Origin of the sequence: Streptomyces sp. NPDC086077, assembly GCF_040686175.1 — a bacterium.
In the GTDB taxonomy this organism is placed as follows: domain Bacteria; phylum Actinomycetota; class Actinomycetes; order Streptomycetales; family Streptomycetaceae; genus Streptomyces.
Genome location: NZ_JBFBJT010000016.1, coordinates 1 through 57,109 on the forward strand (window position 1 = coordinate 1; position 57,109 = coordinate 57,109).

Here is a 57,109-nt window from a genome sequence, read left to right on the forward strand (position 1 = left end):
GCCCCGCCCGGACTGCACCGGACGATCGCGCTGGCGCACCGCAGCGATGTGGCTCCGCCCCGGGCCGCCCGGGAGTTGCAGCGGATGCTGCTGGAGCGGTGAGGGGTTCGGTCCGGTGGCGCCGCCCTGCCGCGGCGCCGGGGCGGGGTGCGGGTTGTGGGGGCTGGTCGCGCAGTTCCCCGCCCCCCTGAGGGCGTCGGGGCACAGGGCGGTGTGGAGGTGCTCCTGAGGATCTGATGGCTCAGGTTGTCGCGTCCGCCATCGCCAGTTCGTGGAGGCGTTCCGGGGGCCCCGGGCGGGCGTAGTACCAGCCCTGGGCCGTGTCGCAGCCGAGTATGCGGAGCTGTTCGGCCTGGGCGCCGGTTTCCACGCCCTCGACCGTGACCGCGAGGTCGAGGCTGTGGGCGAGGGAGACGATGCCTTCGACGATCTTGAGGTCGACGGGGTCGGCGGGGAACTGCTGCATGCTCTGGGTGAAGGAGCGGTCCAGCTTGAGGATGCTCACCGGGAGACGGCGGAGGTTGGCGAGGTTGGAGTAGCCCGTGCCGAAGTCGTCCAGGGCGATGTCGACGCCCATCTCGGCCAGCCGGCGCAGCGGCTTGAGCAGGTCGTCGTCGGCGCCGATCAGGGCGGACTCGGTGACCTCAAGGCACAGGGCGTCGGGCGAGACGCCCGCCGCCTCCAGGATCTCGACGGTGTCCTGGACGAGGCCGGGGTGGGTGAGCTGGCACGGCGAGAGGTTGACGTTGATGCGCAGCGGCGCGGACGGCGTGCCGGCGTGGCGCTCCCGCCAGTCGCGGGCCTGGCGCACCGACTGCTCCAGGACCCAGCGGCCGAGGGGGACGATCAGCCCGGTGTGCTCGGCGAGCGGGATGAACCGGTCGGGGCCGAGCACACCGTGCTGCGGGTGCAGCCAGCGGACCAGGGCCTCGGCGCCGCGCACACTGCCGTCGCCCAGGTGGACCAAGGGCTGGTACTCGATGAAGAACTCGCCGCGTTCCAGTGCCGTCGGCAGCGCCGTGGTCAGGCCGTTGCGGGTGATCGCGCGGGCGTCGGCCTCGGCGTCGGCCACCTCGAAGCGGTTGCCGCCGGCCGACTTGGCCCGGTACATGGTGATGTCGGCGCTGCGCAGCACCTCGGCCGCGCTGCGCTCCCCCGCCGCGCCCTCGACGACGCCGATGCTGCCGCGCACGGTCAGTTCACGGCCGTCCACGGTGATCGGGGCGACCAGCGCGTTCATGATCCGAACGGCCAGTTCGTCGACCTCGCGCTGGGTGTCGGGCCCGGTGGTGAGCGCCACGAACTCGTCGCCGCCGAGCCGCGCGACCATCTCGCCGGGCGCGGTGGCGCAGGCCTGGAGCCGGTCTGCCACCTCCACGAGCAGCCGGTCGCCGGCCGCGTGGCCGAGGCTGTCGTTGATGGTCTTGAAGCCGTCGAGGTCGAGGTAGCACAGGCCGAAGCGCTGCCCCTCGCCCGCGCCGAGGACCTTCTCCAGGCGTTCGAAGAACAGGGTGCGGTTGGGCAGTCCGGTGAGGGCGTCGTGGGTGGCCTCGTAGCGCAGCCGGAGGTTCAGCAGCCGCCGCTCGGTGGTGTCCTCCATCAGCGCGAGCTGGTACTGCGGGTTGCCGTCGGGGTCGCGCAGCAGGGAGACGGTGAGGTTGGTCCACAGGACCGTGCCGTCGGGCCGGTAGAAGGCCTTCTCCACGTGGTAGTGCTCGCGTTCGCCGCGCACCAGCTCCTCGTAGAGCCGCCAGACCTGGGGGGCGTCGTCGGCGTGGGTCCACTCCTGGACGTTGCGGCCGCGCACGTTCTGTTCGGAGCCGCCGAACATGCGCATCAGCGCGCCGTTGACCTCCAGGACGTTGCCGTCGAGGTCGGCGATGCCGATACCTATGGCCGCGCCCTCGAAGACCGCGCGGAACCGGGCCTCGCTGGCGTGCAGCGCCTGCGCCACGACACCCTGGGCGCGCAGCGCGGCCTGCGCGATGGTCTCCTGCTCGGCGAGGGTGCGTTCACGCAGCGCCTGGGCGAATCCGGCGGCCATGGCGTGCTGCAGGCGGGCCGAGCGGGCCCGCAGGTCCTCCTGGGGACCGTCGTCGCCGCAGTAGAGCACCAGATAGGCGTCGACGCAGTCCAGGGCGTGGCTGAGCGCCTCCGGGTCCGTGCAGTGCGCGCCGACCAGGGCGGCACCGACCGCTCGGCCCTCGGCGGCGTCGAAGGCCCGGGCGCGTAGTGCCGCGCTCAATCTCCGGGCCAACGGCAGCAGTTGCTCCTCGAACTCGGGTCTGGTCAGGGACGTCGAGGTGGCCGGGTAGACCGCCCGGCTCCAGATCGTCGCGAACCGCCGCACTCTGTCTTCCGGCCCGTCCGGCTCCGCGCTCACGCCGTACGCCCCACGCCCGCGAAACCGGAGAAGGCATACGGATCCTCGTCCTCCGGCGCGGTCTCGGGCCGCCAGACGGGCATCGGCACCAGTCCCGGTTCCACCATGTCGTACCCTTCGAAGAACCGCGCGATCTCCTCGCGCGAGCGCATGAGCAGCGGGTTGCGAAGGTCCCTGTATACGTCGACCGCGCCACCCGCCCGCTCGGGTGACAGCGGGATTCCCTCGTACGAGGCATGCGTGAGAATCAGCATGCTGCCGGGCGCGAGCGCCTCGCTCAGTTGAGCCACCACCCCGTACGGGTCGTCCGCGTCCTCCACGAAGTGCAGTATGGCAACGAGCAGCAGCGCCACGGGCCGCTTCAGGTCGAGCAGTTGCTCCACCTGCGGGCTGGACAGGATGTCCTGGGGCTTGCGCAGATCGGCCGCGACCACGGCCGCGTCGTCGTTGCCTTCGAGAACGGCCTCGCTGTGCGCGACGGCTACCGGGTCGTGGTCGACGTAGACCACGCGCGCGCCGGGGCTGGCCTCCTGGGCCACCTCGTGGACGTTGCCGTACGTGGGGATGCCCGAGCCGATGTCCAGGAACTGGGTGATGCCCTCGACGGCCGCGTGGCGCACCGCGCGGCGCATGAAGGCCCGGTTCGCCTGCATGATCTTGGGCAGTCCCGGCAGGAACTCCATGGCCCGGCGGGCCGCTTCCCGGTCGACCTCGAAGTTGTGCGAACCGCCCAGGTAGTAGTCGTAGATCCGCGCGACACTCGGCACCGAGATGTCGATGCTTCGTGGGGCCCAGGCGGGACGCTCCATCTATCTCTCCAAGGCGTAGGCGATCCGGTGTTCGAGCAGAGGCTACTGATCGCCTGCCAAAGGAGCGACCCGAAACGGAAATTGACCGTCCGTTCCCGGTCACTGCCTGCGGCACGTGCCGAATCGGCCCACCGGCGAACGCCTACGAAACAACGGCAGAACGGTCCGCATCCCGCGTGGTGTGCGGGGTGCGGACCGCTCGGTCGTGCGCCGGGCCGAACCGGGGGAGGTCCTCTGCTACTGGGCGGGCGCGCCGACGGGCTTGCCGTCGGGCTTCACGGCGAACCAAGTGCCGCCCACGCCCTGGCCATTGGTGTCACCGGGCTTCTTGTCACCGGTGAAGGTGTAGATCGGTACGCAGTCGATGGTCTGCTGCTTGATGCCGTCGGGCCGGTCGAAGACGACGTAGCCCCGGTTGGCGGTGGAGCCCTGGAGGTCGATGCCCTTGGTGTCCTTCGCGTCGACCGGCGCGACGACCGGCCACTTCTCCAGGCACTCGCCGGTGCACGCGGTCTTCATCGGCCACTGGGAGTCCTTCATGAAGCGGTAGACCGTGTGGCCGTTCTTGTCGACGACGATCTCACCGAGCTTCGCGTCCTTGCGGGTGGACAGTCCGGGCAGGTCGGCCGACGTGGCCTTCTTGCCGTCGGGGGCCAGCGCGTACCAGGTACCGCCCACGCCCTGGCCCTTGGTGTCGCCCGGGTTGACGTCCTTCGCATAGCGGTACGCCGGCCAGCCGCCGACGGTCAGCTGCCTGGTGCCGTCGGGACGGGTGACCTCGCCGAGCAGCGCCTCGTCGACGCCCTCGCCCGCGGTGGCGTCACCGGCGGGGACGGGCGGCCATGCGGTCGCGCAGTCGCCCTCGCAGTTGGTCTTCGGCGGTTCCGCCGTGTCCTGGTCGAAGCGGTAGAGGGTACGTCCGGCACTGTCGGACAGCACCTGACCGAGCTCCGCGTTGGCCGCGACCGACAGCTTGCCCGCGGGCGCCGCCTGGGCACCCGCGTTCTGCTCGCCCGCCGCGGCACCGGCGCCGGTGCCGGCACCGGCACTGGTGTCGAGCCCCGTGCCTCCGTATCCGCCGGCCGCGGCCGTGGCGCCCACGTTCTGGCTGGCCGACTGTGGTCCGCTTTCCTGACCGCACGCCGTCGTCAACGCCAGTACGGCCGCGGCACTCACCACGAGCGAGGCGCTCCGCCAGGAGGTCTTCATCGTCAACTCCCCATAGTCACCTGGATATTGCAGCGCCCTGCTGTGCCGCCGCACGACAATGGGTACGAACGGGGACGCCGGTTGTGTTCAACCGGATCGCAGATTTCTTTTTCGGAGCCGGCCACCGCTCGTATGTGCGTCCGGGTGTCCGGACACCCGGACACCCGCCGATCAAACCCGAAGTCACCCACTTCCCCCGTTCGGGGCAATCCCCCGGCCGCCCGGCGTGTGGCGGCACGAGAAGCCTCATGATCTCGGTCGTGCATGGTTCCGAATCGACCCAATCGCCCGTCCGGGCACGGATGTTGGTCCTGGTCACCCTGACCGTGGCGCTCGTCGGCGCCCCCGTCGGCGTGACCGTGGCCGACTCCTGTGCGTACGCGTCGACCGGACCGGGCGGCACGGAGGCGGTGGCGGTCGCGGGGAGCCGGACATGGCCCGTTCCCCCGACCTGCCCCAGCCCCACGCCCACCCCGAGTCCGCCGCCGACACCGAAGCCGCCACCCGAACCGACCCCGCCACCACCACCGCCGCCGCCACCACCACCGCCGGAACCCACCCCGCCACCGAAACCCAGCCCACCACCGAAGCCGACGCCCACACCGCGGCCCGAGCCACCTCGGCCCGCACCGCCGCCCCCGCCGGCTCCCGCACCCCCGCCGGCTCCGGCACCCAGGCCGACGCCGCCACCACCGCCCGCCCCGAAGCCGTCACCGACCCCGTCGGCCAAGCCCACCCCGCGTCCGACCGTGACGCCGGTGAGCTACCCGCGCTATCGCACCCCGCCGCGCAACCGGCAGACCCGGGACGGCCAGTCCCCGGTCACGTACGTCCTGCTCATCACCGTGCCGGCGCTGCTCGCCGTCGCCGCCCTGCGTCCGCGCTGATCCCTGGAGGCTTCCGTTGCCGGAATGGCTTGTTCTCACCCTCGCGATGCTGGCCGCCTGTGCCCTGGTGGTCTTCATCACCCTGCTTCGCAACCGTGCGGCGTCCGAGGACGAGGATCCCTCCGAGACCCCGGACGTCATCGAGTACATGACGATGTGGATCGGCGTGGTGTACGCCATCGTGCTCGGCCTGGCCATCGCCGGCGTGTGGGAGGCACGCAGCGTCGCCCAGGACCATGTGCGGGCGGAGGCGCAGGCGCTGCACGAGATCACGGAACGGGTCCGGGTGTACCCGTCCGACGCCCGTGACCGGATTCGGGAGGATGTCAACACCTATGTCGGACACGTCGTCACCACCGAGTGGAAGGCGATGACCGAGGAGGGCAAGGTCACCGAGCGCGGCACCGAACTGCTCGACCAGGTGCGCGCGACCGTCACGGACTACGAGCCGAGGAGCGACTTCGAGGCGCAGGCCTACCAGCCGCTGGTCGACCAGGTGGCCGAGGCGGACCGGGCACGCCACGCACGGGCGGACTCGACCGAGCCGACCATGCCGGGCGTGGTGTGGTTCGGGCTCATCGCGGGGGCCGTGATCACCGTCGGCATGATCCTCGCCCTGCAGATCCGGCGCACTCCGCGCGAGTTGGTCCTCGCCGTGCTGTTCTCGGCGCTGATCGCCTTCCTGCTCTTCCTGATCTGGGACTTCGACTCGCCCTACAGCCGGGGCGTCGCGGCCTCGTACCAGCCCTTCCTGGACCTCTTCCCGGACGTCAAGGACTGACGGGGAGCCGACGGGGTCCCAGGCCGCCCCGCACCGGCTGACGCCCGCGCACCCCGGGGCTGCCGGGGCCTCCGGGGGACGTCCGGCACGCCGCCGCCGTCCCCCGGCCGCAGCATCCCCGTCCCCCGGCCGGCCCACATCCCTGCCCCGTTCGCACCACTGCGATCGCGGACACGCCCGCCTGTTCCTAGCGTTTCAGTCATCGAGGAGCATTTCCGGTGTGAGCGGACAGATCCGCAGCTGCTTCTCGGGAACCGGAGGATCCACATGGTCGCGATACGCGGGGCAGCGCGCGTTGTCGGCCGCGAGCGGGCACTCCGGCCGCCGACGACCACGGCACCCCGTACGGACATGACGTCGGCCCCGGGACCGACCGGGGTCCGGGGCCGACGTCGTACGTGCGATCAGGTCTCCCGACGCGGGGCGGCGCGTGGGACGTGGTTCCCGGAGCGTCAGAGGTGGTTCTCGGAGCGGCGGCGCATCCAGAACACGCCGCCGCCGATGACGGCCGACGCGACCAGCCCGCCGCCGATGGCCACGTCGGTCGGCGTCGCCCCGGTGGAGATGCTGCCGCCGAGACCGCCGCGGACACCGCCGATGACGGTGAAGGCGTTCGCACGGGTCAGCCGTCGGCCCGAGCAGTGGACGGTGATGTCGTAGGTTCCGGGCCGGGCGTCGCTGTAGATCGTCGCGAAGCCCCTCGACGTCCGGTTGGAGCCGTTGACCGGTGAAAGGGTGGTCGTGCTGAAGGCATCGGAGTACATGGCGCCGCCCCGCGGGCAGGCGTCCACGGTGACCGTCATCTGGCCCCCGCGGGCGATGACGCTGGGCAGGGCGACGATGTTGGCCGGGGAGTCCCCCGCGACGGCCGCCGGGGCCGGGACCCCGAGTAGCGCGGCGGCCGCGGCGGAGACCGCCAGGGCACGAGAGTTACGCATGTCATCCTCCGCGGAAGACGCCCCGGGACCCGTTCCCGGTAAATCGGCGAGACAGCGTCTCCCAGCAAAACCCTCAGTTGCCTTGCGCAGATTCGCATTTCGGGGTTGGGCCGTCCTGGTGAAACAACACGCCGCGAGATAAGCGCACAATCAGATATCGCCGCAGGTCACGGACCATTGGAAAAATCCTGCGTGCGGCAACTCGGATGGCGCACCGGGCATGACCGGTACACCCATTCGTCTCTCTCCCGTCGCCGGTTTCCCGTCGAGGTCTTAGCGTGCTCGCAGGCGCTGAATTGACGTGGCGACGGCCACGTCGAGAGGGGATGACACCATGTTCCTTTCCGAGCTGGCGGAAGAGGAGGAGCGGCAGAGGAAGCGTGCGCCGTGGGGCGTGATAGCTCTTGTTCTGCTGACCGGCCTCGCGCTCATCCGGAACGGCTCGGGCGAGTTCGACGTGGGTCCGCCACAGCCCGCGTCGGCGGCGGCCGCGGACAGCCGCTCCACCCCGGCCGCCTTGGGGAACTCCCCGCAGGCGCTGCAGTACTCCCTGCCCGACTGGATCCGCATTCCCGCGATCCAGGTCGACGCGCCCGTGATGCCGGTGGGCCTGGACGCACAGGGCTGGGTGGACGCGCCGCCTCCCGAGGACCCCAATCTGGCGGGCTGGTTCACCGGCGCCGTCTCGCCCGGCGAGAAGGGCACCGCGGTGGTGGTCGGCCATGTCGACAACCAGGCAGGTCCCGCCGTGTTCTACGGCCTCGGCGCGCTGAAGCGCGGAAACCGGGTCGAGGTGGTCCGGCAGGACAAGAAGAGGGCCGTGTTCGAGGTCTACGGCGTCGAGGTGTTCGCGAAGAACAACTTCCCCGGCGACCGCGTCTACGGCTCCAAGGGCGTCCCGGAACTGCGGGTCATCACCTGCGGTGGCGGTTTCTCCAAGCAGAACGGCTACGACGGGAACGTCGTCGCCTTCGCCCGCCTGGTCGAGGTGCGCTGAGCGTGCCGCGACCGGGCGGGCGACCGCCGGTCACACCTGGTACCGGCGTGGCACGGTGAGGTGGTACCCGGCGTCCAACAGGTGCGGCAGATAGTCGCGCAGCGCCCGCACGCTCTGCGAGCGGTCGCCCCCGGCGTCGTGCGCGAGGACCACGACGCCGGGGCCGGCGCCGCCCTCCACCCGGTCGACGATGGTGCGGGTGCCGGGCTCGGTCCAGTCGAGGGTGTCGACGGTCCAGGCGAGGGGTTCCATTCCGAGTTCGGCGCCGAGCTGGAAGGCGGCGCGGTTCCAGGCGCCGTAGGGGGCGCGGAACCACCGGGGCTGCTCGCCGTACGCCTTCTCGATGATCTCGCTGGTGCGCTCCATCTCGGAGCGGATGCGGGCGCGGCTGAGCGTGGTGAGCAGCGGGTGGGACCAGGTGTGGTTGCCGACGACATGGCCGTCGTCCGCCATCTCGGCGAGCAGGTCCCGGTGCTCGGCCGCCATCTCGCCGCACACGAAGAACGTCGCGCGCACGTCGTACTCACGCAGGGTGCGCAGGATGTCGGGGGTGTAGCGCGGGTCGGGGCCGTCGTCGAAGGTCAGCACCATGGTGCGGCCGATTCCGCTCATGCGCAGCAACGGTTCGCGGCGGACCCGGGTCCGGCCGGAAGCGGCCGGCGGGCCCTGGCCGGCCAGGGGCTGGAGACGGTAGGCGGACGGCTTGAGCGGGCGTCGTGCCGGGGGTCCCGGGGCGGGGGCTGCGGACTGGCCGGCCTCGCCGCCCGAACCCGCCTGCAGCAGACCGGCGGCACCGGCGGCGCCCAGGGCCCCGAGACCGGCGAGCAACGCCCGTCGACGGGTGAGCAACTGATCCTTCTTCATGACTCATCAGTCGCCCCGCGCACCCCGGCCCCACCTCAGCGACACCGGCGCGGCGGCAGGAAAGCACCCGGGCGGCCGAGTCGGGGCGATGTCGCGTCCGGTCCGTCAACGGCGGCGCACCACCGGGAACGGCGGCGTCTTAGGGAGGGTCAGGCCGGTGAGGAACATGACCACGCGGTCGACGCCGATCCAGAGGCCGCCGGTGAGGGCATGGCGTGTTCGTGGTCGCCGATGTCGGCGCCGGTCCTGAAGCGCTCCGGCGCGGGGGCGAGGTCCTCGCCGGTGAGGGCGGGCCCTGCGTGGGGACGGGCCGGAGCCGGGCGTTCGGGTGCCCCCTTCTCCCGGAGCGTGCGCGGCGACGGTACGGAGACGAAGGGCCTCGACGACGGCTGAGGCGAGGCCGAGCCGGTCGAGGGCGGCGGCGTCGCGGTAGTGCCCGCCGCCGCCCGTCGAGCGTGGCCTCCCGGCGGGCGGAGGCACCGCTTCCGATAGCCTCGGGCCGTGACGGAACAGCATGCGCACCAGTTCGAGCGCGGCACGGACGGACCGAAGGTCATCGTGGTCGGAGTGGACGGCTCCGACTCCTCGCTGCGGGCCGCGGCGTACGCCGTCGGACTGGCCAGGCGGCAGAGGGCGCTGCTGGCGCTCGTGTACGTGCAGCCCGTGCTGGCCGCGGGCGCGGCGCTCGGGGCGCCCGTCGCGGTGACCACCGACGAGATCGCCGAGGACCTGGTGGCGCAGATCCGGGACGCCACCGACCGGGTCAAGGGGATATTCGACCTCCGCTGGGAGTTCCACACCTTCCGCGGCGACGCCTACAACGGATTGGTGAAGGCGGCGGACGAGCTGAAGGCGGACGCCGTGGTGGTGGGCGCCTCCGAGCAGGCGGGGCACCGGATCATCGGCTCGGTGGCGATCCGGCTGGTCAAGGCTGGACGCTGGCCGGTGACAGTCGTGCCGTAGGGGTGCGTGGCGTCTTCCCTCGGGTGCGCTGCTGAGCCATCATGATCCGCCGTCAGCCGTTTGGCGATCGCGAAGAGGTGAGGCGTATGGCCCGGCTCCGAATGGGCGAGGGGATTCTCCGTCGCAAACCCATCGAGCACATCGAAGACACGGAAGTCACCGAAGGCACCAAGCTCGAACGGTCGCTCGGACTGGGGCAGCTGACCGCGATCGGCGTCGGCGGCATCATCGGCGCGGGAATCTTCACGCTCGCCGGCGCCGTGGCCAACGGCACGGCCGGGCCCGCGGTGCTGGTGTCCTTCCTCATCGCGGGTGTGGCGAGCGCGGCTGCCGCGTTGTCCTACGCCGAGTTCGCGGGCCTCATCCCGAAGGCCGGCTCCGCCTACACGTACGGCTACGCGGTGCTCGGTGAGCTGGTGGGCTGGTTCATCGGCTGGGACCTGCTGCTGGAGTACACGGCGATCGTGGCGGTGGTCGCGATCGGCATCTCGGGCTACTTCAACTTCCTGGTCAACCAGTTGGGCGCCGACCTGCCGAGCTGGATGCTGGGGGCGCCCGGCACCGGTGAGGGCCACCGGGTCGACCTCTTCGCGGCGGTGCTCTGCCTGTTCATCGCCTATCTGCTGACCCTCGGCATCCGCAACGCGGCCCGTTTCGAGATGATCGTCGTGGTGCTGAAGGTGCTGGTGGTGCTGCTGGTCATCGGCGTCGGCGTCTTCCACATCGACAGCGCGAACTACAATCCGTTCTTCCCGTACGGCGTCAGCGGCGCGTTCACCGGTGCGGCCACCGTGTTCTTCGCGGTCTTCGGGTACGACGCCATGTCCACGGCGGCCGAGGAGTCGAAGGACGCGCAGCGGCACATGCCGAAGGCCATCATCTACTCGCTGGCGATCTCGATGGTGCTGTACGTGGCCGCGTGTCTGGTGCTGACGGGCATGCAGAAGTACACGGAGATCGACCCGGAGAGCGGCTTCTCCACGGCGTTCGAGTCGGTGGGGCTGGACGCGCTGGCGAACGTGATCGCGGTGGGCGCGATCATCGGCATCCTCACCGTGATGTTCACGTTCATGCTGGGCGTCACCCGCGTGTGGTTCTCCATGTCCCGGGACGGGCTGCTGCCCAGGTGGTTCGCCAAGACCCACCCGACCCGGCATGTTCCGACGCGGGTGACCTGGATCGCGGGGGTCGCGTCGGCCGCCATCGCCGGGTTCCTGCCGATCGGCGAGGCGGCCGAACTGACCAACATCGGGATCCTGCTGGCGTTCGTGGTGGTGTGCATCGCGGTGATCGTGCTGCGCTACCGGCAGCCGGAGCTGCCGCGCACCTTCCGCACGCCGTGGATGCCGTTCGTGCCGGCCGTGGGTGTCCTGTTCTCGATCTGGCTGATCACGTTCCTGCAGTGGCAGACCTGGGTGCGGTTCGCCCTGTGGTTCGCGCTGGGCCTGGTGTTCTACTTCGCCTACTCGTACCGGAAGTCGAAGCTGGCCGGCCGTTAGAGGCCGCGCAGGAAGTCGAGCAGGGCCGTGTTGAAGACCCCCGGCTTCTCCAGGTTGGGATAGTGGCCGGTGCCGTCGACGGTCAGTGAGCGGCCGTCCGCGACGGTGCCGGCCAGCCGCTCGGCCGCGGCGAGCAGTTCGGCGGGTTCGAGGCCGCCGTTGACGGTGAGCACCGGGACGCCGGTCTTCGCCACCCGGTCCCAGGTGCCGGTCACGGGCACGTGCCAGTCCTTCTCGCCGGGCGTGTGCTTGGAGATCGTCGCGAGTGCCATCTCCCGCAGCCCGCGCAGGATGTCCGGGTCGATGTCGTCCACGCTCCGGTGCGGTCCGGGGACGACCCGCAGGAAGGCGCCCAGCCAGGCCTCGATGTCGCCGGCGCCCAGCGCGCGGGCGTGCTCGGCCTGGATCTCCACGTGCCAGGGATCCGTGTACCGCACGTCGCCGGTGACGGCGCCGCACGTGACCACCGCGCGCACCAGCTCCGGGTGCTCCGCCAGCGTGTCGGTGGCTATCACCCCGCCCATCGACAGGCCCACGAGGACCACCGGTCCGGTGTCGAGGTGGCGCAGCAGCGCGGCGAGGTCGTCGGCCCAGCGGAACGGCCGACTCGCGTTGGCCGAGGAGCCGTGGCCGCGGACGTCCGGGGCGATCACGCGGTACCCGGCGGCGAGGGCGGGGATCTGGTCGGCCCAGACGCGGTGGTCGACGAATCCGGAGTGGAGCAGGACCACCGGGTCGCCGGACCCGGTGTCGAGGTAGGCGAGGTCGCCGTCGGCGGACGGGAAGAAGCGAAGGTCCGAGGCAGCATTCATGACAACCAAGTTGTCATCTCTCCGGCGATTTGGCAACCGAGGTGTCATGATGGGCGAGTGAAGGACGCAGCACCGCTCCCGCCGGACGAACTCGCCCACCGCCTCGTCGACGTCTTCGACCTGGTGGGTCCGCTGTACCGGCGCGTCCAGCGCAAGGTCGAGCAGGGCGAGGCCGTCGAAGGCCTTTCCGTCGGCGTCCGCGCCGTCCTGGACCTGTTGCACAAGCACGGGGCGATGACCGTCCCGCAGATGGGCCGCGCCCAGGCCATCAGCCGCCAGTTCGTGCAGCGGATGGTCAACGACGCCGCCGCCCGCGGCCTGGTGGAGAGCACCCCGAACCCCGCGCACCAGCGGTCGTCGCTGATCCGGCTCACCGACGGGGGCCGGGCGGCGATCACCGCCGTCGTCGCCCGCGAGCACGCCGTCCTGCGCGAGGTCGGGGGCGATCTGACGGACGCCGACGTGCGGGCGTGTGTGCGGGTGCTCGGCGAGATGGTGAAGCTCTTCGACGCCGTAGACGTCGACTGAGCGCCGCCTACTCCCCCATCACCAGCCCCTGTTGCGCCGCACCCCGGCTGAGGACGACCGCCTGGATGCGGTCGCGCACACCGACGAGATCGGCGCCCTGGGCGAGGGCCGCGTTGATGTTGACCACCCGGCCGGCGTCCATGTCGTACAGCTGCGGGATGAACTCGGCCTTCCGCACCTCCCAGCGCGCGCCGGGCTTGAGGGGCGGGACGAACGTGAAGCGGCCGATGGTGGACTGGTTGCCGCGGGGGTCCAGGGCGCCCTGATGGTTGGTCATCTTGCCGGCGATCTGGTCGCCCATGCCGTAGATCACCCAGGTGCCGTTGACCTTCTCGTACGCCTGCGGGACATGGGCGTGGGTGCCGAGGATCAGGTCGATGTCGGGGCGGCCCGCGGAGTTGGCCGCGGTGAGGGTCCGGGCCAGGGACAGCTGCCGCCGGTCCGGCTCCTCCTGCCACTCGGTGCCCCAGTGCACGGAGACCACGACCACGTCGGCGCCCGCCTGCCGGGCGGCCCGCGCGTCGGCGACGATCCGGTTCTCGTCGAGCAGGTTGACGGCCCACGGCCGGCCCGGCGGAAGCGCGTGGCCGTTGGTGCCGAACGTGTAGGCGAGGTGGGCGACCTGCGCGGTGCCCGCGGGCAGGACGGTGACCGTACGCGCCTCGTCCGGGGTGCGCGCCGTCCCGGCGTGCCGCACACCGGCCTGGTCGAGGGCGTCCAGGGTGCGCCGAATGCCCTCGGCGCCGTCGTCGAGGCTGTGGTTGGAGGCGGTGGAGCAGCCGTCGTATCCGGTCGCGGCGAGGCCCAGGGCGACCTCCGGCGGGGACTTGAAGTCGGGATAGCCGGAGTAGTTGCCGTTCTCGCCGTACACCGTCTCCATGTGACACAGCGCCAGATCGGCGCGGGAGACCAGGGGGGCCACGCCGGAGAACATCGGCCGGAAGTCGTGGCCCGCGCCGCCCGCGTCGAAGCGGGCCTGCTCGATCACGGACGTGTGGGGCAGGACGTCGCCGGACGCCACGAGGGTGAAGGGGCGGTGACTGGCGGCGGCCGGAGGAGGGCCCGTGCGGGCGCGGGGCTCCTCTCCGCGGGCCTGGCAGGCGGCGGCCGCGGCGAGCACAGCCGTCAGGGCCAGGGCGACCTGCCGCCCGCGTGCGATGCGTACGATCATCAGCTCACCTCAGTGCGGTCGTATTTACGCACAAATAGGTACGAAGTTGGACAGCATCGCAAACAACCCCAGGGGTCCCTTTAACCCATCCGCGTCGCGCAAGTGGGCAAGGCGGACCGTTCGTCGTACCGTTCGCCGACGTGTTCGACCGTCCGTCGCACCGCCGTGCGCGCTCCCTGTCCTGGAACCGCACCCTGCGGTGCCATACGGCCATGACGGCCGGAACCACGATCACCAGCGGGACGACCGCCGAGCACGAGCTCGCCGCGCTCCAGCGGGAGCACGGCCGACCGCTCTTCGCACTGCTGCTCAGGCTCTGCGACGGCGACCGGCAGCGCGCCGAGGACCTGGTGCAGGAGACCCTCGTCCGCGCCTGGCAGCATCCCGAGGCGCTGCGCGCCGACGCCTTCGAGTCCGTGCGGCCCTGGCTGCTGACCGTGGGCCGGCGGCTCGCGATCGACGCGCGGCGGGCCCGGCAGGCGCGCCCGCCCGAGGTCGGCGACGCGATCCTGGAGAACGCCCGGGTGTGTGCCGATCACGCCGAACGGTCGGCGGCCACCGTCGACGTGCGCGAGGCTGTGAAGACACTCACGCCGGAGCACCGTGAAGTCCTGGTGCTCGTGTACTTCCAGGGGGCGAGTGTGGCGGAGGCTGCCGAGGCCCTGGGCATTCCGCCCGGTACCGTGAAGTCGCGCGCGTACTACGCGCTGCGCGCCCTGCGCCGGGTGCTTCCGGGATACGCGACCGACCTGCGGTGAAACCAATGAGCGAGTCAAACCTCCGTAAAGCGCCTTGCTGAGGACCCCGGTTGAGTAATCGGCTGTCCTCATCCGTGTTCCGGACTGGAGACCCGGGTCGGGCGACGCGCACCACCGGAGGAAGGCAGGAAGGGATGCAGCACAGAGGTCAACAGAGCATGGGCGGCACCGGCGGCGGTGAACTCACCGTCCCCATGGCCTGGTTGTATGCCGAGTACATCGCCGACGAACTCCTGCGGACCGGCGACCTGATGCCGCCGACGTCCTTCGAGTTCCGCGCCGGGCGCGACGCCCTGGCGCTGACGATCTTCCTGTCCGACACCGACGGCGAGCTCTCCGGCATCCGGGTGGTCTCGCAGCTGGAGACCTGGCTGTCCCTGACCGCCTACGACCAGCCGTGGCAGGACTGGGTACGGGACCGGATGGCGGAGGTGGCAACCGAGGCGGTGGAGTCCGGCGGGCCCGCGCCGGACCTGGAGCTGGCGGAGGCGGCCTGGCGCTGGCTCCAGGAGACCGAGCTGCTCGCGCCCGACCTGAACGCGGTACCGGGCGGCGGTCCCGTGGTGGGCGAGGAGGAGGGACCGAAGGTGTGGACACCGGCGTGGCAGCTGGGGCTGCCCCTGGGGCATCTGGCCATCCACCTCTTCTAGCCGACGCCTCCGGCCGGGCCCGTGGCCGGCACGTCCGGGTGCTTCAGGGATTCGGCGGGAAACCGACCAATCCAAGGTGCGGGCCGCTCCGAATCCCTTGGTTGCGATTCCGTATACGCCTTGAGTGATTCCGCTGCCTGGTCCGTACCGATGGGAGCAAGGAGTAACCCCACCCGCACCCAAAGGCACGAGGATTCGGCATGAGGTCCCTGGAGAGGCATCGCGACGTCGGCGCCTACGCGCTCGGCGTGCTGGACGAGACGGACGCCTTCCGTTTCGAGGATCACCTCATGGAGTGCCCTCAGTGCACGGTACAGGTCACTGAATTCGGGATCACCGCAAGGCAGTTGATGCTCTACCGCCGCGCCACTCCGCGCTCGGTGCACCCGACGGCGGGACCCGGCCCGCGGCTGCTGGACCGGCTGCTCGGCGAGGTCGCGGCACGGCATCGCGCCGGACGCCGGCTGCGACTGTTCGCCGTCGCCGCCGCGGTGGTGTGCGCCCTGGCCGGACCGGCGGTCGCGATCGTGGCCGAAGGCGGGGAAAAGGCGGTGCGGGTTTCGGCCGTCGACGAGCGCACGGGGGTGTGGGCGCAGATCACGACCGAGGACGTGCCCTGGGGCAGCAAGGTGATGCTGGAGGTCAAGGACGCGGCCGGGCCCCGGGCCTGCCGGCTGGTCGTGATCGGCGGGGACGGCTCGGAGGAGACCGCGACCAACTGGACCGTGCCCCGGCACGACGCCCGCCCCAACACCATGCAGGGCGCCACCGCCCTGCACCCCGACCAGATCGACCGCTACGAGGTGCGGACGACGGCCGGGGAGCGGCTGGTGACGCTGGACGCCATGCCCTAGGGCCTGCCGGGGTCGGCGGGCTGGAGCGTCTCCTCGCGGATGCGGGCGCAGGTCTGGATCAGGAGCCGGGAGACGTGCATCTGGGAGATGCCCAGCCGCTCGGCGATCTGGCTCTGGGTCCGGTCCTCGAAGAAGCGCAGATAGAGGAGGGCGCGCTCACGCTGGGGCAGCCGCCGGACCGCGCCCTTGACGCTCTCACGGTCGACGACGAGCTCAAAGCCGTGTTCGGGTTCGCCCAGCAGGTCCGTCAGGCTCGGCCCGCCGTCGTCGGTGTCGGCGTCGCCGTTCGCCGCGTCCAGGGACAGGGCGCTGTAGCTCTCCAGGGCGGCCATGCCTTCGCGGACCTGCTCCTCGCCGAGGCCGGTGCGGTCCGCGAGCTGGGTGACGGTGGGCTGCCGGCTGCCGGGGACGTGGGCCAGCTCAGCACAGGCGGCCCGGACCGTGTTGCGCAGCTCCTGGACCCGGCGGGGCACGCGCACGTCCCACATCCGGTCCCGGAAGTGGCGGCGCAGCTCGCCCCTGATGGTCGGTATCGCGAACGGCTCGAAGGGCCCCCGGTCCGGATCGAACCGGCGGATCGCCTTGAGCAGCCCCAGCGCGGCGACCTGCCGCAGGTCCTCGATGCTCTCCCCCTTGTCGCGGAAGCGCCAGGCGATCCGGTGGGCCATCGGCAGCCACGCCCGCAGCAAGTCCTCCTGCACCCGACTCTGCTCCGGCCCTGCGGGCAGTGCGGTGAGGCGGCGGAAGGCGGCCGCGGTGTCGGGGGCGTCGCGGACCGGACGGGTGGCGGTCGCGTTCTGGGCCGTGGTGGCGGTTTCGGTCGGGGCGTGCGTGGCGACGGTCGGCATCGTGGTTCCTCGAAGCCTTTCGGTCGGGTGAGCGGTTGTTCCTACCGACGGTCTTTGCCCATGACCCCCTTGTCCCTATTCGGGACTTTGGTCCCTAATTGCATGAAATCTCGCCGGGCGGTCCCTCCGCCGCGGTGTGAGACTGCAGAACGACACGGCCCACCGCGGACGCGGCGACGACGAGGGGTGACGAGGTGACGACGGCGGACACCGGTGACGGCCGGCTGGAGGAGTTCCTCGCCGCTCCCGACAGCTCCGCCCTGGATGTGTCCACCGCGGTGGCCCGCTGCTCCAAGGCCCTGGGCCTGCAGCACTCCGTGGTCTACCTCGCCGACCTCCAGCAGCGCCAGCTCGTCCCGCTGACCGACGTCACCTCCGCGCTGCCGATCGACGACTCCCTCGCCGGCTGGACGTACCGCACCCAGTCCCTGCGGGTGGAGGAATCGGAGGCGGGCGGCATGACGGCCTGGCTGCCGCTGCTCGACGGCGCGGAGCGGCTCGGCGTGCTCGCGGTGCACTGCCCCTCGCTCAGCCCCCTCGCCCTGCGCCGCAGCCGGGCCCTCGCCACGCTGCTGGCCATGATGATCACGTCCAAGCGGGCGTACAAGGAGTCCTTCGTACGGCGGACCCGCACCGAACCGATGCGGCTGCCCGCCGAGATGCTGCGCGCCTTTCTGCCGCCCCGCACGATCGGCACCGCGCACGTCGTCTCCACGGCCGTCCTGGAACCCGCCTACGAGCTCGGCGGCGACTCCTTCGACCACGCCCTCACCGAGACCACCCTGCACGCCGCCGTCCTCGACGCGATGGGGCACAACCTGGCCTCGGGGCTGACCACGGCCGTGTCGCTGGCCGCCTGCCGCAACGCGCGCCGTACCGGCGCCGATCTGCCGGAGCTGGTGCAGAGCGTGGACGACGCCCTGGCCCAGTGGCTGCCGGACCAGTTCTGCACGGGCGTGCTCGCCCAGCTTGACCTGGCGAGCGGTGTGCTGCGCTGGAGCAACTGCGGGCATCCGACACCCCTGCTGATCCGGGACCAGCGGCTGCTCGTCGACGCGATGGCGCGGGAGCCCGATCCGCCGATGGGTTTGCCGTCACTGCTGACCGCGCGGTCGCGGCAGGTGCACGAGATCGCGCTCCAGCCCGGCGACCGGGTGCTGCTGTACACCGACGGGGTGACCGAGGCGCGGACCCGGGACGGCGACCAGTTCGGCCTGGAGCGGTTCGCCGACTACGTCATCCGGGCCACCGCCGCCGGCGAACTGGCGCCGGAGACCCTGCGCAAGCTGATCCACTCGATCCTCGACGCCCAGCCGGACCGGCTCCGGGACGACGCGACGATCCTGCTGGTCGAGTGGTGGCCGCCGTCCCGCTGAACGGTCACTTCAGCAGCCGGGACAGCCTGCGGTCGGCCAGCGGCTTGCCGCCGGTCTGGCAGGTCGGACAGTACTGGAGCGAGGAGTCGCTGAAGGAGACCTCGCGGATGGTGTCGCCGCACACCGGGCAGGCCTCGCCGGTCCGGCCGTGCACCCGCAGGCCGCTCTTCTTCTCGGCCTTGAGCCGGCCGGCCGCGACGCCCCGCGAACGCTCGACGGCCTCCGTGAGCGTGGTGCGCAGGGCCGCGTACAGTCTTCGGGTCTCCTCGGGCGTGAGGGACGCGGCCAGTTTGAAGGGGGACATCTTCGCGGCGTGCAGGATCTCGTCGCTGTAGGCGTTGCCCACGCCGGCGATCAGGCTCTGGTCGCGCAGGACGCCCTTGAGCCGGCGGCGCTCGCGCTGGAGGAGGGCGGTGAAGCGGGCCTCGTCGAAGTCGTCGGCGAGCGGGTCTGGGCCGAGCCGGGCCACGCCGGGCACCTCCTGCGGATCCCCCACGACGTACACCGCGAGCCGCTTCTGCGTGCCGGCCTCGGTGAGATCGAATCCCGCGCCGGTCTCCAGGGCCACGCGCAGCGCCAGTGGGCCCTTGCCGGGGCGGGGCGGGCCGTCGGGGAGGCGGTCCTTCCAGTGCAGCCAGCCCGCGCGGGCCAGGTGGGTGACCAGGTGGGGGCCGCCGTCCGTCTCGACGTCCAGGAACTTGCCGTACCGGCGCACGGCCGTGACCTCGTGGCCCTCGACGGCCGACAGGGGTGGTGCGTACGTCTTCAGCACGCTGATCGCGACCGGCAGGACGCGCACGATCTCGTGACCGACCAGGTTGTCGGTCAGGAAGTCCTTGAGCGCTTCGACCTCGGGCAGTTCCGGCATACGTCCAGGGTGCCATCCGGGACGGACACCGCCAGGTGTCCGGCGGCGGCCGAGGGGCGAACGGCACCCGGCGTTCAGTCCCGCTCCGGCACCACGAACTCGCACCACACGCACTTGCCGCCGCCCCGCGCCTCCACCCCCCACACGTCGGTGAGCATGTGGACGAGGAGCAGGCCGCGGCCGGAGACACCGGAGTCGCCGGCGTCACGGCGGCGGGGCAGGGCGCTGGAGGAGTCCTCGACCTCGACTCGCAGCCGCCGGTCGGTGTCGGAGACGACCCGCAGGGTGACGATCGCGGCGCCCTCGGTGTGCATCAGGGCGTTGGTGATCAGCTCGTCGGCGACGAGTTCGACCTCGTCGGAGCGGTCGGCGGCGCCCCAGGCGCGCACGGCGGCACAGATCATGTGCCGGGCCTGGCTCAGCGCCTCCGGGTCGCCGGGCGCGACGTGCTGCTGGAGACGGCCGCCGCTCTGCGGGGCGTCCACGCCGCGCCGGCGCAGCAGGAGCAGCGCCACGTCGTCGTCGCCGCCGCGCTCCTCGGCCACGTCGATGAGCAGATCGGCGAGTTTCCACACGTCCTGCGGGCCGGAGGCGACCAGCGCGGTGAGGGTCTGCACGCCGTCGTCGAGGTCCGCGCCGGGCTGTTCCACCAGGCCGTCGGTGCACAGGATCAGCGTGTGCCCGGGGTCGAGCTCGATGGTGCCGACCGGATAGGCGAGCCGTCCGAACTCGGCGGACAGGCCGAGCGGCAGGCCGCCCTGGACGGGAGCGCGGCGGCAGCTGCCGTCGGGGGCCCGGATCAGGGGGTCGATGTGGCCGGCCCGGACCACCTGGACGACTCCGGTCGCGAGGTCGGCCTCGGCGTACAGGCAGGTCGCGAACCGGTCGGTGTCCAGCTCGTGCAGGAAGACGGAGGCCCGGGCCATCACCGTGGCCGGTGTGTGGCCCTCGGCGGCGTACGCGCGCAGGACGATGCGCAGTTGGCCCATCACGGCGGCGGCGTGCGTGTCGTGGCCCTGGACGTCGCCGATGACCGCGCCGACCCGGCCCCCGGGCAGCGGGATCAGGTCGTACCAGTCGCCGCCGATGTCCCGGCCGAGCGAGGCCGACCGGTAGCGGACGGCGACGTCGGCGCCCCGCACGCTCGGGATGGTGCGCGGCAGCATGGCCTGCTGAAGGCCGCTCGCGAGGTCCTTCTCCTGCTCGTAGAACATCGCGCGTTGCAGGCTCTGGGCGATGCTGCTGCCGAGGGCGACCAGGAGGTTGCGCTCCTCGGACGTGAAGCCGCGCCGGTCGCCGTAGAGCAGGCCGATCGCGCCGATGGGACGGGCCTGGACGATGAGCGGCAGATACGCGGCCGAGGTGATGTCGAGGTCCGTGATGTGCGGCCACAGGATCGGGTAGCTCTCGGCGAACTCCTCGGGGGACTCGATGAACCGGGGGCCGAGCGTGCGCACGACCTCGCTCATCGGGTACTGCTCGTCGATCCGGGTGACGAGCGTGCCGGGCACGAAGCTGCCCTCGGGACCCTCGGCGACCAGCCGGATGCGCCCGGCCTCGACCAGGCCCATGACCAGGCTGGTCGCGCCCAGATGGGTGACTCCGTGGGTGTCCTTGAGGACGTCGATGACGTCCTGGACGGTCCGGGCGTTGGCGAGGGCGGCCGTGATGAGCTGCACGACGTTGGTCTCGTCGCGGCGGGCGGCGAGGTTCCAGGCGGTCTGGTCGCGGCGCGCCGCGTACTCGTTGAGCTCGGGGGTGGCGTCGCGGACGATGCCGATGATCCGGCGCGGCCGGCCGGTCTCGTCGCGGCGGATGTAGCCCTGGGTGTGGGTCCAGCGCAGGGTGCCGTCGCGGCGGCGGAGGCGGAAGTAGGCGCCGTAGTTCTCGCTGCCGTCCTTGAAGGCCTGGGCCACCAGGCTGTCCAGCCGCCGGCCCTCGGCCGGCGGGACCCGGATGCTCAGGGTCTCCGGGCGGCCGTCGTACTCCTCGGGGCGCACGTCGAAGACCTCGTGGGCCTGGGCGTCCATGTGGAACAGACCGCTGTCCAGGTCCCAGTCGAAGCTGCCCATCTGGTTGAGCGCCAGGATCGGGTCCGGGTGGGCGGGCCAGTCGTCCGGGGGTGACAGGGCGCTCGCTCCCCGATCAACCATGCGCCCACCTTGCCAGGATTCGACCGATTCTTCGACCGGATCAGCACGGTGCTCCGGCTGGACCATGTCGGTGCGCTTCAGCCCGAGAAGACGTCCGTCATGCTGCCGAAGATGCTGTCGGCGGTCTCCGGCGCGTCCGCGTCGCCGGATCCGCGCCTGTCACCGGTTGTCCCGCTGCCGGCGGATGCCCCCCTGTCACCGGACGCGCCCGTGTCGCCGAGCCCGCCCGGGTCGGCCGGTTCTCCCATGTCGCCGAGGCCGCCGAGGCCGCCGAGGCCGCCGGCTCCCCCCACGTCACCGATGTCGCCCAGGTCGTCGCTGACGTCCGGGTCGTCCGGGATGAGGCCGCCGCCGTCGGGCACGTCGGGGATCTCCGGGACGGTCAGGGGGCCGATCCCCTCCGAGAGGTCCTGGGGCTCGGCCGGCTCCTGCGGCGCTCCGCCGGGCAGCTCGGCGGACGTGCCACCGGGCTCCTGCGGCAGGAGCGGCACGTCGCCCTCGGCCGCCGGCGGGACGACGCCGGTCGCGGGTACCCGGGACAGCGGGCCCGTCTCCGCGCCGCCCTCCGCCAGGACGGTCCCGTCGTCCGGCAGGACCGTCTCGCCGCCCTGCGGCTGCGGCTCCGGCCTGGGGACGACCTTGTCGTGGCGGACGTCCTGCCCGATCTGCCGCTCGATCCAGGTGTTCTCGACGACGTCGACGAGGGTGATGTTGGTGATGGCCTCCGGCGCGGGCAGGACCATGATCACCTCGGTGGGCTCGTACCCCTCCCACGCCCGTCCGCTGCTGCCCGGCGCGCCCTCCATGGCGATCGGTGCGCCGAGCGGGTTGCCGCAGGCGCAGCGGACACGGGGCACACCCCGGTTGTCCACGAGGACGGCGGTGCCCGCCTGGAGGACGGACTGGCGGGCCGTGGCACTGCCGGCGCGGTACCCGTGGTTGGTGACCCGGGTGTCGGCGCGCAGTTCGGCCGAGGTGAGTCCGCGCAGGTAGTCCGGGAGCTCCCCCCGCGGGATGCCCGCGATGTCGGCGAAGGTGTCGGCCCGGCCGGTGTCGGCGGTGAGCAGGCGGATCTGCCGGTCGACGTCGCAGCTGCCCGCCTGGGCCCGGCCGGCATAGAGGCCGGGGGTCCAGCCGGAGTAGGAGCGCACGTCCGCGAGACCGGCCGGGGCGGGCACGCCGGGCCCCGAGCGGCCGACCGGGACCGACTGCGGCGTTCGGGTGACGAGGTCCGGGGTAGCCGGGATGGTGGCCGTGGAGGCCGTGAAGGGGTCGGGGCCCCGGTCCGCGACCGGCTGGAGCAGGAGTTCGCCGCTCGCTTCCGTGCTCTCGTCGCCTGCGTTCGTCCTCTCGTCGCCGCCCGCGCCGCAGCCGGCGGCGAGCAGGGCCGTCGAGAGCGCGCAGGCCGTGACGAAGGTTCCGGTGGGTATTCGCACCACGTTCTCCCGCCTCGTCCTGGGGGTTTTCGTCACTATTGTCTGCTTCACTCACATGGGTCACGCAAACGGAGAGCGTGACTACCGGCAGTGACAACCCGTCCCCCGGGGGCCCCGGGGGACGGCGAGAAGAGAAGGAGAGGCGCGCCGAACGTGGAGTGGTTCACCGCACCCGACTACTGGCTGACCCGGCTGGTCTTCCAGCGGGCCCTGGCGGCCGTCTACCTGGTGGCGTTCCTGACGGCGGCCCTCCAGTTCCGGGCGCTGATCGGGGCGCGCGGCATGCTCCCGGTCCCGCGACTCACCGCGGCCGTGCCGTTCAAGCGGGCGCCCAGCCTCTTCCAGCTCCACTACTCCGACCGGTTCTTCGCGGGGTGCGCCTGGGCGGGCTGCGCGGTCTCGGCGGCGCTGCTGGCGGGCGTGGACTCGGTGGTGCCGCTGTGGGCCGGGATGCTGCTGTGGGTGGTGCCCTGGTTGCTGTATCTGTCGATCGTCAACGTCGGCCAGACCTGGTACTCGTTCGGCTGGGAGTCCCTGCTGCTGGAGGTCGGATTCCTCGCGGTGTTCCTCGGCAACGACGAGGTCGCGCCGCCGGTCGTGGTGCTGTTCCTGCTGCGCTGGATCCTGTTCCGGGTGGAGTTCGGCGCGGGGCTGATCAAGCTGCGCGGTGACGCCTGCTGGCGCGAGCTGACCTGTCTGGACTACCACCACGAGACCCAGCCGATGCCGGGCCCGCTGAGCTGGTTCTTCCACCATCTGCCCCGGCCGCTGCACCGTGTGGAGGTGGCCGCCAACCACTTCACACAACTCGTCGTGCCGTTCCTTCTGTTCACCCCGCAGCCGATCGCCACGGCCGCCGCCGCGCTGATGGTCGTCACCCAGTTGTGGCTGGTCCTGTCCGGCAACTTCTCCTGGCTCAACTGGATCACCGTCGTGCTCGCCCTCGCGGCCATCCGCTTCCCGGCCGAGGCGCCCACCGTCCCCGGGGCACCGCTCTGGTTCGTGGTCGTGGTCCTTGCCGTGGCCGCGCTGATCGCGGTCCTCAGCTACCACCCGGTGACCAACATGATCTCCCGTCGCCAGGTCATGAACCGCTCCTTCGACCCGCTCCACCTGGTCAACACCTACGGCGCGTTCGGCAGCGTCGGGCGGGTCCGGTACGAGGTCGTCGTCGAGGGCACCGCCGACGACGTGCCACGCGAGGACTCCGACTGGCGGGAGTACGAGTTCAAGGGCAAGCCCGGTGATCCACGGCGCTGGCCACGCCAGTTCGCGCCGTACCATCTGCGGCTGGACTGGCTCATGTGGTTCGCGGCCCTCTCCCCGTCCTACGCGGGCCCGTGGTTCGGGGCCCTGGTGGAACGGCTGCTGGAGAACGACCGCGACACGCTGAAGCTGCTGCGCCGCTCCCCCTTCCCGGCGGACGCGCCCCCGCGTTTCGTCCGCGCCCGCCTCTTCCGCTACCGGTACACGACCTGGCGGGAGTTGCGGGAGACGGGCGCGTGCTGGGACCGGACGTTCGTGCGCGAGTATCTGCCGCCGACCCGGCTGACGGGGAGTACTCAGAGGTCGTAGACCCGGGTGGCGGTGCCCTCGAAGAACTGGTCGTGTTCGTCGGGGCTCAGACCGATCGCCAGAGCGCGCGCGAGAGACGACACCTGCGTGTAGGTCGCCGCCACCGTGCACACCGGCCAGTCCGAGCCGAACATCAGGCGGCCGGGTCCGAAGGCGTCCAGCGCGGTGTCCCAGTAGGGGCGCAGAGGCGCGAGCGGCCAGGTGGTCCCGCCCCAGAGGGCCCGGTCCGTCTCCGTCACCAGGCCCGACACCTTGCAGACCGTGTTCGGCAGTTCGCCCAGCGCCCTGACGTCCGACGCCCAGGGCTCCGGCGGTCCGGCGGCGAGGGGCGGCTTGCCCAGGTGATCGAGGACGAACGTCAGGCCGGGCAGCGCGGCCGCGGCCCTGACGCACGCGGGCAACTGGTGCGGCAGCACGACCAGGTCGTAGACGAGGCCCGCGGCGGAGACGGCGGCGAGTCCACGGCGTACGTCCGGCCGCAGCAGCCACTCCGGGTCGGGCTCGCCCTGCACCTGGTGGCGGATGCCCTTGAGGAACCGCCCGCCGGGCAGCTCCCGCAGCCGGGCCAGTTCGTCGGCGACGTCCGGGCGGGTGAGATCGGTCCAGCCCACGACGCCCGCGACCAGGTCGTGCTCGGCGGCGAGGGCGAGGAACTCCGGGGTCTCCTCGACGACGGTGACCGTCTGGACGAGGACGGTGTGCTCGACCGAGGCCGCCGCGGCCTCGGGTGCGAGGTCGTCGAGGGTGAAGTCACGTCTCAGTGGCCGAAGTTCAGGTCCGCTGATCCAGTCCTGGTCCCGTACCGACAGGTCCCACACGTGGTGGTGCGCGTCCACGGTCACGGCAGCTCCCACACGACGGGCAGGCCCGCACCCGCGCCGCCCACGGAGTAGTCGTGCACGACGTCCAGGAGTTCGGCCATGCGGGCCTGCCATGCGACGTTGACCGGAAGCTGCTCCAGCTCGGCGAGGAGACGGGCGTAGTCCTCACACTCCAGGACGTGGAAGAGGTGCGTGCCGCTGCGCCAGATGGTCCAGGAGGTGGCGCCCGCCGCACGGATGGCGTCGGTCAGCTCCTCGGGGACCTCGCGGTGGGCGGCCTCGTACGCGTCGACGCGATCCGCGCGGACCTTGGTGTGCAGGGCGACCCTCATCACGGCTCCTGCCCCGGCCGCTCGGCGGGGACGGGGGCGTCGGCGGGCAGCAGCCCCGTCTCCCGCAGCTCTTGCCAGAGGGCCGCGGGCACGGGGGCACGGAACTGCTCGGCGCAGTCGTCGGCCTCGGCGGCCGATCGGGCGCCGACGAGGACGCCGGTGACCGCCGGATGCGCGGCGCAGAAGGCGAGGGCGGCGGCTCGCAGGGTGGTGCCGTGACGCTCGGCCACCGCCTTCAGCCGCAGCGCGCGCTCCACCAACTCGCCCGTCGCGGCGGCGTAGTCGTACGTCGCTCCGCGCCGGGGCTCCGCGAGCAGGCCGGAGTTGAAGGCGCCCCCGATCACCACCGCCGTCCCGCGCTCCCGCGCGGCGGGGAGCAGGTCGGTGAGGGCGCTCTGGTCGAGCAGGGTGTAGCGGCCGGCGCACAGCACCACGTCGACGTCGGTGTCGCGGACGAAGCGGGTGAGCATCGCGGTCTGGTTCATGCCCGCGCCGATCGCGCCGACGACGCCCTCGGAGCGCAGCCGCTCCAGGGCCGGGTAGCCCTCGCGGAAGGCCTGTTCGGCGTGGTCGTCGGGGTCGTGCAGGTAGACGGTGTCGACGTGGTCGAGCCCGAGGCGTTCCAGGGAGGCGTCCAAGGTGCGGCGGATGCCGTCCGCGGTGAAGTCCCAGACGCGGCGGTGGGTGGCGGGGACCACGAAGCCGTGCGCGAGGTCGTCGCCGGTGCCGTAGGCCGGTTCCAGGCGGCGGCCGACCTTGGTGGAGAGCGTGTAGGAGGGACGGGGGTGCTCGCGCAGGGCCGCGCCGAGGCGGCGCTCGGACAGGCCGAGGCCGTAGTGCGGGGCGGTGTCGAAGTGGCGGACGCCCTGGCGCCAGGCGGCGGCGACGGCGTCGTACGCCTGCTGGTCGGTGAGTTCGGTGTACAGGTTGCCGATCCCGGCGGCGCCGAAGGCGAGCCGTGCCGAACCCCGGCGGGCCTGGCTCACGACCGGGCCGCCGGACGCGGACGCAGGCCCTGCATGCCGCCGTCGACCGCCAGGGCCGTACCGGTGGTCGTGCCGGACAGCGGGCCGGCCAGGTAGGCGATGGCGCCGGCGACCTCGGCCGCGGTGACGAGCCGGCCGGTGGGTTGGCGGGCCTCCAGCGCGGCACGTTCGGCGGCCGGGTCGCCGGCCGCGTCCAGCAGGCGGCCGACCCATGGGGTGTCCACGGTGCCGGGGTTGACGCAGTTGACGCGGATGCCCTCGCGGACGTGGTCGGCGGCCATGGCGAGGGTGAGGGAGTACACGGCGCCCTTGGTCGCGCTGTACAGGGCGCGTTGCGGGAGGCCCGCGGTGGCGGCGATGGAGCAGGTGTTGACGATCGCGGCGTGCGACGACCGGCGCAGGTGCGGCAGGCAGGCGCGCGCCGTGCGGACCATGCCGACGACGTTGACGTCCATGACCCGGTGCCACTCGGCGTCGTCATTGTCCTCGACGGTTCCCTGGGCGCCGATGCCGGCGTTGTTGACCAGCACGTCGAGTCCGCCCAGGCCGGAGACCGCGTCCGCCACCGCCTGCCGTACGGACGCGTCGTCCGTGACGTCGGCCCGGTGGGCCATCAGGGGCTTGCCCACTGCTGACGGGTCCAGGTCGAGGACGGCGACCAGGGCGCCCCGCTCGGCAAGGAGTTCCGCGGTGGCGCGCCCGATGCCGGAGGCGCCGCCGGTCACCAGGGCCCTGAGGCCTTCGAAGTCGGTCATGCCGCTTGCCCCTTCGCGTGCGTGTCGTCGGGTTCGGCGGCCCAGACGGTGCCGCCGGGGAAGGTGTGGCGTGCCAGGGACTCGGGCCGCATGGTGGCCGAGAAGCCGGGCGCGGCCGGGGCGAGGTAGTGCCCGTCGCGGATGCGGACCGGGTCGAGGAAGTGGTCGTGGAGATGGTCGACGTACTCGATCACCCGGTCGTCGGTGGTGCCGGAGATGGCGAGGTAGTCGAACATGGCGAGGTGCTGGACGAGTTCGCACAGCCCGACCCCGCCGGCGTGCGGGCAGACCGGGACGCCGAACTTGGCGGCGAGCAGCAGGATGGCGAGGTTCTCGTTGACGCCGCCGACGCGGGCCGCGTCGAGCTGGAGGACGTCGATGGCGCCGGCCTGGAGGAGCTGTTTGAAGACGATCCGGTTGTGGGCGTGCTCGCCGGTGGCGACCTTGACGGGGGAGACGGCGCGGCGGATCGCGGCGTGGCCGAGGATGTCGTCCGGGCTGGTGGGCTCCTCGATCCAGTAGGGGCGGAACTCGGCGAGGGCCTTGGTCCAGCGGATCGCCTCGGCGACGTCCCAGCGCTGGTTGGCGTCGATCGCCATGCGTACGTCCGGGCCGACGGCCGCGCGGGCGGCCCGGCAGCGGCGGATGTCGTCGTCGAGGTCGGCGCCGACCTTGAGCTTGATCTGCCGGAAGCCGTCGGCGACCGCCTGGGTGGCGAGCCGGGTGAGCTTGGCGTCGTCGTAGCCGAGCCAGCCCGGTGAGGTCGTGTAGGCGGGGTAGCCGCGCTCCAGCAGCCGGACCCGGCGCTCCGGTGCCCCCTCCCGCCCGCGCCGCAGGATGCCGAGCGCCTCCTCGGGCGTGAGGGCGTCGGTGAGGTAGCGGAAGTCGATCTGGCGCACGAGCCACTCCGGCTCGGCGTCGGCGAGCAGCCGCCACAGCGGCTTGCGGGCGCGCTTGGCGGCCAGGTCCCAGACGGCGTTGACGACCGCCCCGATCGCCATGTGCATCACGCCCTTCTCGGGACCGAGCCAGCGGAGCTGGCTGTCACCGATCAGGGCCCGGTTGAGGGTGCCGGGATCGGCGCACAGCTCGTCCACCTCGCGTCCGGTCACATGCCCGCGCAGCGCCTCGATCGCGGCGACCTGGACCTCGTTGCCCCGCCCGATGGTGAAGGTGAAGCCGTGCCCCTCGTGCCCGTCGGCGGCGTCGGTGCGCAGCACGACGTAGGCCGCCGAGTAGTCGGGGTCCGGGTTCATCGCGTCGGAGCCGTCGAGCTCGCGGGAGGTGGGGAAGCGGATGTCGTACGTGTCGACGGCCGTGATGCGGGCGGGAGTCGGTGACACGGAGAGCCTTTCGGTGGGGTGCAGGGAGCTGCGGCGGTCAGTCCTGGGCACGGCCGGTGGTCACCCGGGCGATCATGAGGGCCATCAGGATGATTCCGCCGTAGATGGCCTGGATCCAGAAGGAGGGCACCTGGGCGAGGGTGAGCAGGTTCTGCACGACCCCCAGCAGGAGTACGCCGGTGAGGGCGCCGAGCATGCTGCCCTTGCCGCCGTCGAGGCTGATACCGCCGATCACCGCGGCCGCGAACACCGTGAAGATCATGTTGTTGCCCTGGTTGGCGCTGATCGCGCCGACGTACCCCGTCTGCATGATGCCGCCGACCGCTGCGAGGACCCCGGCGACCACGAACACGCCGAGCATGACGCGCTCGACGCGGATGCCGGCCGCGCGGGCCGCGTCGGCGTTGCCGCCGATGGCGTACAGGGCCCGCCCCACCCGGTGGTACTTGAGCACCAGCCCCGCCGCCGCGAAGGCGCCGGCGGCCAGCCACACCGACAGGGGGACGCCGACGAAGGTGGTGGTCGCCAGCGAGTAGAAGGACTCGGGCATGCCGAACAGGGTCTTGCCCTTGGTGGCACCGACGAGCAGCCCGCGCAGCACGATGAGCATGGCGAGCGTCACGATGAACGCGTTGAGCCGGAACTTGACCACCAGGACGCCGTTGAAGGCGCCGACGACGGCCCCGGCGACGAGGATCGCCGGCAGGGCGAGCGCGGCCGGGAGTTCGGTGCCCCAGCCGGACTGGGCGGCGGGCAGCACGAGGAGCGCCCCGACGGCGGGCGCGATGCCCACGACCGACTCCAGGGACAGATCGAACTTGCCGGTGATGAGGACCAGCGACTCGGCGAGCACCACCATCGCGAGGGCGGCGGAGGCGCCGAGGACGGAGATCAGGTTGCGCTCGGTCAGGAACGAGTCGTTGAGCACGGCGCCGAGCACCAGGAGCAGCAACAGGGCGGGCAGCAAGGCAAGTTCGCGGGCGCGGCGCAGCAGTACGGTTCTGGCGGACGCGGCGGCGAGGGCGCGTGGGGGCGCGAGCGGCGGGGCCGTCTTGGTGTCAGCCATGGTCCACTCCTTCGATGGAGGCGATCAGCTCGTGGTCGCGCCAGCCGGCGGGGTGCTCCGCGACGACACGGCCGTGGAAGAGGACGAGGACGCGATCGCAGCGGCGCAGGTCGTCGAGCTCGTCGGAGACGACGAGCACGGCGGTGCCGTCCTCGCGGGCGCTGTCCACGCGGGCCAGCAGGGACTCCTTGGACTTCACGTCGACGCCCGCCGTGGGGTTGATCAGGATCAGCAGCCGCGGGTCCGAGGCGAGGGCGCGGGCCATCACGACCTTCTGCGCGTTGCCGCCGGACAGGTCGGAGACGGGCTGGTCGGGACCCTCGGCGTGGATGTCGAGGCGGTCGATCAGCTCGGCGGCGAGGCCGCGTCTGCGCTCGGTGCCGACGAAGCCGAAGCGGCCGAGGCGGTCGAGCACGCTCATGGTGGCGTTGTCGCCGATCGTCATGCCGAAGACGAGGCCCTGGCCGTGCCGGTCGCGCGGCACACAGCCGACCCCGGCCGTGAGGGAGGCCCGTACGTCCCCGAACGGCAGCGGCTCGCCGTTCAGCCGGGCCGATCCGCCGCTCGGCGTGCGCAGTCCGGCGAGGGTCTCGGCCAGCTCGGTCTTGCCGCTGCCGCTGATGCCGGCGAGCCCGACGACCTCGCCGCGGCGCACGGTGAGGTCGACGGCCTCGTACGAGGATGAGGTCAGGCCCTGGACGTCGAGTGCCACGGGGGCGTGCGCGGGCACCGCGTCGTGGGCGGCGCGGTCCTCGCGCACGGCGGCGGTCTCCCCCGCCATGGCCTCCACGAGCGCCCGGCGCGGCAGGTCGGCGACGGGTGCGGTGGTGATCCAGCGGGCGTCGCGCAGCACGGTGACGGTCTGGCAGACCTCGTACACCTCCTGGAGGTGGTGGGAGATGAACAGGAAGGTGACGCCGGAGTCCTGGAGCGCCCGCATCCGGGTGAAGAGCCGCTCGATCTCCCGGTTGTCGAGCTGCGCGGTCGGCTCGTCCAGCACGATGAACCGGGCGCCGAAGCTCAACGCCCGGGCGATCTCCACCATTTGGCGGTCCTCGACCCGGAGGTCGGCGGTGCGGGCCTCCGGGTCGACGTGCACGTCCCAGGTGGCGAGGAGTTCGGCGGCGTGCGCTTTGAGCCTGCGCCAGCTGATGAACCCGCGGTGCAGCGGTTGCCGGTTGATGAAGAGGTTCTCGGCGACCGTCAGTTCGGGTACCACCGTCGGCTTCTGGTAGACGCAGGCCACCTTGCGGCGCCAGGCGTCCCGGTCGGCGAGCGCGGGGGCCGGCTCGCCGTCGAAGCGGAGGGTGCCCTCGTCGGGTGCCTGGAGGCCGGTGATCAGGGTGACGAGGGTGGACTTGCCGGCGCCGTTGCGCCCGACGAGGGCGTGGGACTCGCCCGGCAGCACGGTGAGTCGCCCGTCGGCGAGGGCGGCGGTGGGGCCGTACCGCTTGACGATGCCCCGCGCCTCAACGAGTGGTGTGCTCATTCGACCGTGTTGCCCCACAGCTCGGGGTCGTCGACGTTGTCCTTGGTGACCAGGGGTGCGGGCAGCTGGTCCTCCAGGATGCCGCTGGGCAGCCTCACGATGGTGGAGTTGTGGTCGGTCGGCCCGGGCCCGAAGGTCTTCCCCTCCATCGCCGCCTTGATGTAGTACATGCCGTACTTGGCGTACAGGTCGGCGGGCTGCGAGACCGTCGCGTCGATCTCGCCCTTGCGGATGGCGTCGTACTCCTGCGGGATGCCGTCGTTGGAGACGATCGCGATGTGGCCCGCCTGGCCCGCCTTCTTCAGCATCCCCTTCGACTTCAGGGTCTGCAGCGTGGGCGCCAGGTAGACGCCGCCCGCCTGCAGGTAGATGCCCTTGATGTCGGGGTGGGCGTTGAGGAGCGTGTCCAGCTTGGAGGCCGCGGTGTCGGACTCCCACTTGGCGGGGATCTCCAGGACCTTCAGCTTCGGGAAGTTCTTCTTCACGCAGGAGCGGAACGCCTCGGAGCGCTCCCGGCCGTTGACCGAGGCGAGGTCGCCCATGATCTGCACGACCTTGCCGGAGGGGATCCGCTCCCCCAGGTACTGGCAGGCCTTCTCGCCGTACGCCACGTTGTTGGCGCGCACCACCATCGCGACCTTGCCCTTGTCCGGCGCCACGTCGACGGCGACGACCGGAACGCCCTTGCGCTCGGCCTGGTCGAGTCCCGCCTCGATGGCGGCGCTGTCCAGCGGTGCGACGACCAGGCCCTTGACGCCCTGGTTGAGCTGGTTGTTGATGTCGGTGATCTGCTGCGAGGGGTCACTGTTGGAGTTGACCGTCTTGCGTGCCTCCACGCCCTCGGACTCGGCCATCTTCGGCACGTAGTCGTTGTACGACTGCCAGAACGGCGAGGTCAGCAGGGGCAGGATCACCCCGACCTCGCCGGTGCCGCCGCTTCCGGCGCCGACGGCGCCGGTGTCCTTGGTGCTGCCGCAGGCGGTGAGCACGAGGGCGGCGCAGACCGCCGCAGCCGCCGCACGCGGGACTGTTCGCCCGTACCGCCGTCCGTACCGCCGTGCGTTCCGCTGTGTCCCGTCGGCCATCTGCCGGCTCCTCATCGAGCGTGATCGAGCAGTTGCCCGCATATTTATCAGACCACTTGACGCCGTCAACACCCTCCGGAGCCGAATATCTTGAGCTCTTGGCCATAGTGGTCCGACCACCTGGCTGGTTAGACTGCGGCGCACGGCGACGGGAGAAAAGGCGTGAACGAGACGGAGTCAGGGCCGGCCCCGCAGAAGGGCACGGTGACGCAGCGCGCCATCGAGCGGATCAAGGCGCTGATCGCCGAAGGGCTCCTCGAGCCCGGCGCGCGGCTGCCCACCGAACGCGAACTGGCGGCCCAGTTGGGCATCTCCCGCAGCTCGATGCGGGAGGCGATCCGCGCGCTGACGGTCATGGGTGTCCTGGAGGCCCGGCACGGTTCCGGCATCTACGTCACCCAGCTCCAGGCCGGCGATCTGCTGGAGACGTTCGGGGTCGTCGCCGATCTGTCCCGGGGCCCGGGTCTGGTGGAGCTGCTGGAGATCCGCCGCATCCTGGAGTCCACGGCGACCGCCCTGGCCGCCGCCCGCATCACGCAGGACCAGCTGGCCGAGGTCGAGAAGCATCTGGCGGCCATGAACGCCACCGACGACCCGGAGGAGATCCTCGCCCACGACCTCGCCTTCCACCGTGAGATCGCGCTGGCCGCGGGCAACGAGACCATGGCCGCGATCCTGGAGGGCCTGTCCTCCCGCACCTTCCGCGCCCGCGTCTGGCGCGGCTACCAGGAGGAGGGTGCCTTCACCCGCACCCGCCGCGAACACGCGGCGATCCACCGCGCCCTGGCCGCCCGCGACCCGGAGGCGGCGCGGGCGGCGGCCGCCGCGCACGTCGGCGAGGTGGAGGAGTGGCTGCGCGCTCAGCTCGGCGCCAAGGACGCGGGCGGCCCCCGGGCAGGCGGTTCCGACGCGGGCGCGTGAGGGCCCAGAGGCAGGCCCTCACGACACCGGCCGGGCTAGCGCCGCCGCAGCCGCAGCGTCACCAGCTCGAAGGGGCGCAGGCGTACGGTGATCCGCTCGCCGTCCACCACGGGCTCGGTCGCCCCCGCCAGCGGCCGTTCCAGCAGGTCGGTCACCGTGACGGCGTCCAGCTCGAAGCCCGCGGTGAGCGTGGCCCGGGCCCGGCCGCCGTGCGCCTCGTGGAAGCGGGCCACCACGTCGCCGCTGCCGTCGTCGGCCAGCTTGACGGCGGTGACCACGACGGCCTCCTGATCTACCGTCACGAGCGGCGCGATCTCGGCGGCGCCCGTCACGTGCCGCTCCGGCACGTTGATCCGCCAGCCCTCGCGCACCGCGTCGCCGATCCCGGCGCCCGGCACCAGCGCGTGCCGGAAGCGGTGCACACCCTGGTCGGTCTCGGGGTCCGGGAAGCGCGGGGCGCGCAGCAGGGAGACACGGACCGTGGTGGTCGTACCGCCGTCGGAGTCGGTACGGACCGTGCGGGTCACGTCGTGGCCGTACGTCGAGTCGTTGACGACGGCGACGCCCCAGCCGGGTTCCGCCAGGTGGACGAAGCGGTGGTTGCACGCCTCGAACTTGGCGGCCTCCCATGAGGTGTTGGTGTGCGTGGGCCGGTGGAAGTGCCCGAACTGGGTTTCCGAGGCGTACCGTTCGGCGTGCACGTCGAGCGGGAAGGCGAGCTTGAGGAACTTCTCCGTCTCGTGCCAGTCCACCTCGGTGTCCAGCACCAGCCGCCGCTCCCCCGGGGCCAGCGACAGCACCTGGGTGACGTGCGACGCGCCGAAGGACCGGACGATCCGCACCGACTCGACGTCCTCGCCGGCGGTGAGCTCGTCCAGGCCGGTCAGGTCGGTGACGGTGTTGCGGTAGAACTCGTCGACGTCCCAGGCGTCCCACATGTTGGGGAAGTCGGGGTGCAGCTGGAGCAGGTTGGCCGCCCGGCCCGGGGCCACGGTCTCACGGTCGGCCTCGATGTCGTACGCGGAGACGACGAGGCCCCGCTCGTCGATCTCGATCCGCAGCAGGCCGTTGTCCAGGACGTACCCGCCCTCCGCGCGCGGGCTCACCGACGACGTGCCCTGGACGGCCGGGGCGCCGGCTCCCCCGGCGGGGACGCCCCGCCTGCCGTGCGGGGCGGCGTTGAAGACCAGCTCCCGCTGCCCCTCCCCCGCCAGTGCGCGCTGGGCCGCGTCGATGATCCCGTTCAGCTCGCCCGCGAGCCGCTCGTAGGTCGCGCGGGCCTCGCGGTGCACCCAGGCGATGGACGAACCGGGCAGGATGTCGTGGAACTGGTGCAGCAGCACCGTCTTCCAGATGCGGTCCAGTTCCTCGTACGGATAGGGGAAGCCGGTCCGCACGGCGGCCGTCGCCGCCCACAGCTCGGCCTCCCGGAGCAGGTGTTCGCTGCGCCGGTTGCCCTGCTTGGTCTTCGCCTGGCTGGTGAGGGTGGCACGGTGGAGTTCGAGGTAGAGCTCGCCGACCCAGACGGGCGGGTTCGGGTACTCGGCCTCGGCCTTGGCGAAGAAGGCCGCCGGCGTCTCCCAGGCCACCGTCGCGGAGCCCTCCAGGTCACGCAGCCGGGCCGCCTTGGCGACCATCTCGCGGGTGGTGCCGCCGCCCCCGTCGCCCCAGCCGGTGGGCGCCAGCGAGTGGCGGGCGACACCCTTGTCCTTGAAGTTGCGGGCCGCGTGGGCGATCTCGCTGCCCTTCATGGAGCAGTTGTAGGTGTCGACGGGCGGGAAGTGGGTGAAGATCCGGGTGCCGTCGATGCCCTCCCACGTGAAGGTGTGGTGCGGGAACTTGTTCGTGCGGGACCAGGAGATCTTCTGCGTCAGCAGGTACTTGGCGCCCGCGGCCTTGATGATCTGCGGCAGTCCGGCCGCGAAGCCGAAGGTGTCGGGCAGCCAGGCCTCGTCGTTCTCGATGCCGAACTCGTCGAGGAAGAACCGCTTGCCGTGCACGAACTGCCGGGCCATCGCCTCCGAGCCCGGCATGTTGGTGTCCGACTCGACCCACATGCCGCCGGCCGGCACGAACCGTCCGTCCGCGACGGCCTTCTTCACCCGTGCCCACACCTCGGGCCGGTGCTCCTTCACCCATGCCCACTGCTGCGCCTGCGACATGGTGAACACGAAGTCGGGCTCGTCGTCCAGCAGGGCGGTCATGTTGGCGGTCGTGCGGGCGACCTTGCGGACCGTCTCGCGCAGCGGCCACAGCCACGCCGAGTCGATGTGGGCGTGGCCGACCGCGCTGATGCGGTGCGCGGAGGGGGCGGCGGGCGTGGTGAGGACGCCGGTGAGGCGGGACCGCGCCTCGGCCGCCGTGCCGCCCACGTCCTGGAGGTCGACGGCGTCCAGGGCCTTCTCCACCGCCCGCAGGATCTCCCAGCGCCGCGCGGAGTCCGCCGGCAGCTCGGCCATCAGCTCGCCGAGCACCTCCAGGTCGAGCACCAGCTGCCACACCGTCTCGTCGAAGACCGCCAGGTCCATGCGTGTCAGGGTGTACTGCGGCGAGCTGCCGGCGGTCTCCTTGTCGCCCAGCTCGGTCGGCCGGAAGGGGTGGTAGTCGAGGATGACGGGGTTGGACGCGGCCTCGATGTGCAGCCGCACCTCCTCGCCGCCGTCGACGGGCGCGCCGACGCGCACCCACTGGTTGCGCGGGTTGAGTCCCTTCACGGGCGTGCCGTCCGGGCGGTAGACGAGGCCCTCGCACTGGAAGCCGGGCATGTTCTCGTCGAACCCGAGGTCGAGGATCGCCTCCACGGTCCGCCCGGCCCAGTGGCCGGGGACGGTCCCGGTGACCCGGAACCAGCTGGTGCCCCACGGAGCACCCCACCGGGCGCCCACCTCGATCGGCTCGGGCTCGGCCGCGAGCCCCTCGGCGACCGGCACGGGCTCGTCGGGCGCGTGCCAGACGGCCACGTCCAGCGGCACGGACTCGGGGTACACGGCGGGTCGGATGCGTTCGTCGAGGACACGCTTCAGACGGGCTTCGACGAGGCTGCGGTCGTCATGCATGGCGGGGTGCTCCGTAGCTGTGGTGCGAGTGGTTACCAGGTGTGGTTCACGGTGACGGGGTCCGACGAGGTGTACAGCTCCCCTACGGAGCGCAGTTCGAACCGTGCCACTCGCTCGCCCTGCTCGGGCCGCAGGCCACCGGCGAACCAGGCCCGCTGGCAGGTGCCGCCCAGGAAGCGCCGGCTGCCGTCGGGCAGGACGCGGTGGAGGGTGTGGTGGCGGACCTCGCCGGGGGCGGGCTGCCAGGCGAAACGCACATCGCCTCCGGAGGCGGCGGTGACGCGGAATCCGTTGGGGGCGGCGGGAGTCCGGGGCGGCTGGTCCGCGCGCACGGCGAGGCCGCCGAGGCGCCAGCGCACGGGAGCGCCGGGGGTGGTGGGCGTGAGGCGCACGCCGAGGGCGCGGATCGTGCCGGACAGACCCGTGAGCCGTACGGCCGAGGTCTGCCAGGCGCCGGCCGGGTTCACCGGGAAGTAGGTGTACGGGGGTGTCGCCCCCGGCGTGCCCGGTTCGGCGGTGGCGACAGCCAGTTCGACGATCACCCCGCCGGTGTCGGCTCGGTGGGTGAGTTGGACGACCGGCCCGAAGGAGACCAGCGACTGGATGCGGGCCTGCCCCGCGCGGGCGGTGGGGTTCGCCGGGGCGGGGGTGAAGCGCGGGGCGAGCGGCACCGAGGCGGCGTTGAAGGCGAGGTCGGCGTCGTCCGCGGCGCGCCAGGCCTTGAGGCTGCGCCAGGTGATGCCGGTGCCCGGGGTGCCGGAGGGGAGCGAGTCCGGGTACCAGTACGAGGCGTACGGCTGGAGCGCCGCCGCCGCGGGCCGGGGCGCGGCCGCCGCGGGCAAGGACGGGAGCAGGGCGGCGGTGGCGCCGGCGAGCAGGACGGTGCGTCTGGTGGGGTTCACGAGCGGGTGCCTCCTTGAGTTCCGCGGGGGACGGGGAGTACCTGGTCGGGAGTGACGACTTCGGTGATGCCGCGGGCGGCGAGGTGGTCCTTGTCGTCCGCGCGGGTGTCGAGGACGGTGGTGGGGCGGACTCCGTCGGAGACCAGCCGGAAGAACGCGTCGAAGACGGGGCCGCCGGGTGCGCAGCGGGAGCGGACGGCCGGGTCGGCGGGTACGGCGAGCGCCGTGGTGCGCGCCGCCGGGGTCCTGGTGTGCTCACGGGCGGCGCGGGCCAGCACCATCGCGCTGTCCTTGGGCCGCCGGTCGTTGGTCAGCAGCCCCAGACCGTATTCGAGTTCGGGGAAGTCGGCGAGGTCGCGGGAGACGTCGTGGGAGCACCACCAGGTGATGCCCCACAGGCCGGGGCAGTCCAGGGCGTGGGTCACCGTCGCCTCGGTGAAGGCGGCGGCGTGCCCGGCCGGGACGAGCGGCGCGGGCGCGCCGACCTCCTGGAGCCAGACGGGCCGGTGCGGGTCGTCGGCCCAGGCCTTGCTGAGCTCGATCAGGTACTCGGCGTGGTGTTCGCTCGGCACCGAGGTACGGCCGTGCCGCTGCGCGGTGCCGTTGAACACCCAGGAGTGCACGGCCGTCACCGCGCCGCGCCGGGCGGCCTGGGCCGGCGTGAACGGCTGGTCGTCCTGGTACCAGGTGGCGTCGTACTCGGCGTGCAGGTGGAGTTTCCCGGGAGCGCCCTGCGCGCAGGCGGCCAGCATCCGCGTCAGCCACGCGTCGATCTGCGCCTCGGTCGCCCGGTCGGGGTCGGGATGCGGGTCCGCGGAGAACTGGTTGACCTCGTTGCCCAGGGTCAGGCCGAGGAAGTTGGGGCGGTCGTCGAGGGCGGCGGCCAGGGTGCGCAGGTAGGCCGCCTGGCCGTCGAGCACGTCGGGGTCGGTGAACAGATTCCGGCGGTGCCAGGTCCGGGTCCAGGCCGGCAGGTAGTCGAAGCTGCTCAAGTGACCTTGCAGGCCGTCCACGTTGACGTCGAGTCCGCGTTCGCCGGCGGCGTCCACGAGGGCCACGAGCTGCTCGACGGCCTTGGGCCGGATCAGGGTGCGGTTGGGCTGGAAGTACGGCCACAGCGGGAAGACCCGTACGTGATCGAGTCCGAGGGCGGCGATCGAGTCGAGGTCGGCGCGCACGGAGTCCAGGTCGAAGTCGAGCCAGTGGTGGAACCACCCTTCACTGGGGGTGTAGTTGACGCCGAAGCGCACGGCAGAAGACATGGAGGTCCCGGTTGTCGTTGTGCGTACGGGGGTCAGCCCTTGACGGCGCCCTCGCCGACCCCGCGGAAGAAGTACCGCTGGAGGCAGGCGAAGAGGGCGATCAGCGGTGCCACGGCGATGATCGTGCCCGCGGCGACGAGCCGTTCGTCGTTGGCGAAGGTGCCGTGCAGATAGTTGAGCCCGATGGTCAGCGTGAACTTGGACGGGTCGCTCAGCACGATGAGCGGCCACAGGAAGTCGTCCCAGGCGCCCATGAAGGCGAAGATCGCGACGACCGCGAGGGTGCCCTTGACCGACGGCAGCGCGATCCGCCAGAACCGCTGCCAGACGTTGGCGCCGTCGACGAACGCCGCGTCCTCGATCTCGTACGGCAGATTGAGGAAGGCGTTGCGCATCAGCAGCACGTTCAGGGCGCTGACGCAGCCCGGCAGGACCACGCCGACCAGGGTGTTGTTCAGGCCCAGCTCCCGCATGGTGGTGAACTGGGCGATGATGATGCCCTCCACCGGCACGAGCATGGCGAGCACGAAGGCGAGCGTCGCCGCCCGGCGGCCCCGGTAGCGCAGCCGGGCCAGGGCGTAGCCGGCGAGGGCCGAACCGACGCAGTTCGTCACGACGTTGGCGGTCGCGACCTTCAGCGAGTTCAGGGCGTAGTCCCACACGGGGATGGTCTGGGCGACCCGCTCGTAGTTGTGCAGCGTCGGCTCGCCCGGCAGGAACTTCGGCGGGGAGCTGAAGATGTCCTCGGTCGGCCCCTTGAGCGAGGTCGACAGCTGCCACAGGAACGGCCCCACGGTGAGCGCCAGCACCCCCAGCAGGAGCAGATAGCGCAGAACCAGCTCCCACGCGCGGATCCGCCGCCCGTGTCCGTCGGTCACGCGCCGCCTCCCGGCCGGGGCCGTGCCGCCGGCCGTCGCGGGCCTCACCTTCTCCACGACGCTCATGTCTCCTCCCTCCGGTCTGCACGCAGCACAAGCAGCATCAGCGCCACCGTCACCACGAAGACGACGACGGAGATGGCCGAGGCGTATCCGACCCGGCCCGACAGACCGGTGCCGGTGCGCTGCACGAGCATCACGAGCGTGGTGTCCTCACCGGCGGGTCCGCCGCTCGGGCCGGCCAGCAGATACACCTCGGAGAACACCTTGAAGGCGGCGACCGAGGAGAGCGCGGCGACCAGGACCATGGTGGAGCGGACGGCGGGCACGGTGACCGCGAGGAACCGGCGCACCGGTCCGGCGCCGTCGACCGCGGCGGCCTCGTGCAGTTCACGCGGTACGTTGGCGAGCGCGGCCAGGTAAATGATCATGTAGTAGCCGAGCCCCTTCCAGACCGTGACGGTCATGGCGCTCAGCAGGAGCAGCCACTGGTCGCTGAGGAACCCGACCCCGCCGGCACCGACCGTCTCCAGCAGCGCGTTCACCAGGCCGCGTTCGTCGAGCAGCCACACCCAGATGAGGCCGACCACGACGATCGAGGCGACGACCGGCGTGTAGAAGGCGGAGCGGAAGAACGTGATGCCGGGGATGTTCTTCTGCACCAGCAGCGCGAGCAGCAGCGGCAGGATCACGAGGGCGGGCACGACCCCGACGACGTACAGCGTGCTGTTGCGCAGGCCGATCCAGAACATGTCGTCGTGGAGCAGCTCGCGGAAGTTGGCGAGGCCGACGAACTCGCCGGGGATCAGGGTCCGGCGGTCGGTGAAGGCATTGACGACGGTGGAGACGAACGGGTGGAGCACGAAGGCGCCGATGACCAGCAGACCGGGGGCGGCGAACAACCAGGGGCCGGCCGGTGCTTGCCGCCGTATGCGAGAGGAGCCGTTCACGGTGTCTCAGCCCTGCTGCTGAAGCAGCCGATCGCAGGCCTTGACAGCGTTGTCAAGAGCCTCCCGCGGAGTCTCCTTGCCCTGCAGCGCCCGGGCCACGGCGTTGCGCAGCTCGGTCTTCATCTGCTCGCTGAACAGCACCGGCGTGTAGTTGACCGCGGTCTTCAGCGACTGGGCGGCGGCCACCCGCACCCGGGTCTCGTCGGTGCCGTCCTCCTTGGTGAAGTACGGGTCGTCGAGCGAGCCGGCGGTGCTGGGGAAGATGGCGACCTTCTTCGCGAACGACATCTGGTGCGCGGCGTCGGTGACGAAGTGGGCGAAGGCGACGGCGGCGGGCTTGCGCTGGGTCTGCGCGTTGACCATCACGCCCATCACGTACATGTTGACGTGGCCGGTGCTGGTGATCTGGTCGGTGATACCGATGTTCTTGTACAGGTTCGGCGCCTGCTTCTTGAAGTTGCCGAGGTCGAGCGCGCTGCCGGGGTTCATCGCGACGGCGCCGGTGAGGAACTTCTTGCCGGACGACTCGGGCGTCGCGGTGAGCGCCTGCGGGTCGAGCGCCTTGGCGTCGTAGAGCTCCTTGTACTTGGTGAGGAGTTCGACGCCCTTGGCGTCGTTGAAGGTGAATCCGGTGCCCTGCTTGTTCATGAGGGGGACGCCGTAGCGGCCGAAGTCCTCGACGGTGGGCACGTTGGCGAGGGTGGCGACCTCGCCGTCGGTCCTCTCGGCGATCCGGAGGGCGTTGGTGAAGAGTTCGTCGTACGTCTTCGGCGGCTGCTCGGGGTCGAGTCCGGCCTCCTCGAAGAGTGACTTGTTGTAGAACAGCGGCCCGGTGTTGAGGTACCAGGGGAAGGCGTACGTGCCGCTCATGCCCGGAATCCGGTGGCCGGCCCAGGCGCCCGGCAGGTACTCCTTCTCGTACTGTCCGGCGGCCTTGTCCAGATCCAGCGCCAGCCCGGCCTTGGCGAGCGGGGCGACGAGGTCGGGCGAGACGTTGACGACGTCGGGCAGGGTGCCGCCGGCCGCGTCGGCGCTGATCTTGTCGGCGTAGCCCTCGGCGGGCTGGTCGACCCACTTCACGTCCGTACCGGGGTGCTGCTTCTCGAACTCGGCGATCAGGTCCTCGAAGTACGGCTTGAAGTTGGCCCTGAGGTTCCAGGTCTGGAAGGTGATGTCGCCCTCGACCTTGCCGGAAGCGTCGGCCGCTCCACCGTCGCCCCCACCGCCGCAGGCACTGAGCGGCAGTGCGACGACGACGGCGGCAGCGGCGGCGAGGGTTCTGCGGGAGATGCGCACGGTGACCGGGCTCCTTTACGACGAAGTGAGCGGGAAATGGCGCCGGGCAGACCTTGCACGGCAACTCGAAGGGAAGTCAATGGATTTGGCTCAGCTAAAGTCATTAGTTGGACATGGACGCAGGTCACAGCCATTTGAGTGGACCCTTGCGGTCGATCGCTAATGCGCTTTAGAGTGCGGCCCTCGGGGGAGTGCTGAAGCGCATTAGTCCTCGACGTGACCGAATGGGGAGGCGGGGTTGTCGGGCAAGCGGTCTCCCGCGCGCCGGCCGACGATGAAGGACATCGCGCGGCGCGCCGGGGTCTCCGAGAGCGCCGTGTCCTTCGCGCTCAACGACAGGCCAGGGGTCTCGGACGCCACCCGGGCACGGGTACGGCGGGTGGCCGAGCAGCTGGGCTGGCGGCCCAGCACGGCGGCCCGCGCGCTGTCCGGCGAGGGGGCGGCGACGGTCGGCCTCGTGCTGGCGCGGCCCGCGCACACGCTGGGCGTGGACTCCTTCTTCCTCCAACTGGTGTCGGGCATCCAGGTGGTGCTGGCGGAGCGTCATCTCGGGCTGCTGTTCCAGGTCGCCGAGGACGTGGTCGACGAGTGCGCGGTGTACCGGCGCTGGTGGGCCGAGCACCGGGTGGACGGCGTCCTGGTCGTCGACCCGCGCACGGACGACCCCCGGCCCGGCCTCCTCGACGAACTCGGCCTGCCCGCCGTGGTGATCGGCGGCGCGCCAGACGAGCGCCACCCCGGTATGTCCACGGTGTGGGCCGACGACGGGGGCGCCATGGCAGCGGTCGTCGGCGAGCTGCACGCCCTCGGTCACCGGCGTGTCGTCCACATCGCCGGTCTCGCGGGACTCGCGCACACCGACCGCCGGATCCGTACGCTGCGCGCGGAGGCCGGGCGGCGCGGTCTGACCGAGGTGCGGTCGGTGACCACCGACTACTCCGACGCGGAGGGCGCCGCGGTGACCCGCCGGGTGCTGTCCGGCGCCGCTCCCCCGACCGCCCTGATCTACGACAACGACGTGATGGCCGTCGCCGGCGTGGCGGCCGCGGCGGAACTGGGCTTCCGGGTGCCGGGGGATGTCTCGGTCGTGGCCTGGGAGGACTCCGCGCTGTGCCGCATGGTCAAGCCGTGGCTGTCCGCGCTCTCCCGCGACACGGTGGAGTTCGGCCGGACCGCCGCGCAGGAGCTGACGTCGCTGCTGGACGGCGGCCCGGCTCGGACGGTGCAGGTGCCGGTGCCGCGACTGATCGAGCGGGACAGCACGGGCCCCTGCCGGGCGTGAGACCGACGGGGGTGGACGTCACCGAGGACGTCCACCCCCTGGGCCGTCGCAGGGTCGGCTCAGCTCTGCCACTCCACCTTGAACACCCAGACGTGCTCACCGGACTTGCGGGCCGCCGCCGGAACGTCGATCACCAGCGCCCCGTTGCTCACCCGCCAGGTCAGCGGCCGGTGGTGGCCGAGCATGGTCACCTTGTCCCCGGCGCGGATCGGCACCGGCGCCTCGACAATCAGCTTGCTGCCGGGCGCGGTCAGCGAGTGGATGTAGAAGGCGTGGTTCTGCCGGACCGTGAAGCGCAGGTCCTCGCCGAGTTCCGCCATCCGTGACCAGTAGGTCGTGTCGTAGATCGCCTCGCCGTTGGTCCGCAGCCAGCGGCCGGTCTCCCGCAGCCGGGTCTCCATGATCTCGGGGATGGTGCCGTCGGCGCGCGGACCGATGTCGAGCAGGAAGTTGCCGTTCTTCGCGACGATGTCGACGAGGCTTCGGACGACCTCCTCGGCGGTCATGTAGGCGTCGTCCGGGGTGGCCCGGTTCCAGCCGTAGCTACGGGGGTCCAGGCCCCGGCTGGACTCCCACTTGGCGACGACGGTGTTGTCGTACGTCGTGTACTCGGGGGTCGTGAAGTCGTGGAAGCCGATGCCGGAGCGGTCGTTGACGGCGACCTCGTAGGGCTTGGCCCGGTTCTTGCCGTGGTTGAAGTACTCGGCGAGGACGCGCAGGCTGTCGTTGGCGCCGCCGATGTCGCACCACAGCAGGGCCGGGTCGTAGCCGTGGATCAGCTCCAGCATCTGCGCGGCCTGATAGTCCTTCACGTAGTCCTTGCCCGCGGTGTATCCGGTGTACGGAACCGGCTCCAGCGTGTAGGGGTTGCGCGGGGCGTGGCCCATCCACGGGTCGTCCGGGTTGAACCACTCGGGCATCGAGAAGTACAGGCCGCGCCGGAGCTCGGGCGTGTACCGCGCGGAGGCGTCGAACAGTTCGCGGATCAGATCGCGCTTCGGGCCCATCTTCACGGAGTTGCGGTTGGCGAACCGGGTGTCCCACAGGGCGAAGCCCTCATGGTGCTTGGAGGTCAGGACGTGGTACTGCGCCCCCGCGTCCCGGAACAGCTCCACCCAGGCCCGCGGGTCGAACCTCTTCGCCGTGAACATCGGGATGAAGTCGTCGTACGCGAAGTCCTCGCCGTACTTCTGCCGGTGGTAGGCGTGGACCTCGTTGTCCGGGCTCTCCATGTGGTTCCAGTACCACTCGGCGTACTGCTTGCCGACGGGTGACCAGGCCGGCACCGAGTAGACGCCCCAGTGGATGAAGATGCCGAACTTGGCCCGGTGGAACCAGTAGGGCGCCTGGTGACCCGCGAGGGAGTCCTCGGCCGGCCGGTAGTCGGGGACTCCCAGCCCGAGCCTCCCGGTGCCGGCGGCGGCCTGCTGCCCCCGGCCCCTGGCCACGACCCGGCCGTCGCGCGTGGTGCCGGGCGGCGTCCCGGCCCTGTTGCGGATGCCGACGCGGACGCGGGCCTGCTCGCCGGGGTCGAGGCGCCGCACCGCGGCGGGCTGCACGGTCCTGGCGCCGGGCACCTCCACGCTCACGCTGAGCCGGTCGGTGGCGAGGACCGCGACCGTGCCCGCGTTGACGACGGTGGCCTCGACGCTCTGGGCGCCCGAGGACTCCAGCAGTGAGTGCGTCGAGCGGACGTTGCGCAGGGCCAGCGCCCGCCCCTCCACGGCCGGCTGGAGGGAGAGGGCGAACACGTGGAGAGAGGTCTTGCCCTCCTCGGCCGGGTTGGTCGTGGGCAGCGTCAGGGCGACCGCCTCGCGCCGCGGGTCGAGCCACACCTCCGCGGTGCCGATCCCCACCCGGTGCTCGTCCTTGCTGCCGTCCGGCTTGTAGCGGTAACCGGCCGACAACGGACCGCCCGCCGAGTACCAGTCCGCACCGCCGAGCCCGGCGGTGGTGGTGCCGCCGTCCGCGTAGTGCACGGTGGCCCGCCCTGAGGCGCTGCCGTAGCTGCCCGCCGTGAGGAACACGGCGGAGAGGTAGCGCCCCTTGGGGAGGTCGATGCGCTGACCGAGGGCGACGACGTTGTTCCTGGCGCCCTCGGCGGAGGAGGGGAAGGTGAACAGGGTCCCGTCCACCTCGACGGGCCCGGCCGGGAGTTCCTCACCGGGGAAGGTGTAGCCGGACCCGTCGAAGTTCCCACCGCGTGCGGACGCGGTGTCGATGCCGTCGTTGTCCAGGTACGCGTCGAGCGGCACGGGTATCGCGTCGGGGACGGGGACCCACTCGTCCGGCCGGTCACCGGCGGCGCGCGCCTCAGCCGGGGTCGCGAGGGGGAGGCCGGCCGCAACGGCGGCCCCGGCGGCGGCTCCCAGGACCTGACGCCTTGGATACGTGGTCACAAGCGGCTCCAATTCATCGGATGTCTGATGATTGAGCGGCCACGCAGGAGTGTCAACGGGGCGTGCGGTCAAGGAAATTGCGCTATTGATCGGATGACACCGACCCCGCGACCGTAGCGGGCCGACCCGGCGAAGGCGGCTGACCGGCCACCCTGCGCTGTCGCACCGAGCCTGCGAGGATGTCGGGCAGACCACGCACCCGTGGGGCGGCCCGGATCGGAAGGGGAACTGCTGGAGCTGGCACGCCAGTTGGAGGCGGCGCACCCATGGCGGCGGACGGCGCCCGTCGACCGGCCGGCCAGGTCGTCCGCGGCATGACCGGCCGGACCGGCCCTAGAGGGTCCTGTGCATGATGTGCAGGCCGACCCTGCCGTGCTGGGGGTGGTCGAACGCGTCCGGCACCGTGCCCAGGATCGTGAAGCCGAGGGACGCCCACAGCTGGACGGCCGGGTTGGTCTCGACGACCGCGTTGAACACCATGGCACGGTAGCCGTGGACCTTGGCCTGGGTCAGGATGTGCTCGGCGAGGGCCCGGCCGATGCCGCGGCCGGCCTGGTCGGGGTCGACCATGAAGCCGGCGTTGGCGATCCGGGCGGCGGGGCCGCCGTAGTTCGGGGTGAGGTAGGCGGAGCCGATGACGGTCCCGTCGTCGTCCTGGGCGACGTAGACGCGTTTGGCCGGGTTCATCCACAGGGCTCGGGCCGCGTCCTCGGTGGTGTCCGGGTCCCAGGCGTAGGTCTCGGCGGCGGCGACGATGCGGTGCCAGAACGGCCAGATGTGCGGCCAGTCCTCGGCCGCGGCTTCCCTGATCAGCATGGGCGTGAGTCTGGCACGCCCATGCGGTCGGCGATCGCGAAGGCTCCTGCCGGTCAGTCCACGCTGGGCAGGATGTGCGGCTCGGCGAGGTCCTCCTCGTAGCCCGCCAGGCGGATCGGGGCGGACCGGGCCCACACGTCGAGGCTGCCGATCTCGCCTGGCCGGCGGCCCGCGCGCTCCGTGCGTTCCTTGGGGCGCTGTTCGCGATTCGTCTTCTCCGGTGTCACCGCGCACTCCTTAAGTGTCGGGTCACCCGCCGGGGCGCGCCGGCGGCTTGCGGTCCGCTGCCCGACGCCCGTTCGGGTTCTGCCATGTTGCAGTTGGACGCGGTGGCGTCGGTAACTCGCGTGAGAGCACGCCGTTGTGCACCGGCTTGTCCCTGGACGGACGATGGGTGTGGGTGGGGACCCGTTGCTGCTGCCCGTCCGGACCAGATTAACCAAATGAGCGGGGGCATGCTCGATGGGGCTGAAAACTGCGGGTAACGTTCTCGCGTCATCCCGTGCTCGATCAGGCGAACCTTGGGCCATCTGTAACGAAAGGGACCCAGGGTGACTCACCCGGCCGGCCTACCTGGGCGAACAGGCCCGCGACCGGCCCGCCGCGGCGTCACGCAGTTCAGGTCGCGTTGGCCGATTGGCAAGCAGCGTTGCGGGCCCGGAGCCGAAGACACCCCCCGCGGCCCTGGGCCGGAGACGCCAGCGGGCCCGGTCACAGACATCAGCGTAGGCCTGGGGGCAGGCCGCGAGTCGGACACCTCGGCGGCGGGAGCCGGTGGCGGCGGTAGCCGGTGGCTGGGTGCGGGCGGCGGGGGCCGGTGGGATCCTGAGGGTGGGGCCTGTCGGCCGACGCGCCCCGGCAGCAAGGTCGGGACGCCTCGGCAGGCCGCCGTGAGGAAGGTGGCACCCATGAGCGACGTCACTCCGCCCGCGCGCCCCCGGCGCACCCCGGACCTCGGGGGCCTGTCCCGTACGGTCCTGTACTTCGCCCTGGCCGTGAGCGCCCTGCTGGTCGGCGTGGCCGCGCTGCTGATGGGCATCGCCTGGATGGACCTCGTGGAGAACGCCCGCAGTGAGTGGTGAGCGGGCTCACCACTTACCGGGCGCGTAGTCCTTGAGGAAGACGCCGTACAGGTCCTCGCCCGCCTCACCGCGCACCACCGGGTCGTAGACGCGGGCCGCGCCGTCGACCAGGTCGAGCGGGGCGTGGAAGCCGGCCTCGGCCATGCGCAGCTTGTCGTAGTGCGGGCGCTCGTCGGTGATCCAGCCGGTGTCGACCGAGGTCATCAGGATGCCGTCGGTGTCGAACATCTCCTGCGCGCTGGTCCGCGTGACCATGTTCATCGCGGCCTTGGCGGCGTTGGTGTTCGGATGGCCCGCACCCTTGTAGCCACGGCCGAAGACGCCCTCCATCGCGGAGACGTTCACCACGTACGCCCGCCCGCTCGCCGCGCGCCTCGCGGCCTCGGCCATGACCGGCCGGAGCTTGCTGATCAGGATGAACGGCGCCGTGTAGTTGCACAGCTGGGTCTCCAGCAGCTCCACCGGGGAGATCTGCTCGATGGTCTGTACCCAGGTGTTGCTGTCGACGACGTCGGGGACGAGGCCGCCGGCGTCGATGGCGGTGCCGTCGAGGTGCCGGGCGACGCTGGCGTTGCCCGCGACCAGGGCGAGGTCGGCGACCTGCTGCGCGTCGAGGCCGCTGATGCCGACGGGCAGCGCGGCCAGGCCGTCGACGGCGCCGGAGTTGAAGGCACCGATGACGTGGTGGGCGGGCAGCTCACCGGCCGGCAGCGGAGCGCTCTCGCCGTCGACCAGCGCGGCGTAGGCGGACGGCAGGCGGCGCACGGTCTGCGTCGCGTTGTTGATCAGGATGTCGAGGGGGCCCGCCTCGGCGACCTGGTCGGCGAGGGCGACGGCCTGCGCCGGGTCGCGCAGGTCGATGCCGACGACCTCCAGGCGGTGCATCCAGTCCCCCGAGTCGTCCATCGCCTTGAAGCGGCGGATGGCGTCCTTGGGGAAGCGCGTGGTGATCGTCGTGTGCGCACCGTCACGCAGCAGCCGCAGCGCGATGTACATGCCGATCTTGGCGCGGCCACCGGTGAGCAGCGCGCGCTTGCCGCTGAGGTCGGCCCGGACGTCCCGCTTGGCGCGGTTCTGGGCGGCGCAGTCCTGGCAGAGCTGGTGGTAGAAGTAGTCGACCTCGACGTACCGCTGCTTGCAGGTGTAGCAGGAGCGGGGGCGCTGGAGTATCCCCGCGATCTTGCCCTCGGCGGTCCGCGACGAGGGCAGGATGCCCTCGGTCTCGTCGTCGATGCGCTCGGCGGAGCCGGTCGCCGTGGCCTCCGTGACCGCCTTGTCGTGGGCGGTCTTGGCGGCCCGGCGCTCCTGCCGGCGGCGCTGCTTGACGGTGCGGTAGATGTGCGACGTGGCCCGGCGCACCAGGATCGCGTCGGGGTGGTCGACGTCCAGCTTGTCGAGCTCCTCCAGCACGCTCAGGCACACGGCGAGCCGCTCCGGGTCGATGCCGGGCCCGTACACGATCTCGTCCGTGATCGCCGAGCCGTCCTCTGTCACCGTCATCGCCGCTGCCGTTCCTGGATCTGCCGTCGCGGCGCTCCGGTCGCGCCCGCATTCGAACGGCAGATTTTACGGAGCGCCGGGCCGCACCGCCAAACCCGTCATGATCACGGCGCACAGGCCTTGATCAGCGTCTCCAGTTCGTCGGCCACCGCCTGGGCGAACCGATCCAGGTCCGGTACGGCCGCCGCGTCGGCCACGAGCCCGTAGTGGACCCGCCCCCGGTACGTCGAGACGGCGACGGCGAGGGACTGCCCGGCGGCCAGCGGGGCGAAGGGGAACACCTCCGTGAGCGCGTTGCCGCCCAGCTTCAGGCCGAGGCCGGGCAGGGGGACGCTGGTGACCAGGATGTCGAACCAGAGCCGCGCGGCCTGGCTGACCAGCGGCCCGCCGAGCCGGTGGCCCAGCGCCGGGACGTGGTCGGCGAGCAGCGCGACGGCACCCGCGCCCCGGTTGGGGCCGGCGTCCTTGTTGCGGTCCATGGCCGTGCGGACCGTGTCGAGGCGGCCGCGCGGGTCGGGATCGTCGACCGGAAGCCGTATCAAGTACCCCGACAGCCGGTTGCCCTGCGGGTGCGCGGTGCGTGGGCGGCGCTTGGAGACCGGGATCAGGGCGCGCGGAGCGACGCCGTCGCTGCCGTCGCCGCGTTCGTCGAGCCAGCGGCGCAGGGCGCCCGCGACGACGGCGATCAGGACGTCGTTGACGGTGCCGCCGACTGCCTTGCGGACACGGTGCACGTCGTCGAGGTCGAGGACCACGCCGGCGGTACGGCGGGTGCCGGAGGGCTCGGAGGTGAGCGCGGGCGACGAGCGCACCCCGAGGGTGGACAGGGCGACGGAGGCGCCGATGTCGAGGGCGCGGCCCACGTCGGAGAGGGCACCGCGCACCACGTCGGGCAGTTGGCGCACGTCCGGCAGGAGGCGGCGGGGCGGATCCGCCGGGCGGGGGCGGGAGGCATGCAGGTCCGTGGGGTCCAGGATCGCCGCCGCCAGGGTCAGGGCGCGCAGGCCGTCGGCGAGGGCGTGGTGGAACTTGAAGAGCACGGCGAACGACACGCCGTCCGCCCCCGGCAGCACGTGCGCCTCCCACGGCGGCCGGCCGCGTTCCAGCGGACGCTCCATCAGCCGGCCCGCCACCGCGTGGAAGTCGGCCGTCGGGGCATGCAGCCGGACGTGGTCGAGCGGGTCGAAGTCGGGGGCGGGTTCCCGCGCCGCGCCACCGAAGGCCAGCGGGCGCCGCAGGGCCGGCGGCCGCCATACGTTCCGGATCCGCATCCGGAGCCCGGGCACGGCGGCGGCACGCGCGGCGAGCAGGTCGGCGGCGTGGGCACCGGCGGCGGGCGAGTGGGACGCGAAGACACCGAGCGCCCCCAGATGCATGGGGTGCCGGTCCGACTCGATGTTCCAGAACGCCAGGTCGAGGGGAGCGAGCAGGTCGTCAGAAGTCAATGGGTTGCCTCGCGTCGACGACGGGTGGGCCAGCAGTCAATCGCCCACGCGCGATTACGGTCAAGTACGATCAGGCTACGCACAGTTAACAACAGATTAAGTCCCGCTACCCGAGAAAGGGCGTGGGACTCACGGGACGCGTCTGACATAAGAGGTCACGAAGGACGGGCAGGGGCACCACGGAGATGTAGGGAGCGTCACACGAAGACACGGCGCGCGCCACACGAGGACGCTCCGGGCGCCACCACCCCACTCGGACACGGCGGGCGCCGCGCGGAGGGATCCGGGCGTCGTACCCGGCCGCGACACCCCGGGCGCGGGACCGAACAGGCGATCGACCCCGTGCCTCCCTCACGCCCTCGCGCTGCCAAGCTCTCACGCCCTCACGCCCTCACGCCCTCACGGCACCCGCTGCCCCTTCCCCAACGCGATCACCCCGCCCTTGGACACCGTGTACAGCTCCGCGTCCCGCTCCGGGTTCACCCCGATCGTCGCCCCCGGGGGCACCTCGACGTTCTTGTCCAGCACCGCGCCCCGCACCACCGCGCCGCGCCCTATGTGCACGTTGTCGTGGAGGACCGAGCCCTGCACGACCGCCCCCGGGTCGACCACGACGCCCGGCGACAGCACGGACCGGGTGACCTGCCCCCGGATCAGGCAGCCGGAGCTGATGATGGACTCGCCGGCGATGCCGCCGGCGTTGAAGCGGGCCGGTGAGAGCTGGCTGGAGTGGGTGTAGACGGGCCAGCTGCGGTTGTAGAGGTTGAAGGCGGGCCGCTCGGCGATGAGATCCATGTGGGCGTCGTAGTACGCGTCGAGGGTGCCGACGTCCCGCCAGTAGCCCTGGTCGCGGGTGGTCTCGCCGGGCACGTGGTTGTCGCCGAAGTCGTACAGGTGGGCCTCGCCGCGCGCGGTGAGCTGGGGCAGGATCGAACCGCCCATGTCGTGCAGCGAGTTCTTGTCCTCGGCGTCCCGCTGGAGAGCCTCGACGAGCACCTTGGTGGTGAAGATGTAGTTGCCCATCGAGGCGAGGACGCGGTCGGGGTCGTCCGGCAGGCCCGGCGGGTCGGCGGGCTTCTCCAGGAACCGCTCGACGGTGCTGCCGTCCGAGCCCGGGGTGATCACCCCGAAGGAGGGCGACTCCGAGCGCGGCACACGGATGCCTGCCACCGTCACGCCCGCGCCGGAGTCGATGTGCTGGGCGAGCATCTGGCGCGGGTCCATGCGGTAGACGTGGTCGGCGCCGAACACCGCGACGTACTCCGGCTGTTCGTCGTGGATCAGGTTCAGGGACTGCAGGATCGCGTCCGCGCTGCCCAGGAACCAGCGGGGACCGAGGCGCTGCTGGGCCGGGACCGGAGTGACGTAGTTGCCGAGCAGGCTGGACATCCGCCAGGTGGTGGTGATGTGCCGGTCCAGCGAGTGCGACTTGTACTGCGTGAGGACGCAGATGCGCAGGATGTCTCCGTTGACGAGGTTGGACAGGACGAAGTCGACGAGGCGGTACGTGCCGCCGAAGGTCACCGCGGGTTTCGCCCGGTCCGCGGTCAGGGGCATCAGGCGCTTGCCTTCTCCGCCCGCCAGTACGATTCCCAGCACCGAAAGTCCTCCCCCGAGGTCTCGACTCCGCTCGACCAGGGGGTTCCCCCATCGCCGCATCCCGCCGCCCCTCTTACCTGTTGTGCCGCCGTGGTCTGCTCTGTCGACTACCCCGGAAACAGGACGTCCGAGTAGAGACGTGCCGTGCGCCGGGCGACCGTGTCCCACCCGAACTCCCCCACCGCCCGCTCCCGCCCCGCCTCACCCATCCGCCGGGCGCCCTCCGGGTCGCCGAGCACCGCGTCCAGGGCGCGGGCGAGGCCGGGCTCGAAGTCGTCGTCCACCGGTACCAGAAGGCCCGTCTTGCCGTCGGCGACGACCTCCGGGATGCCGCCGACCTGGGAGGCGACGACGGCCGTGCCGCAGGCCATCGCCTCCAGGTTGACGATGCCCAGGGGCTCGTACACCGAAGGGCAGACGAAGACCGCCGCGTGGGTGAGGAGTTGGATCACCTCGGGGCGGGGCAGCATGCGGCGGATCCAGTGCACGCCGTCGCGGATCCGGCTCAGCTCCCGGTACAGCTCGCGGAACTCCTGGTCGATCTCGGGGGTGTCGGGCGCGCCCGCGCACAGCACGACCTGCGCCGACGGGTCTATGTCGCGCACCGCGCGCAACAGGTGGGGCACGCCCTTCTGCCGGGTGATGCGGCCGACGAACAGCACGTAGGGGCGGTCCGGGTCGACGCCGAGGCGGCGCAGGACGTCGGTGGCCGGGTCCGGCCGGTACATCCCGGTGTCGATGCCGTTGTGCACGACGTGGACGCGGGCCGGGTCCAGCGCCGGATAGCAGGCGAGGATGTCCTCGCGCATCGCTCCCGAGACGGCGACGACCGCGTCGGCGGCCTCGATCGCGGTGCGCTCGGCCCAGCTCGACAGGGCGTAACCGCCGCCGAGTTGCTCGGCCTTCCACGGCCGCAGCGGCTCCAGGGAATGGGCGGTCACCACGTGCGGGATGCCGTACAGGAGTTTGGCGAGGTGGCCGGCGAGATTGGCGTACCAGGTGTGCGAGTGGACGAGTTCGCGGCCCTGGAGGGCGGCGGCCATCGACAGGTCCACGGAGAAGGTGCGCAGGGCGTCGTTGGCGCTGTCGAGGGTGGGCCAGGAGCGGTGGCGGACCACGCCCTCGCTGCGGCCCTCGCCCCAGCAGTGCACGTCTAGGTCGACCAGGGGCCGCAACTCCCGGGCGAGGAACTCGACATGGACGCCCGCTCCGCCGTACACGTCAGGCGGGTACTCCCGGGTCAGCAGTCCCACTCGCACCCGGAACCCCCTGTCTCAGCGGCTGGTGCCTTCATGGTCACCCAGATGCGTCGCGGGCGGAAGACCACGGGATGGCCGCCCGGTCAAGCCGTGGGCGCCCGGGTGAAACAGCAGTCGCCGCAGACGCCGCCGCCCGGCACCCGGTAGTACAGGCAGCAGCTGCGGCGTCGGAAGGCCGTGCCGGTGAGGGTGCCGGAGTCGCGCAGGAGGGGGTGCGCGAAGAGCCCGTCGGTCAGCGCGCGGGCCCGGGCCGCGGTGTCCGTACGGCCGTGTGCGCGCGCCCAGCGGTCCAGTTCGCGGGCGGCGCCCGCGAGCGCGGACGCGGCGTTGCCCCACAGCAGGCCTTCCGGGAGCCGGTGACGGGCGCGCAGGGCGGCCGCCAGAGGTTCGAGGTGCCCGTGCAGCACGACGTCGACGAGGGTCGCGGCGTCGCCCGGCAGCGGGCGCACCTCGGTGAGCCACAGGTCGTCGGGGGCACCGGCGTCGGCGTCCCAGCGCAGCAGCCGTGGGGCTAGGTCGGGGATCCGGCCGTACAGAGCGGCGCAGCCCAGGGCGGCCGACCAGAGCCGGGCCGCGAGCCCCAGGTGGGCCACGGAGGCGGCGATCCGGGGCTGCGGGGCGCGCAGGGCCGTCGCCACCTTCCGGACACGGAGGTCCAGGGGATCGGGGAAGCCCGGGGAATCGAGGAGGTCCAGGGACTCGGGGAAGTCTAGAGCCCCGGGGCGGACGTCCGACGTCGTACCGTCGTACGTCTGCGCGAGGGTCGGCAGCGGTCCGGCCGGGTCCCGGGGGCCGTCCACGACCGTGCGCAGGACGAAGAAGCCGCCGAGCGGTCGCAGTGCGGTGAGAGCGGGGTCGAGTTCCACGAGGAGCAGTAGTACCAAGGCCCCTAGGGGCCGAACCCCAGGAATGTACCTCCCTCGTAGCCCACCCTGGGGATGACGTGCGGCTGGTCGTACTCCATCGGCAGTAGGTCTCATTGCGTGCTCAGGTACGACGACGGGAACAGCGCGACAAGGCATCGTGTTGCCTATGAGAACCGACCGTTCGCCGCGCCGGGCCCAGCGCCTGCGCCGCCCGCAGAGGAGCAGGCCATGAGCGCCCTCGCGCTTTCCGTGCTGCTGTCGCTCGTCTCCGCCGTGGCGTACGCGGGCGGGGCGATCGTCCAGGAGCGCGTGGCGGAGGCGGACGGGCAGTACGCGCCGCTGCGCAGGCCCGGCTGGTGGGCCGCGGTCGCGCTGAACGGTCTGGGCGGCCTGCTGCATGTCGCGGCCCTGGCCTACGGCCCGCTGAGCGTGGTGCAACCGCTGGGGGCGCTCACCATCGTGTTCGCGCTGCCCATGGCGGCGCTGTTCGTGGGACGCAGGGCCGGGTCGACTGCCTGGCGGGGCGCCGTCATGGCGACCGTCGGCCTCGCGGGCCTGCTGTCGCTCGTCGGCTCCTCCGGCTCGCGGTCCCTTGACGGGGCACAGCAGACGGGCGTGTTCGTGGTGACCGCCGGTGTGGTCGCCGCGCTGATGGCCGTGGGCCGTGCGGCGCACCGGCATCCGGCGGTGCGTGCGATGGTGCTCGCCACGGCGTCCGGCATAGCGTTCGGCATGTCCTCGGTGTTCACGAAGTCCGTCGCGGTCGACTGGACCGGTGGTCGGACCTCGGCGCTGCTGCCCTCCCTGGCCGCGATCGGCGTGTTCGCCGTGGCCGGTCTGCTGCTGTCCCAAGCCGCCTACCGCGGCGCCGGACTCACGGCCCCGCTGGCCACGCTGACCGTCGTGAACCCCGTCGTGGCCGCCGCGGTGGGCATCACCATGTTCGGCGAGTCCTTCAGGTACGGCACCACGGGCACCCTGCTCGCCCTGGGCTGCGGCGTGGTGGCGGCGGGCGGACTGATCCTCCTGACGGCGGAGCGTGTCGAGCGCGCCGGGACCGGGACGCCGCTGCCCGTGCCGGACGTCGTCACCACCGGCAAGCCGGCCGCCGCGACCCTGCCCGACAGCGTTTTCCTCCCCAGCCCGCTCGCGGACGGCGAGTACACCAGGGACGCGCGCACGACCTCCGCGGACCCCTCCGGTGCCTACGACGACGGCGTGTACGACAACGCCGCGCCGGCCGTCGCCTCGGACGCCACGCCGCAGTACCACGCGCTGTACGGCGCGCCCTACGTCCCCTTCCCGGCCCTGGAGCGCAGTCGCGTCCGGGTCAGATCCTGACCCCCCCGGCCCGCAGGTACGCCAGCGGGTCGACGTCGGAGCCGAAACCGGGCCCGGTCCGCACCTCGAAGTGCAGATGCGGGCCCGTGCTGTTGCCGGTGGATCCGACCCGGCCGATGCGCTGGCCGGCGCCCACCGACTGCCCGGCCTTGACGGAGATGGCCGACAGGTGCGCGTACTGGCTGTACCGGCCGTCGGAGTGCCGGATCACGACCTGGTAGCCGAAGGAGCCGCCCCAGCCGGCGTCGACGACCCGGCCCGCCCCGACCGCCTTCACGGTGGCCCCGGTGGGGGCGGGGAAGTCGACACCCGTGTGATAGCCCTTGGACCAGCTGGAGCCCGTCGCGCGGTAGGCCGTGCCCAGAGGGCCGCTGACCGGGGCGACGCGGGAGTCGCCGCGCTGGTCGCCGCCGCCGTCGTCGGCGGGAGCGGAGGTCTTCGGCGGGGACTTCGGTGCCGCCTTGGGCGGGGCCTTGGGCGCCTTGGGGGTCTGCCGCGTCGTGCTCGGGGCGGCCGGCGCGGTCGAAGTGCCCGTGGCCTTGGCGCGCAGGTTCAGTCGCTGGCCCGGAAGGATCAGGTCGGGATCCGCCCCGATGGTCTTGCGGTTGCCGGCGTACAGGCGCTGCCAGCCGCCCCGGACGTCACGCTCGTCGGCGATGGTCGAGAGTGTGTCGCCGCGGACGACGGTGTACATCTCGGCGGTCCCGGCGCGCGACTGGGGCGTGGTCTGCGGCTGGACGTCCGCCGTCGTGGACTTCGGGGTACGCGTCGTGGTGCCGGCGGGTCTGATGTCCGGGCTCTCCCGGGTCAGCCCGGCGCGCTGCGAGCACACCGGCCAGGCGCCGGGCCCCTGCCCGTCGAGCACCTTCTCGGCGACGGCGATCTGCTGGTCCTTGGTGGCCAGGTCCGCGCGGCCCGCGTACGCCGTGCCGCCGTAGGCCTCCCAGGTGGACTGGCTGAACTGCAGTCCTCCGTAGTACCCGTTGCCGGTGTTGATGTTCCAGTCGTTGGTCGACTCGCAGGCGGCGACCTTGTCCCAGGTGGCCACGTCGGCCGCGTGCGCCGCTCCGGTGCCGACGAACGGGAGGGCCATGCCGGCGCCGCCCGCCGTGACGGTGAGCGAGGCGCGGTTGATCCTGTTCGGCTGATACCGGCGGTGCCGGCCGCGTACGGCCATGGAGAGCCCCCTCGACAAGCGTCAGGAGGGCCAAAAGTATGCGCCGCGAACAGGCCATGACAAGACGGCAATCGGCCGCCTGGAAGTGCCAAGTGGCGCGGATCGCACCCCCGTTGCCGGAGTGACCCGGCGCGCGCTGAGGCGCCCGGGCCCTTCCGTACGTACTGAGCCCCGTCGGGTCAGGACATGCGGTCGGCGTAGCGGCACGTCAGGATGGCCGAGGGACGATACTGACGGCACGACGACGGACCAATGGTCGGCAGCACCGGATCAGACGACCGCACGGCACACGGCTTACAGCACACGGCACGAATACATACAGACGTACATATCCGGATCGGCACCACCGATACACGATCTACGGGGTCCCCGGATCCCATGAGGAGCAGGCGGTATGAGCACTTCAGCCCAGATCGGCGTCACGGGTCTCGCGGTCATGGGCCGCAACCTCGCCCGCAACTTCGCGCGCAACGGCTACACGGTCGCGTTGCACAACAGGACCGTGTCGCGGACGCACGCGCTGGTGGAGGAGTTCGGGAGCGAGGGCGAGTTCATCGCGGCCGAGACCGCCAAGGACTTCGTCGCGGCACTGGAACGTCCGCGTCGCCTGGTCATCATGGTCAAGGCCGGTGAGCCGACGGACGCGGTGATCCAGGAGTTCGCCCCGCTCCTGGAGCCCGGCGACATGATCATCGACGGCGGCAACGCGCACTTCGCGGACACCCGGCGCCGTGAGCGCGAGCTGCGTGAGCAGGGCATCCACTTCGTCGGCACGGGCATCTCCGGCGGCGAGGAGGGCGCCCTGCACGGGCCGAGCATCATGCCGGGCGGCTCGAAGGAGT

At 71.8% G+C, this 57,109-nt stretch carries 50 protein-coding genes and 1 pseudogene (1 of these 51 cut by a window edge); 17 read left to right on the plus strand and 34 right to left on the minus strand.

Going from position 1 to position 57,109, the window contains the following annotated elements; translation table 11 throughout:
- Positions 1-102 (plus strand): annotated as a pseudogene (locus tag AB0O67_RS07350) (LysR family transcriptional regulator); the annotation flags it as partial.
- A gap of 139 nt (positions 103-241) precedes the next feature.
- On the opposite strand, the gene AB0O67_RS07355 reads toward AB0O67_RS07350, so the two are convergent.
- The 3 genes from AB0O67_RS07355 to AB0O67_RS07365 form a co-directional block, all read right to left on the minus strand.
- Complete coding sequence (locus AB0O67_RS07355; protein WP_365447138.1) at positions 242-2,383, minus strand: EAL domain-containing protein; 2,142 nt, start codon at positions 2,381-2,383, stop codon at positions 242-244.
- The gene (locus AB0O67_RS07360; RefSeq protein ID WP_365447140.1) at positions 2,380-3,192 is read right to left on the minus strand and encodes an SAM-dependent methyltransferase; all 813 of its coding nucleotides are present in this window, start codon (positions 3,190-3,192) and stop codon (positions 2,380-2,382) included. Before AB0O67_RS07360 ends, AB0O67_RS07355 begins: the two co-directional genes overlap by 4 nt.
- A gap of 237 nt (positions 3,193-3,429) precedes the next feature.
- Positions 3,430-4,401, minus strand: a complete 972-nt coding sequence (locus tag AB0O67_RS07365) for an SCO0930 family lipoprotein (RefSeq protein ID WP_365447142.1) — start codon at positions 4,399-4,401, stop codon at positions 3,430-3,432.
- Positions 4,402-5,159: 758 nt separating this feature from the next.
- Between AB0O67_RS07365 and AB0O67_RS07370 the strand changes: the two genes are divergently transcribed.
- Entirely contained in the window at positions 5,160-5,288 is a 129-nt protein-coding gene (locus AB0O67_RS07370; protein ID WP_365447144.1) for a hypothetical protein, read from the plus strand.
- Between the two features lie 16 nt (positions 5,289-5,304).
- Positions 5,305-6,069 carry a DUF4239 domain-containing protein gene (locus AB0O67_RS07375; RefSeq protein ID WP_365447146.1) on the plus strand — a complete coding sequence of 255 codons (765 nt, stop codon included), beginning with the start codon at positions 5,305-5,307 and terminating at the stop codon, positions 6,067-6,069.
- Between the two features lie 452 nt (positions 6,070-6,521).
- Here the strand turns inward: AB0O67_RS07375 and AB0O67_RS07380 are convergent, their stop codons facing one another.
- The gene (locus AB0O67_RS07380; RefSeq protein ID WP_365447148.1) at positions 6,522-7,007 is read right to left on the minus strand and encodes a hypothetical protein; all 486 of its coding nucleotides are present in this window, start codon (positions 7,005-7,007) and stop codon (positions 6,522-6,524) included.
- 334 nt (positions 7,008-7,341) lie between these two features.
- On the opposite strand from AB0O67_RS07380, the gene AB0O67_RS07385 reads away from it, so the two are divergent.
- A complete protein-coding gene (locus tag AB0O67_RS07385) occupies positions 7,342-8,004 on the plus strand; it encodes a class F sortase (RefSeq protein WP_365447150.1) in 663 nt (220 codons plus the stop codon).
- 30 nt (positions 8,005-8,034) lie between these two features.
- Here the strand turns inward: AB0O67_RS07385 and AB0O67_RS07390 are convergent, their stop codons facing one another.
- Positions 8,035-8,868, minus strand: coding sequence for a polysaccharide deacetylase family protein (locus AB0O67_RS07390; RefSeq protein ID WP_365447152.1), 834 nt, complete (start codon positions 8,866-8,868; stop codon positions 8,035-8,037).
- 501 nt (positions 8,869-9,369) lie between these two features.
- Between AB0O67_RS07390 and AB0O67_RS07395 the strand changes: the two genes are divergently transcribed.
- Together AB0O67_RS07395 and AB0O67_RS07400 are read left to right on the plus strand one after the other, a co-directional pair.
- Positions 9,370-9,831, plus strand: a complete 462-nt coding sequence (locus AB0O67_RS07395) for a universal stress protein (RefSeq protein WP_365447154.1) — start codon at positions 9,370-9,372, stop codon at positions 9,829-9,831.
- A gap of 86 nt (positions 9,832-9,917) precedes the next feature.
- Positions 9,918-11,330 (plus strand): amino acid permease, encoded by a 1,413-nt coding sequence (locus AB0O67_RS07400; protein WP_365447156.1) that lies wholly within the window; start codon positions 9,918-9,920, stop codon positions 11,328-11,330.
- Here AB0O67_RS07400 and AB0O67_RS07405 read toward each other — a convergent pair.
- Positions 11,327-12,142, minus strand: coding sequence for an alpha/beta hydrolase (locus AB0O67_RS07405; protein WP_365447158.1), 816 nt, complete (start codon positions 12,140-12,142; stop codon positions 11,327-11,329). The two genes, AB0O67_RS07400 and AB0O67_RS07405, sit on opposite strands and share 4 nt — an antisense overlap.
- 57 nt (positions 12,143-12,199) lie before the next feature.
- On the opposite strand from AB0O67_RS07405, the gene AB0O67_RS07410 reads away from it, so the two are divergent.
- Complete coding sequence (locus AB0O67_RS07410; RefSeq protein WP_365447160.1) at positions 12,200-12,670, plus strand: MarR family transcriptional regulator; 471 nt, start codon at positions 12,200-12,202, stop codon at positions 12,668-12,670.
- Between the two features lie 7 nt (positions 12,671-12,677).
- Here AB0O67_RS07410 and AB0O67_RS07415 read toward each other — a convergent pair whose 3' ends face one another.
- Positions 12,678-13,841: a CapA family protein gene (locus AB0O67_RS07415; RefSeq protein WP_365447162.1), complete on the minus strand. Its 1,164-nt coding sequence runs from the start codon at positions 13,839-13,841 to the stop codon at positions 12,678-12,680.
- 212 nt (positions 13,842-14,053) lie between these two features.
- Here AB0O67_RS07415 and AB0O67_RS07420 point away from each other — a divergent pair, with 212 nt between their 5' ends.
- From AB0O67_RS07420 to AB0O67_RS07430, 3 genes are all read left to right on the plus strand, one after another.
- Entirely contained in the window at positions 14,054-14,599 is a 546-nt protein-coding gene (locus AB0O67_RS07420) for a sigma-70 family RNA polymerase sigma factor (protein WP_365447164.1), read from the plus strand.
- A gap of 134 nt (positions 14,600-14,733) precedes the next feature.
- Complete coding sequence (locus tag AB0O67_RS07425) at positions 14,734-15,249, plus strand: hypothetical protein (protein ID WP_365447166.1); 516 nt, start codon at positions 14,734-14,736, stop codon at positions 15,247-15,249.
- A gap of 200 nt (positions 15,250-15,449) precedes the next feature.
- Positions 15,450-16,103 (plus strand): zf-HC2 domain-containing protein, encoded by a 654-nt coding sequence (locus tag AB0O67_RS07430; protein WP_365447168.1) that lies wholly within the window; start codon positions 15,450-15,452, stop codon positions 16,101-16,103.
- Here AB0O67_RS07430 and AB0O67_RS07435 read toward each other — a convergent pair.
- Positions 16,100-16,951 carry a SigB/SigF/SigG family RNA polymerase sigma factor gene (locus tag AB0O67_RS07435; protein WP_365447170.1) on the minus strand — a complete coding sequence of 284 codons (852 nt, stop codon included), beginning with the start codon at positions 16,949-16,951 and terminating at the stop codon, positions 16,100-16,102. The two genes, AB0O67_RS07430 and AB0O67_RS07435, sit on opposite strands and share 4 nt — an antisense overlap.
- Positions 16,952-17,145: 194 nt before the next feature.
- On the opposite strand from AB0O67_RS07435, the gene AB0O67_RS07440 reads away from it, so the two are divergent.
- A complete protein-coding gene (locus AB0O67_RS07440; RefSeq protein ID WP_365447172.1) occupies positions 17,146-18,327 on the plus strand; it encodes a PP2C family protein-serine/threonine phosphatase in 1,182 nt (393 codons plus the stop codon).
- A gap of 4 nt (positions 18,328-18,331) precedes the next feature.
- Here AB0O67_RS07440 and AB0O67_RS07445 read toward each other — a convergent pair whose 3' ends face one another.
- The 3 genes from AB0O67_RS07445 to AB0O67_RS07455 all read right to left on the minus strand — a co-directional run bounded on the left by AB0O67_RS07445 (position 18,332) and on the right by AB0O67_RS07455 (position 22,784).
- On the minus strand, positions 18,332-19,195 hold the full coding sequence (locus AB0O67_RS07445) for a DNA-formamidopyrimidine glycosylase family protein (protein WP_365447174.1): 864 nt from the start codon (positions 19,193-19,195) through the stop codon (positions 18,332-18,334).
- A 74-nt stretch (positions 19,196-19,269) separates the two neighbouring features.
- Positions 19,270-21,348, minus strand: a complete 2,079-nt coding sequence (locus AB0O67_RS07450) for a SpoIIE family protein phosphatase (RefSeq protein ID WP_365447176.1) — start codon at positions 21,346-21,348, stop codon at positions 19,270-19,272.
- Between the two features lie 77 nt (positions 21,349-21,425).
- Positions 21,426-22,784, minus strand: a complete 1,359-nt coding sequence (locus AB0O67_RS07455; RefSeq protein ID WP_365447178.1) for a DUF6777 domain-containing protein — start codon at positions 22,782-22,784, stop codon at positions 21,426-21,428.
- Between the two features lie 153 nt (positions 22,785-22,937).
- Between AB0O67_RS07455 and AB0O67_RS07460 the strand changes: the two genes are divergently transcribed.
- A complete protein-coding gene (locus AB0O67_RS07460; protein ID WP_365447180.1) occupies positions 22,938-24,359 on the plus strand; it encodes a lipase maturation factor family protein in 1,422 nt (473 codons plus the stop codon).
- Here the strand turns inward: AB0O67_RS07460 and AB0O67_RS07465 are convergent.
- Genes AB0O67_RS07465 through AB0O67_RS07500 form a run of 8 tightly spaced genes read right to left on the minus strand, consistent with a single transcriptional unit; the run spans position 24,347 to position 32,236 of the window.
- Positions 24,347-25,201 (minus strand): amidohydrolase family protein, encoded by an 855-nt coding sequence (locus AB0O67_RS07465; protein WP_365447182.1) that lies wholly within the window; start codon positions 25,199-25,201, stop codon positions 24,347-24,349. The two genes, AB0O67_RS07460 and AB0O67_RS07465, sit on opposite strands and share 13 nt — an antisense overlap.
- Positions 25,198-25,512 (minus strand): L-rhamnose mutarotase, encoded by a 315-nt coding sequence (locus AB0O67_RS07470; protein WP_365447184.1) that lies wholly within the window; start codon positions 25,510-25,512, stop codon positions 25,198-25,200. Before AB0O67_RS07470 ends, AB0O67_RS07465 begins: the two co-directional genes overlap by 4 nt.
- On the minus strand, positions 25,512-26,498 hold the full coding sequence (locus AB0O67_RS07475; RefSeq protein WP_365447186.1) for an aldo/keto reductase: 987 nt from the start codon (positions 26,496-26,498) through the stop codon (positions 25,512-25,514). The genes AB0O67_RS07470 and AB0O67_RS07475 overlap by 1 nt, the downstream gene beginning before the upstream one ends.
- Positions 26,495-27,253 (minus strand): SDR family oxidoreductase, encoded by a 759-nt coding sequence (locus AB0O67_RS07480; RefSeq protein ID WP_365447188.1) that lies wholly within the window; start codon positions 27,251-27,253, stop codon positions 26,495-26,497. The genes AB0O67_RS07475 and AB0O67_RS07480 overlap by 4 nt, the downstream gene beginning before the upstream one ends.
- Positions 27,250-28,596, minus strand: coding sequence for an enolase C-terminal domain-like protein (locus AB0O67_RS07485; RefSeq protein WP_365447263.1), 1,347 nt, complete (start codon positions 28,594-28,596; stop codon positions 27,250-27,252). Before AB0O67_RS07485 ends, AB0O67_RS07480 begins: the two co-directional genes overlap by 4 nt.
- Before the next feature lie 37 nt (positions 28,597-28,633).
- A complete protein-coding gene (locus AB0O67_RS07490) occupies positions 28,634-29,662 on the minus strand; it encodes an ABC transporter permease (RefSeq protein ID WP_365447190.1) in 1,029 nt (342 codons plus the stop codon).
- Positions 29,655-31,151 (minus strand): sugar ABC transporter ATP-binding protein, encoded by a 1,497-nt coding sequence (locus tag AB0O67_RS07495; RefSeq protein WP_365447192.1) that lies wholly within the window; start codon positions 31,149-31,151, stop codon positions 29,655-29,657. The genes AB0O67_RS07490 and AB0O67_RS07495 overlap by 8 nt, the downstream gene beginning before the upstream one ends.
- Positions 31,148-32,236, minus strand: a complete 1,089-nt coding sequence (locus AB0O67_RS07500) for a sugar ABC transporter substrate-binding protein (RefSeq protein ID WP_365447194.1) — start codon at positions 32,234-32,236, stop codon at positions 31,148-31,150. The genes AB0O67_RS07495 and AB0O67_RS07500 overlap by 4 nt, the downstream gene beginning before the upstream one ends.
- A 162-nt stretch (positions 32,237-32,398) precedes the next feature.
- Here AB0O67_RS07500 and AB0O67_RS07505 point away from each other — a divergent pair, with 162 nt between their 5' ends.
- Entirely contained in the window at positions 32,399-33,157 is a 759-nt protein-coding gene (locus AB0O67_RS07505) for a FadR/GntR family transcriptional regulator (RefSeq protein ID WP_365447196.1), read from the plus strand.
- A gap of 35 nt (positions 33,158-33,192) precedes the next feature.
- On the opposite strand, the gene AB0O67_RS07510 is transcribed toward AB0O67_RS07505, so the two are convergent.
- The 6 genes from AB0O67_RS07510 to AB0O67_RS07535 are packed head-to-tail and all read right to left on the minus strand — an operon-like array spanning position 33,193 to position 41,501.
- Positions 33,193-36,213, minus strand: coding sequence for a glycoside hydrolase family 38 C-terminal domain-containing protein (locus tag AB0O67_RS07510; RefSeq protein WP_365447198.1), 3,021 nt, complete (start codon positions 36,211-36,213; stop codon positions 33,193-33,195).
- Positions 36,214-36,245: 32 nt separating this feature from the next.
- A complete protein-coding gene (locus AB0O67_RS07515) occupies positions 36,246-37,115 on the minus strand; it encodes a hypothetical protein (RefSeq protein ID WP_365447200.1) in 870 nt (289 codons plus the stop codon).
- Positions 37,112-38,377, minus strand: a complete 1,266-nt coding sequence (locus tag AB0O67_RS07520) for a glycosyl hydrolase (protein WP_365447202.1) — start codon at positions 38,375-38,377, stop codon at positions 37,112-37,114. The genes AB0O67_RS07515 and AB0O67_RS07520 overlap by 4 nt, the downstream gene beginning before the upstream one ends.
- 32 nt (positions 38,378-38,409) lie before the next feature.
- Entirely contained in the window at positions 38,410-39,321 is a 912-nt protein-coding gene (locus AB0O67_RS07525) for a carbohydrate ABC transporter permease (RefSeq protein ID WP_365447204.1), read from the minus strand.
- Entirely contained in the window at positions 39,318-40,205 is an 888-nt protein-coding gene (locus AB0O67_RS07530) for a sugar ABC transporter permease (protein ID WP_365447206.1), read from the minus strand. The genes AB0O67_RS07525 and AB0O67_RS07530 overlap by 4 nt, the downstream gene beginning before the upstream one ends.
- A gap of 6 nt (positions 40,206-40,211) precedes the next feature.
- Positions 40,212-41,501 (minus strand): sugar ABC transporter substrate-binding protein, encoded by a 1,290-nt coding sequence (locus AB0O67_RS07535; RefSeq protein ID WP_365447208.1) that lies wholly within the window; start codon positions 41,499-41,501, stop codon positions 40,212-40,214.
- A gap of 238 nt (positions 41,502-41,739) precedes the next feature.
- Between AB0O67_RS07535 and AB0O67_RS07540 the strand changes: the two genes are divergently transcribed.
- Positions 41,740-42,783: a LacI family DNA-binding transcriptional regulator gene (locus AB0O67_RS07540; protein ID WP_365447210.1), complete on the plus strand. Its 1,044-nt coding sequence runs from the start codon at positions 41,740-41,742 to the stop codon at positions 42,781-42,783.
- A gap of 59 nt (positions 42,784-42,842) precedes the next feature.
- On the opposite strand, the gene AB0O67_RS07545 is transcribed toward AB0O67_RS07540, so the two are convergent.
- The 3 genes from AB0O67_RS07545 to AB0O67_RS07555 form a co-directional block, all read right to left on the minus strand.
- Positions 42,843-45,182 carry an alpha-L-fucosidase gene (locus tag AB0O67_RS07545; protein ID WP_365447212.1) on the minus strand — a complete coding sequence of 780 codons (2,340 nt, stop codon included), beginning with the start codon at positions 45,180-45,182 and terminating at the stop codon, positions 42,843-42,845.
- 333 nt (positions 45,183-45,515) lie between these two features.
- A complete protein-coding gene (locus AB0O67_RS07550; RefSeq protein WP_365447214.1) occupies positions 45,516-45,998 on the minus strand; it encodes a GNAT family N-acetyltransferase in 483 nt (160 codons plus the stop codon).
- Positions 45,999-46,051: 53 nt separating this feature from the next.
- Positions 46,052-46,225: a hypothetical protein gene (locus AB0O67_RS07555; protein ID WP_103782545.1), complete on the minus strand. Its 174-nt coding sequence runs from the start codon at positions 46,223-46,225 to the stop codon at positions 46,052-46,054.
- Positions 46,226-46,906: 681 nt separating this feature from the next.
- On the opposite strand from AB0O67_RS07555, the gene AB0O67_RS07560 reads away from it, so the two are divergent.
- The gene (locus AB0O67_RS07560; protein WP_365447216.1) at positions 46,907-47,080 is read left to right on the plus strand and encodes a hypothetical protein; all 174 of its coding nucleotides are present in this window, start codon (positions 46,907-46,909) and stop codon (positions 47,078-47,080) included.
- Positions 47,081-47,086: 6 nt separating this feature from the next.
- On the opposite strand, the gene AB0O67_RS07565 is transcribed toward AB0O67_RS07560, so the two are convergent.
- From AB0O67_RS07565 to AB0O67_RS07585, 5 genes are all read right to left on the minus strand, one after another.
- Positions 47,087-48,580, minus strand: a complete 1,494-nt coding sequence (locus AB0O67_RS07565; protein WP_365447218.1) for an SDR family NAD(P)-dependent oxidoreductase — start codon at positions 48,578-48,580, stop codon at positions 47,087-47,089.
- 104 nt (positions 48,581-48,684) lie between these two features.
- On the minus strand, positions 48,685-50,025 hold the full coding sequence (locus AB0O67_RS07570; protein ID WP_365447220.1) for a wax ester/triacylglycerol synthase family O-acyltransferase: 1,341 nt from the start codon (positions 50,023-50,025) through the stop codon (positions 48,685-48,687).
- Between the two features lie 399 nt (positions 50,026-50,424).
- Positions 50,425-51,624, minus strand: a complete 1,200-nt coding sequence (gene glgC / locus AB0O67_RS07575) for a glucose-1-phosphate adenylyltransferase (protein WP_365447222.1) — start codon at positions 51,622-51,624, stop codon at positions 50,425-50,427.
- A gap of 107 nt (positions 51,625-51,731) precedes the next feature.
- On the minus strand, positions 51,732-52,883 hold the full coding sequence (gene glgA, locus AB0O67_RS07580) for a glycogen synthase (protein WP_365447224.1): 1,152 nt from the start codon (positions 52,881-52,883) through the stop codon (positions 51,732-51,734).
- A gap of 83 nt (positions 52,884-52,966) precedes the next feature.
- On the minus strand, positions 52,967-53,767 hold the full coding sequence (locus tag AB0O67_RS07585) for a (2Fe-2S)-binding protein (protein ID WP_365447226.1): 801 nt from the start codon (positions 53,765-53,767) through the stop codon (positions 52,967-52,969).
- A gap of 210 nt (positions 53,768-53,977) precedes the next feature.
- On the opposite strand from AB0O67_RS07585, the gene AB0O67_RS07590 reads away from it, so the two are divergent.
- Positions 53,978-55,090 carry a DMT family transporter gene (locus AB0O67_RS07590; protein ID WP_365447228.1) on the plus strand — a complete coding sequence of 371 codons (1,113 nt, stop codon included), beginning with the start codon at positions 53,978-53,980 and terminating at the stop codon, positions 55,088-55,090.
- On the opposite strand, the gene AB0O67_RS07595 is transcribed toward AB0O67_RS07590, so the two are convergent.
- Complete coding sequence (locus AB0O67_RS07595) at positions 55,080-56,267, minus strand: transglycosylase family protein (protein ID WP_365447230.1); 1,188 nt, start codon at positions 56,265-56,267, stop codon at positions 55,080-55,082. The genes AB0O67_RS07590 and AB0O67_RS07595 overlap by 11 nt on opposite strands.
- A gap of 394 nt (positions 56,268-56,661) precedes the next feature.
- Between AB0O67_RS07595 and gndA the strand changes: the two genes are divergently transcribed.
- Positions 56,662-57,109, plus strand: partial view of an NADP-dependent phosphogluconate dehydrogenase gene (gndA, locus tag AB0O67_RS07600; protein WP_365447232.1) — the 5' end (the start) only. It continues 992 nt past the right edge of the window; only the first 448 of its 1,440 coding nucleotides appear in the window; it begins with the start codon at positions 56,662-56,664; the stop codon falls past the right edge of the window.

Coding starts and splice junctions, on each gene's coding strand:
- AB0O67_RS07360 (WP_365447140.1), bottom strand. CDS start 3,192: ATGGAGCGTCCCGCCTGGGCCCCACGAAGCATCGACATCTCGGTGCCG.
- AB0O67_RS07365 (WP_365447142.1), bottom strand. CDS start 4,401: ATGAAGACCTCCTGGCGGAGCGCCTCGCTCGTGGTGAGTGCCGCGGCC.
- AB0O67_RS07380 (WP_365447148.1), bottom strand. CDS start 7,007: ATGCGTAACTCTCGTGCCCTGGCGGTCTCCGCCGCGGCCGCCGCGCTA.
- AB0O67_RS07385 (WP_365447150.1), top strand. CDS start 7,342: ATGTTCCTTTCCGAGCTGGCGGAAGAGGAGGAGCGGCAGAGGAAGCGT.
- AB0O67_RS07390 (WP_365447152.1), bottom strand. CDS start 8,868: ATGAAGAAGGATCAGTTGCTCACCCGTCGACGGGCGTTGCTCGCCGGT.
- AB0O67_RS07400 (WP_365447156.1), top strand. CDS start 9,918: ATGGCCCGGCTCCGAATGGGCGAGGGGATTCTCCGTCGCAAACCCATC.
- AB0O67_RS07405 (WP_365447158.1), bottom strand. CDS start 12,142: ATGAATGCTGCCTCGGACCTTCGCTTCTTCCCGTCCGCCGACGGCGAC.
- AB0O67_RS07415 (WP_365447162.1), bottom strand. CDS start 13,841: ATGATCGTACGCATCGCACGCGGGCGGCAGGTCGCCCTGGCCCTGACG.
- AB0O67_RS07420 (WP_365447164.1), top strand. CDS start 14,054: ATGACGGCCGGAACCACGATCACCAGCGGGACGACCGCCGAGCACGAG.
- AB0O67_RS07425 (WP_365447166.1), top strand. CDS start 14,734: ATGCAGCACAGAGGTCAACAGAGCATGGGCGGCACCGGCGGCGGTGAA.
- AB0O67_RS07430 (WP_365447168.1), top strand. CDS start 15,450: ATGAGGTCCCTGGAGAGGCATCGCGACGTCGGCGCCTACGCGCTCGGC.
- AB0O67_RS07435 (WP_365447170.1), bottom strand. CDS start 16,951: ATGCCGACCGTCGCCACGCACGCCCCGACCGAAACCGCCACCACGGCC.
- AB0O67_RS07445 (WP_365447174.1), bottom strand. CDS start 19,195: ATGCCGGAACTGCCCGAGGTCGAAGCGCTCAAGGACTTCCTGACCGAC.
- AB0O67_RS07450 (WP_365447176.1), bottom strand. CDS start 21,348: ATGGTTGATCGGGGAGCGAGCGCCCTGTCACCCCCGGACGACTGGCCC.
- AB0O67_RS07470 (WP_365447184.1), bottom strand. CDS start 25,512: ATGAGGGTCGCCCTGCACACCAAGGTCCGCGCGGATCGCGTCGACGCG.
- AB0O67_RS07480 (WP_365447188.1), bottom strand. CDS start 27,253: ATGACCGACTTCGAAGGCCTCAGGGCCCTGGTGACCGGCGGCGCCTCC.
- AB0O67_RS07490 (WP_365447190.1), bottom strand. CDS start 29,662: ATGGCTGACACCAAGACGGCCCCGCCGCTCGCGCCCCCACGCGCCCTC.
- AB0O67_RS07495 (WP_365447192.1), bottom strand. CDS start 31,151: ATGAGCACACCACTCGTTGAGGCGCGGGGCATCGTCAAGCGGTACGGC.
- AB0O67_RS07500 (WP_365447194.1), bottom strand. CDS start 32,236: ATGGCCGACGGGACACAGCGGAACGCACGGCGGTACGGACGGCGGTAC.
- AB0O67_RS07510 (WP_365447198.1), bottom strand. CDS start 36,213: ATGCATGACGACCGCAGCCTCGTCGAAGCCCGTCTGAAGCGTGTCCTC.
- AB0O67_RS07520 (WP_365447202.1), bottom strand. CDS start 38,377: ATGTCTTCTGCCGTGCGCTTCGGCGTCAACTACACCCCCAGTGAAGGG.
- AB0O67_RS07525 (WP_365447204.1), bottom strand. CDS start 39,321: ATGAGCGTCGTGGAGAAGGTGAGGCCCGCGACGGCCGGCGGCACGGCC.
- AB0O67_RS07550 (WP_365447214.1), bottom strand. CDS start 45,998: ATGCTGATCAGGGAAGCCGCGGCCGAGGACTGGCCGCACATCTGGCCG.
- AB0O67_RS07560 (WP_365447216.1), top strand. CDS start 46,907: ATGAGCGACGTCACTCCGCCCGCGCGCCCCCGGCGCACCCCGGACCTC.
- AB0O67_RS07565 (WP_365447218.1), bottom strand. CDS start 48,580: ATGACGGTGACAGAGGACGGCTCGGCGATCACGGACGAGATCGTGTAC.
- AB0O67_RS07590 (WP_365447228.1), top strand. CDS start 53,978: ATGAGCGCCCTCGCGCTTTCCGTGCTGCTGTCGCTCGTCTCCGCCGTG.
- AB0O67_RS07595 (WP_365447230.1), bottom strand. CDS start 56,267: ATGGCCGTACGCGGCCGGCACCGCCGGTATCAGCCGAACAGGATCAAC.